Genomic DNA, 55,228 nt, shown 5'->3' with positions numbered 1-55,228 from the left:
CCGTTGCAGTACGCAAACGTTTCGTAGTCGCCGGATAGCCCGTTGCCGTTGCCGTTGCCATCGCCGCTGTCGCGCAGTGCGACCATGACTGTCGTCGTGAAGCCGTGAAAGTCGGGCGACAGATAGGCGATGCCGTTGTCGGTATAAGGCGTGATTTTGGACAGGTTATTCAACCCCGAGGCGATCGTCCCTGCGCCGAAGGCGTCGAGTTGCCCTTTGAACGGAATGTAGATCGGCGAGTACTGACGGCCCACACGCACTTCGCCCCACGGCGCGCCGATGCCGATCCACGCCTGGCGGTTGAAGATCGTGCCCGCGGTGGCCAACGTGCCGTCGGCCGAGCTGAAGCCGTTTTCCAGTTCGAACAGAAGGCGTGTGTCCGAGTCCAGTTGCTCCGAGCCGCGCAAGCCGATTCGCGAGCCGCGGTAAGCGCCCGAGTCGAGGCGCGGCGTCCATGATGAGCCGGGATTCGTGACTTCGATACTGGTGTCGATCGTGCCGTATAGCGTGACCGTGTTTTGCGCCAGAACATCCGGCGCTACGGAAAAGCATGAACTCGCGATGGAGAGAAAGAGCACCAGCCGCGCCGTGCGGTTGTTGCGTGAATGAAAGGGCTCGGTAAAGTGCATCGAATGTTTTTGATGGAATAGCGGATATACCGCGAAAATAAAGCGGAGGCTCTGCCGACGGAATCTTTGCATACGTCGCGTTTAACTGCATGCTGCCATCAGACCATCAATCGGATACTAATGACAATGCTGCCAACCGACGACGACTCTATTTCACTTTCATTGATATGGGCCATGATCCGAGATGACCCGGCAATAGATCAAAACCGCTGCATGGTGGAAATAACAGGCTGGATGATTCCACTAGACCCGACCGCAATCACCGTCGACTATTTCCTCCTCGCCGCGCAAGAACCTTGTTGCGGCGGCTGCGTGCCACGCGATCCTTTCACTTGCATTGAAGTCATTCCGCTCGAGCCGGTCCCGCTCGACGCAGACCCAGTCACCGTGCGTGGCCGTCTGATGCGACTCGTCGACGATCCTGCGGGCTGGCGTTATCGGCTCGAACTGGCCGAGCGCGTCGATGAAGCGGCGAGCGTCACCCAGCCGCCGGTTTCGCGGATGAGTCGCCGTGCGTTTCTCGCGTCAAGCACCGCGCTGGGGCTCGCAGCGTGCGCGCCTGGCCGCTTCGCCGGATACACCGATTCGCGCTCAGAACAGCAGCAATGGCAGGCATCCCCGGGCGCATTGACCATCGACATGCACAGTCATGCGGGCCATGTGATCGTCTCACGCGATCCGGCCATAGGCGACCATCGGCCATTGACGCCCGTCAGCGCCTCGATGCGCGCGGGCGGAATGAATGTGATCTGCCTCGCCATCGTCACCGACACGTTGGTCACCCACGTCTCGGCCGATCGCAAGCGCTTCGAGGCGTGGCGCGAGCCGCAGCCCGGCGAGCTATATCGACTCGGCCAAACGGAATTCGCCCGCGCGAAAGAACTGGTCGATCGCGAGCAACTCGTCATCGTGACGAATGCAAGCATGCTGGCGTCGACGGAAAAAGAAAGACCGCGCGTGATCATCGCCGCCGAGGGCGCGGACTTTCTCGAGGGGCAACTGGAGCGTGTCGACGAGGCGTACTCGCGCCATCATCTACGTCACCTTCAATTGACGCATTACCGTGTGAACGAACTCGGCGACATTCAAACGGAGGCGCCTGTTCACGGCGGCTTGAGCGATTTCGGCGCGGATGTCGTGCGCCGCTGCAATGCGCTGGGTATTGTGGTGGACGTTGCGCACGGCACGTTCGATCTCGTGAAGCGCGCGGCGTCGGTCACGACGAAGCCGTTGGTGCTCTCGCACACGGCGCTCGCAGGACATCCGGGCGCGCGCAGCCGCCTGATCACAGCCGACCATGCGCGCGCTGTCGCGGACACGGGCGGCGTGATCGGCGTGTGGCCGAGTTCCGGCACATTCCACGACATCGATGCGATGGCGCACGGCTTCAAGCGCATGGCGGATGTGGTGGGCGTCGAACACGTCGGCCTTGGCACCGACATGCTCGGCTTCATTGCGCCGCCGGTTTTCGCGCGCTATGAACAACTGCCGGCGTTGGGCGCAGCATTGCTCGCCACCGGCTTCTCCCAAACAGAAACCGGACACCTACTAGGCGGCAACTATCGGCGCGTGTTCGAGGCGTCGTTGAGTTGACTCTCACTCTCACTCAACAACGCCCCCAACCCTCAAAGCCCACTAACCGTCTTCACCGTCACCCACTGTCCGTTCTTCACCTGATAAAGCGTGGAAGAACCGGTCTTCAGCGAGCCGTTCGCGTTGAACTCGATCTGCCCTGTGATGCCTTCGAAGTTGATGTTCTGCAGCTTCGCGCGGTAGTCGTCGGGCTTCGTCGAATTGGCTGCCTGCATCGCCTTGATCGCGGTCCACGCGGCGTCGTAGCCGAACGGCGCATACGAGAGCACGTCCTGGCCGAACTTCTGCTTGAAGCGCTCGGCGAACTTTGCGCCGACTGGCGTGCTGTCGAGCGGGCGCCCGTACTCCCATGCCATTGCGCCTTCGGACACGTTGCCCGCGAGCTTGATAAAGTCGACGTCCTTCACGCCGCCGCCGCCCACGTACTGCGCCTTGAGGCCGAGCTGGTTCATCTGCTTCATGATGCCGGCCGCTTGCGGATTGAGCGCGCCCACGAAAATCAGATCGGGGTTCTTGCTCTTTAGGTTCGTGAGCTGCGTCTTGAAGTCCGTCGCCTGATTCGTCGTGTATTCGCGATCGATGATGTCGCCGCCGTGCGCCTTCACTGCCTTCACGAACTCATCGGCTTCGCCTTGACCGAAGGCCGTGCGGTCGTCGATCACCGCGATGCGCTTGGCCTTCGTCGTCGTCACTGCATAGGCGCCTGCGGTGCCGGCGTTTTGCGCGTCGCTCGAAATCACCATGAAGACGTTCTTGTAGCCGCGGCTGCTGATGACAGGGTTAGTGGCCGCCGGATCGATGACGGGCAAGCCCGCTTTCTCGTAGAGATCCGAAGCGGGAATGGTCGTGCCGGAATTGAAGTGCCCGACGACAACCGACACGCCTCCATCCACGAGCTTTTGCGCGACCTGCACGCCGACACGCGGGTCGGCCTGATCGTCTTCGGAGACGAGTTCGAACGAGACAGGCTGGCCGTTGATCTTGACGCCTTGCGCTTTGGCGTCGTCGAGCGCCATTTTGACGCCGTTCTGCAGGTCTTTGCCGTAACTGGCGTTGGGTCCCGTGAGCGGTGCCGCAAAGCCGATTTTGACGACCGTATCCGCGCGAGAGGCGAGCGGTGCGACGGCGAGCAGTGCCGCAACTGCAACTGCGATAGGGGTGAAAGTCTTAGCAAAACGCATGTCTTCTCCTTTTTGTCGGCAAGCATGAGGTCACTGCTATGGCGTCCGCGAACGGCCGCCAGGAAGACTGATAACGCTCCGTCTTTAACTTTCTCGACGGTCCCTGTCCGCATTACGGCACAGCAGGGCAACACGAAGCAATCGGGACAAATACTCCTGCCGCGTGCGAGCGCGAGCCGGCTGCTTCGACGCGATCTTTCATAAAGACGCGTCCACGCCCAATGCTTCGACAGCCTTGCGCTGATAACCGCCGGTCGCGAGCAACAGCGTGCGCGAGTACTCGCTCTCGACCTGCTGCGCACGAATCTTCTCGATCGGAAGCTCTTCAACGATCTCTCCATTGCGCATGATCGCCACGCGCGAGCACAGAAAGCCGACTACCGCCAGGTTGTGGCTGACGAGAATCATCGTGAGATTCCGCTCGCGATGCAGGCGCTTGAGGAGGTTGAGGATTTCGGCTTGCACGGAGACGTCGAGCGCGGAAGTCGGTTCATCGAGAAGCAACACGCGCGGCTCGACGATCAACGCACGCGCGATCGCAACGCGCTGTCGCTGTCCGCCCGACAATTGATGCGGATAGCGAAAACGATACGACGGATCGAGGCCGACTTCACGCAGCGCATTCACAATGCGCGCTTCCTCGCCGCCGATTCCGTTTATGTTGAGCGGTTCGCGCAGCGTCTGATCGACGGTGAAGCGCGGATGCAGCGAGCCATACGGGTCCTGAAAGACCATCTGCACATGGCGCCCGCGCATGTCGCGATCCGCTCCGGCGATGTGCACGGACCCTTCGGCAGCCGGCGCGAGTCCGCTCAGCGCGCGAAGAATAGTCGACTTGCCGGAGCCCGATTCACCGACGAGACCGAAGACTTCACCGGCCTCGACATGAAAGCTCGCACCGCGTACCGCATCGAAGAGTCCGGCAGCCGTCTTAAAGCGCACGGTCAGTGCATCGACGCGGATCATAGCGACGCTCCTTGCTGCTGGCCGATGTCGCTGACGTCGCCGATCTCGCTGAGCCACGCGGCGTCGCGCGAGAGCACGGGCAATTCGGCGGGTGGGTCGACAAGCGGCGGATTCGCCGCAAGCAGCCCGCGAGTATAAGGATGCTGCGCGTGGATCAGATCGCGTGCGGCGCACGTTTCGACGACACGTCCCGCGTACATCACGACCACGCGGTCGCAGAACGACATCACGAGCGGCAGGTCGTGACTGATGAAGATGAGGCCGGTCTGATGCTTTTCGATCAGCTCGTCGAGCACGGCCAGCACTTGCATCGAGACGAGCACATCGAGTGCGCTCGTCGGCTCGTCGGCGATCAGCAGACGCGGGCCTGTTGAAACCATCATCGCGATCATCACGCGTTGCCCCATGCCGCCCGACAGTTCATGCGGATAAGAACGGGCGACGCGTTCAGGATTGCGGATATGCACGGACTCGAGCGCCGCAATGACTTTTGCCCGCATTGCACGGCGGCCAAGCTTCGGCTCGTGCAGCGCGAACGCTTCGCGCATCTGCTGCTCGACGGTCATGACCGGGTTGAGCGAATACTTCGGGTCCTGCAGCACCATGCCCATCTGCGAGCCGCAGAAGCGGCGGCGTTTGTCCGTCGGCATGGTCAGCATGTCGTGTCCGTCGAAGCGTAGCCGTTTGGCCGTGCAATGCGCGGCGGGCGGCAACAAGCCGAGCAGCGCGCGGCCCGTGAGCGACTTTCCAGAACCGGATTCGCCGACGATGCCGAGTCGCTCGCCCTTCTTCAACGTCAACGACAAACCCCGCACCGCTTCATTCAGCGTGCCGTCGTGCGCGCGAAAGGCAATGCGCAGATCGTCGATTTCACACAGCGGTGCATCCGCTTTGTCGTTGCGCATGTCAGTCTCCGTGACGCGGATCGAACACGTCGCGCAATCCGTCGCCGAGCAGGTTGAACGCGAGGCTCACGAGCAGGATCGCGAAACCTGGGAGCGTCGCGACCCACCATGAATCGAGCAGCACGTTGCGGCCGGAAGCGACCATGAAGCCCCATTCGGGACTCGGCGGTTGCGCGCCGAGCCCGAGAAAGCCGAGACCCGCGACAGTGAGAATGATGCCCGCCATGTCGAGCGTGGCGCGCACGATCACGGACGACATGCACAGCGGCATCACATAGCGCAGCAAAATGCGCAGATTCGACGCGCCTTGCAGACGCGCGATCTGGATGAAGTCGGCCTGCACGAGCCTCAACGTTTCGGCGCGCGCGAGACGCGCATACGCGGGCCACGCGGTGATGGAGATCGCGATCACCGCATTGATCACGCCGGGCCCGAGCGCCGCAGCGAACGCGAGCGCGAGCACGATCTTCGGAAACGCGAGCGCAATATCGGTGATGCGCATCAGCACGTTATCGACCCAGCCGCCGAAGAAGCCCGCGGTTGTTCCGATCATCAGGCCGATTGGCACGACCAACACGACCACGAGGATCGCTATCGACAGAGTCAGTCGCGAGCCATAGATGATGCGCGAGAGAATATCGCGCCCAAGCTGATCGGTGCCGAGCCAATGCGATGCCGAGCCCGGTGGCAGCAAGCGGTCGGAGAGCACCTGGCGCAACGGATCATGTGGCGCGATCCACGGTCCGATGATCGCGACGATCACGAGCACCATCAGAATGGCAAAGCCGAACACGGATAAAGGATTACCCGCAAAACGCCGCCAGCGTCGATAGGCAAGGCCCAACGCGGCCTGCTTGCGCGACGCGGGTGTGTCGGTGAGCAGCCATTGCTTCCACGAAAGGCGCGGCGCATTCATCGGCCAGTCCTGCGTCGAATGTTCGAGAGGAGGACGCACGTAAGTAGTCTCCTTTGCATCAGCGGGCGCGCGGATCGAACACGCGATAGAGCGCGTCGGTGAGCAGATTCAACGCGATGAAAGTAGCGCCTATCACGAGCGTGCTGCCGAGTACGGCATTCATGTCGGCATTGAGCAGCGCACCCGTCAGATACGAGCCAATGCCGGGCCACGCAAATACGATCTCGGTGAGCACCGAACCTTCGAGCAGGAAGCTATACGAAAGCGCGATCACCGTGAGCAGCGGCACCGCGATATTGCCGAATGCATGCACCCACACGACGCGTCGTTCGGGCACGCCCTTCGCGCGCGCCGTCGTGATGTACTCCTGGTTTAACTGATCGAGCATGAACGAGCGCGTCATTCGACTCAGATACGCAACTGAGTAGTAACCGAGTATCGCGGCAGGCAACGCGACGTGTGAGATCGCATTGAAGAACACGTCCCATTCGCCGGCCATCAGCGAATCGACGAGCAGGCTGCCTGTGCGCGAGTCGACCATGCCGTCGAACACCGGGTCGAGTCTGCCAGGACCCGACACCCAATGCAGCTTCGCGTAGAACAGCAACAGTCCCATCAGGCCGAGCCAGAATACAGGCACGGAACTGCCGATCAGCCCCACGAAGCGCGCAACGTGATCGATCCAGCGGTTATGCCGCGTCGCCGCCACGACGCCGAGCGGCACGCCGACCAATACGCCGACGATGGTCGCGAGCGTCGCCAGTTCGAGCGTCGCGGGAAAGACGCGGCGGATGTCGTCGAGCACGGGCTTGGCCGTCAGCAGCGACATGCCGAGGTCGCCATGCAATACCGCATTCACGTAGATCAGGAATTGCTCGGCAAGCGGCTTGTCGAGACCCAACTGGATACGCGCGGCCGCATAGGCGGCCGCCGACGCGCGATCGCCGAGTATCGCGAGCACAGGGTCGATCGGCACCTTGCGGCCAATCACGAACGTCACGGCAAGCAGGCCCGTAAACGTGATGGCGAGCGTGAGCGCCCAGCGCAGCACGCGCAGTGTCCAACGCACGCTTGCGCGGCGCGCGGACACGGCGCGAATGCGGTCGATAGGAGTCAGGGTTGTCGACATGATCCAGCGCCGCCAGGCGATTACTGCTTCTTCACGTGCAGATACGAAACCAGGTCGTTGATCGGCCCCACTTCGAGCCCTGACACGCCTGGGCGCATCGCGACCTGCGATACCTGCTGGAACATGATGACGAACGGCGAATGCGCGAGCATGTCCTTTTGCATCGTCTGATAAAGCTGTGCGCGTTTTGTGGTGGACGACTCGGCAAGCGCGGCGTTGGTCTGTTTCGTCAGATCGGGAATGTCCCACGAATTACGCCATGCGAGCATCTTGTACGAGGACTTGTCGGAGTTGTCCGGATTCCATGCGTAGCCCTGCGCATTGCTGTGCGGGTCGATATAGTCGGCGGACCATTCGCCGATATAAATGTCATGCTGACGCGCGCGATACTTCGCGAGCGTCTGCTTGTTATCGCCAGGAATGATCTCGACTTTGATTCCGCCTTGAGCCAGATTGGCTTGCACTGCCTGTGCAATTTCGTTGTACGGATAGGCGCTGCGCACATCCATCGTGACGCTAAAGCCGTTCGGCAAGCCCGCTTTGGCGAGCAGTGCCTTCGCCTTTGCAACGTCCTGGTGATAGGGGTTGCTATTGAGTGCGCCGAGAAAGCCTTCCGGCAAGAACGTTTGATGCACTTTATAAGTCGTCTTCACGACGTTCGTCTGAATGCCGTTGTAATCGATCAGCCATTTCATTGCTTCCTGTACTTCCGGCTTCGCAAGATTCGGGTTCTTCACGTTCAGACCGAGATAGAGCAGTGTCGCTTGCGGCACGGCCATCACATGCGCCTTGTTGGATTTCGTCAATGCCGCGAGATCGTCGGGACTCAGATTGCGCGCGACGTCAGCATCGCCATTTTCCAGCAGCAGGCGCTGGCTCGACGCTTCGGGAACGTGACGAAGCACGATGCGCTTCATCGCGAGCGGCATGCGGTAATCGTCGTATTTCTGCAGAATGATGCTGTCGTTGGCGGTCCATTTGACGAGCTTGTATGCGCCCGATCCCGCCTCGTTCGTGCGCAGCCATTCGTTGCCGAAGTCATTGCCTTTCTGATGCGACATCAGCAGCTTTTTATCGAGCACCGATGCGGGCCACGCGCCGAGAACATTGAGTACGAAGGTGGGCGCGTATTTCTGATCGGTCGTGATGCTGACTGTCGAGTCGTCGATCTTTTGTACTTTCTGCAGCGCATTGTCTTTGGTGAGGCCGATGCCTTGCAGCACGGCGGCAGCGCCTTTATCCAGCAGCACGCAGCGCTGGATCGACCACGCGACATCATCGGCCGTGAGCGGATTGCCCGAATGGAACTTGAGGCCAGAGCGAATCTTGAAAGTGAACGTGAGTCCGTCGGGGCTCACGCTCCACGATTGCGCGACGTCGCCATTGAATTTCGACGGGTCTTTCAGATCGACTCGCACAAGACGGTCATAGGTATTCGCGACGTATTCCTCGGGCACCAGTTCATAGACTTCGCCGGGGTCGAGTGTCGAGAATTCGTCGAGCGTCGTGGCCATGACAAGCATGTCTTTCGGCGTCGCCGCGAGCGCGCTGCCTGTCATGGTGACGGAAAATGTCAGCGCGGATACCACCGCGACTGCTGCCAGCGCATTGCGCAAAACCAGATTCATACTCGCTCCGTATCTAAAGGAAGAGAACCTGCAAATGGACAGCCGGAAACCAATCACATCAACTTCAATGGGCCGCTTTCGCTGTTGTCGATGACCGGCAGCGCGCGCGAGCCAGGCAATTCGTAATGCCACCATTCGCTTGCGATGTGCGTAAAGCCGGCTGCGTGCATGATGCCGAGCAGCAGCAGGCGATTGCGCTGCACGTGTTGCGGCAGGCCGTGGTGAAAGTGTTCCGAGGCTTTCACCATTTCATCGAAACCGGTGCCCATGTCGAGCGGTTCGCCATTGCCGTCTATCAGCGTGAGATCGATAGCCGTGCCCCGGCTATGGTTGGAGCCGCGGCCGAGTTCCGCGATGTAAGTCGGATCGGGCAGAAAGTCCCACAGTACTTTTTGCGCTTGAGGCGGACGGTACGCGTCGAAGATGAGCAAGCTCATGCCTATGCTCTCCGCGAGTTCGACGGCTTTACGCAATGCGGCTTCGGCCAGTTCGAGCAGCAGGCAATGCGCTTCGCGGTAAATCGGCTTGCCGGTGAAGTTGCGCGGCGTCGCGTAAACGAGGTCGATGTCCACGCGATGCGTGTCGTGCGTAATGTGTATCAGGCGATGTTTGTCGGTCATGGTGGTCAGAATTCGAACTGATCGAGTTCGCGTTGCAGTTCGCGGTTACGCGCAACACGCTCGTCGATGGCAGGGCCGAGGTGCTCGACAATCGAGCTCAGCAAGAGATTGAACAGACACGTGAGCGGCGCAAGGGAATCCCAGAACTGGCCGACATCCGTCTTCACTTGCAACAGATCGCAATTGAAGTCGCGCGCCCACGGGCAATAGAGATCGGTGACGAGCGCAAACGCGATGTTGCGCTGCGCCGCGGCTTCGCAATAACGGCGTGCGATGCGCGAATAGGCGCGCGTGTCCGTCACAATCAGATAGGGCGAAGCGAACTCGGAGTTCAGTGAATCCACATAGGAACCCGACATGCCGTCGGAATAGAACACACGCGGGCGCAGATATTCGAGGTAGCTGAAGAACGCGTTCGATATGCCGCGAGTCGATTGAATGCCGACGATATAGACGGCGTCCGCTGTCGCAACATGTTGAGTGACGCGGCCAAATGCTTCGCTTTCTGCGAGCTGATAGACGTAGCGCACGGCATCGACTTCGAGATCGAGCGACCGTGCGAGTGCCGCATGCTGCCGGCTCATGCCCTCCGAGTGTTCGTCGTGGCGCTCGCTGCGATACTCGTCGAGCCGGTCGGTAATGAACCACGGACGCGTTTGTGCGCCGCGCAACTCGCGCTTCAGGTCATCCAGATTGCGATAGCCGACGCTGCGCAGAAAGCGTCCAACGGAAATGCCGCTCGTTCCCGTTTGCTGCGCGATCTGATCGGCCGTCTCAAGGCCGAGCCGGTCGAGATTCGCCAGCATATAGGTGGCAATGCGCTTGGCTGTCGGCGTGAGCGTGGTGAAGCTCTCCTGGACCGTATCGGTAAACGCAGTGCGCATCGCGGGCTGTTCGTTATTTACCTGTCATGAAAGCGTGCTGTGGTAGCTATCTGACAAGGACAATAAAGCCGGCGCTACATTAATTTTTTAATCGAAAGCCGCGGGGTGATAGTCGGTGATGCGCGATGCATACTGTCTCACGGTGCCCACACGCGCCGCATGAAATCGAGCGTCAACGCAGCGATGTCGTCGCTCGCCTCTTCCAGCGCGAAGTGGCCGGCATCGAGCACATGCACTTCGGCGTCCGGAACGTCGCGCTGGTACGCGTGTGCGCCATGCACAGTAAACGACGGATCATACTTGCCCCAGGTCACGAGCGTTGGCGGCCGATGCTCACGCAACCACGCTTGCCAGCGCGGATACGATTCAAGATTCGTGCGGTAATCGTAGAAGAGGTCGGTCTGAATGGCGGCCTGTCCAGGGCGCGCAAGAAACTGTTCTTCGTCGCGCCAGTTGTCCGGGTCGTAGCGCTGTGGGTTCGGGCTCGTGCCCACGTGCCGCAGCTTCAACGCATCCGGCGAGGCGAGATTGGCCCACAAGCTCGCTTCGTGTTGCGCGCGGTCTTTCCAGAACGCCTTGCGCGTTTCCCACAGCGGTCCGAGTCCTTCTTCATGCGCGACGGCATTCTGAATCACGATGCCCTTCACTTTGTCCGGCCGGGCCATCGCAAGCCGGAATCCCACCGGGCCGCCATAGTCGGCCATGAACAGCACGTAGCGATCGAGCTTCAACGCTTCGGTGAACAGTTCGATGGATCGCGCGATGTTGTCGAACGTGTACGCGTAGCTTTCGGGCGACGGCGCCTCGCTATTGCCGAAGCCCGGATAGTCCGGCGCGATAACGCGAAACTCCGGCGCGAGAAACGGCATGAGTGGTTCGTACATCCGCGAAGACGATGGAAAGCCATGCAGCAGTAGAAGGGTCGGCGCGTCCTTCGGCCCTGCCTCGCGATAGAAAATGTCGACGCCGTCGACGTTCACCGTCGAATAGGTGGAAGTAGAACGGGTTGCATCCATGATCGGTTTGTCCTCAAGTGGAAAGGTGCGATATCAAGGGCGTGGCTCGGCACCAGAAGGCGCCGTGCGCGACGTGCGCGCCGGCGCCGCCGTCTGCACGACATGCAGTACGTTTGCGGCGAGCGCAAATGCCGCGGCGGCCATGCACACACCCATCCAGTGGCCGAACGCCCATGCGGGCCCCGCGAGCAGCGCACCGATTGCGCTGCCGACGAAAAAGAGTCCGGTGAAAAGGCCGTTCACGCGGCCGCGTGCCTGCGGGTTGAGCAGGTTGACCGCGCGGCGCCCCATCGCCTGATCGCCGATCACGCCGAGATCGAGCAGCAGCGCCGCGAGCACGAGCAGCGTGAGGGAAGCGGCCGGCGGCAGGCCGCTGCTTCCGCCGAGCAGCGCGATGCAGCTCGCCAGCACGACGATCGAGTGGAAGGCGATGGTCGCTTGCCGGTCGAGGCCACGGTCGCCAAGGCGTCCCGCGACCGGCGCGATGATCGTGCTGCCCGCGCCGGCCAGCGCGAACAGACCCACCCCGACATGGCCGAGCCGCAGCGGCGCGCTCGCGAGCTTCAAAGCCACGCTCGTCCAGAACAGGTTGAACGACACCATCAACAGACCCTGGTACAGCGCGCGCCGCCGCAGCACCGGTTCGTCGCGGATCAGATGCAGCAGCGAGCCGATCAACGCGGCATACGAGCTTTGATGAACGGGACGCCGATCGGGCACATGCGTCCACAGCCATGCCGACATGGCGGCAAGCGCGGCGGCGTCGATCGCGTAGTAGCTGCGCCAGCCGAACGCGCCGGCGATCAGGCTCGCCGCCGGCCGCGACAACAGCACGCCGAGCATCAGGCCGCTCATCACGTCGCCGACGACGCGGCCGCGATCGGCCTCCGGCGCTTGCGATGCGACGACGGGCACGAGCATCTGTATCGCACTCGACGTGAGCCCGACGAAAAACGACGCCGCCAGGAAGGCCACCGGCTCGCGAGCGGCGGCGAGCACGGCGAGCGACAACACTTGTGCGCCGAGCGTCGCGATGATGAGCGGCCGGTTCGGCAACAGGTCGACGAGCGGCACGAGAAGCAGCAGGCCGGCGGCGTAGCCGGTGAGCGTCAGCATCGTCACCATGTTGGCCCACGCGCCGAGTCCGACAGACGTGGCGAGATCGTTGACGAGCGCTTGCGACGCGTACAAACCGAGTACCGCGATGCCGACGGCAATCGCATAAGGGCGCGTCGCGATGGATGCGGGCGTCGCAACGGCGGCAGGACTCTGATTGGTCGATGGCATACGCAGGTGGCTCCGCGAGAACGATGCTTCGTATGCTACTCGCGCTTATCTGATAGATAATCGGGGCGGAAAATGACTCTTTCTCCCGAAAAAATGGATAATGGATCGCTGCGCGACCTCGAAGTTTTTGTCGCAATTGCCGAGGAAGGCAATCTGACTGCAGCCGCGCGACGGCTCGACCGGTCGTTGCAAGCGGTCAGCCGCTCGCTGCAAGTGCTCGAGCGCGAGGCAGGGACGCTGCTCGTCGCGCGCACCACGCGGCAGTGCCGGCTCACCACGGCGGGCGAGCAGTTCTACACGCGCATCAAGCAGGTGCTTGCCGATCTCGCGATGGCGCGCGCCGAACTGGCCGAGCATGCAACTACGGTGTCGGGGCGTCTGCGTATCTGCGGTCCGACGCTCTTCGGTCCGCGCTATATCGCGCCGCTGGTGGCGGCGTTTCTCGCGCGTTATCCGCGGCTCACGGCGTCGCTCGATCTGTCCGAGGAGTACGACGATCCGGCGACAAGCGGCGCGGACGTCACCATCCGTATCGGCGAGACGCCTGACTCGAATCTGATTGCGCGGCGGCTCGGCACCATCCGCCGGGTGACGTTCGCGTCGCCCGCTTATCTCGAGGCGCGCGGGCGTCCGCTGCGGCCGGCTGATTTGAAGCAGCATGATTGCGTGGTCCGCTCGTCATTACCGGAAGCCTCGCTGTGGCGCTATCGCAGCAAACGCGGAGTGGAGGAGTCGGTGCAGGTGCGCGGGCGCTTCGAAAGCAACAGCACGGCGGCGATCAACGATGCCGTTGCGAGCGGTCTCGGCATTGGCCGCGCCGCGTACTGGCAGATTGGCGAACTGGTGCAGCAGCGTCGCGTGGAACTGATCCTGACCGACTATGAACTGTCGCCGCTGCCGTTGCAGGCGCTATGGTTGCCTACGCGGCGCCTGCCTGCGCGCACGCGGCTATTCGTGGAGTTTCTGGCGTCGCGGCTCGAGAGCGTCGCGCTTTAGGGCGGCGGGTTGATTAGAACAAGCGCGGTTGCGCAACGTGAGTCGGCATCGCGTCACATAGGATTCTGCCGACGGCACGCGTGCAATATTTCGTTGACTGCAAACGCGCCTCGCACGCTCTGCACATTCTGCAAGACACACACGTGATAGGCCCTTTCACGCGGCAAAAGCAGTGCCCCGTTTTTGTAGAGCGCGATGCACGAATTGGTAATGGCGCGCGCCGCGTAATTGCTCTGGCTATTCGCGAGCGAATTCAGAATGCATTGGTCGTACTCGGGATTCCCGCCTCCGAATGCGAAAGCCGACAGCGGCGCGGCGAGCGCTGCTGAAACAAGCACATAAACGAGTCTGAGCATGAGTGCGGAAAGCTCGCTGAGATGACGGCAGATAATCGTGCATGTGCGTTATAGGCGGACACGCGCCGCCTTATCGGCCGTCGAATTTCGCGGCCAGCTTCTGCTTTCGAAATGCATCGACGACGAAATCGATAAACACGCGCGTCCTCGCCGGCAACAGTTTTTTGTTCGGATAGTAGATCGATATCGGTCCCTGGTCCGCGTACCACGCCGGCAAGAGACGCATCAACGCGCCGCTTGCGAGCCAGGGCGCTGCGTGCGGCATCGGCAGGAAGGCGACGCCCTGGCCGTGCATCGCCGCATGCGCGATCGCTTCGGGGTCGTCGAAGATCATGCGCGTGCGGCACTCCGCCTGGTACTGCTCGCCCACATGGTTCTGCAGCGTCCACGCGCGCAACCGGCCGGTTGTCGACGAGCGGCGAACGATTCCGTCGAACCCGCTCAGTTCGGACGGGTGCCTCGGCATCGTGCGCGTCGCCATATAAGCCGGCGATGCCGCCACGATCACATGCGTGCGCGCCAACTCGCGCGCCACGATTCCCGGCGTCAGTTCAATGCCGCCGCCGATGGCGACATCGAAGCCGTCGGCGATCAGATCGACGGGCCGGTTATCGAAGTGCCAATCCGGCACGATCGCCGGATAGTGCTCGAGGAATTCGCCCAGCAAGGGCACCAGATATTCGCGGCCGAATGCCAGTCCCAGACTCACCTTGAGCGTGCCCGCCGGCCTGCCGTCCTGGACGGCAGCACCGGCAAACGCGTCTTGCAGCGCGGTGAACGGCGCGGCGACTTCGCGCAACAGCTTCTCGCCTTCGGTCGTCAGCGTGAGCTTGCGCGTGCTGCGCTGAAAGAGCCGCAGACCCAGCGAGGTCTCGAGCCGCGCCACGTTCTTGCTCACGGCGGCCGGTGTCAGGCCGAGCCGGCGCGCCGCCGCCGAGAAGCTCAGGTGCTCTGCGCTGAGCACAAACGATTCGATCAGGTTGAGAGGCTCCACGGCGATTTCGGACAAATAGTTGAAAGAGATAGTCTAGATCACACGCTAGTCGAAGGGGAATGTCAGGACGATACTGCTCTCCACTCACTCACCCATTGGAGCAAGACATGACTGCAAATCTGACTGGCAAAGTTGCATTCGTCACCGGCGGCAGCCGGGGCATCGGCGCGGCAATCGTGCAACGTTTGTCGAAGGAAGGCGCGACGGTAGCGTTCACGTACAAGGGTTCGTCGGCGGCCGCGCAGGCACTCGCCGGCAGCATCGAGCAGCAGGGCGGCCGCGCGCTCGCACTGCAAGCGGACGCGGGCGATGCCGCGGCGGTGAGCCGCGCGATCGACGAGGTCGCCGCCAAATTCGGCAAGATCGATATTCTTGTGAACAACGCGGGGGTGCTCGCGCTAGGCCCGGTCGAGACGTTCTCGCTCGAAGACTTCGACCGGACGCTGCAAGTCAACGTGCGCGCTGTTTTCGTCGCGGTGAAGGCGGTGTTGCCGCATATGGGCGAGGGCGGCCGTATCGTGAACATCAGCAGCGTCAACGCCGAACGCATGCCGTTTCCCGGCGGCGCCGCGTATGCAATGAGCAAGTCCGCGTTGCGCGGACTCGTGCAGGGCCTCGCGCGCGATCTCGGTCCGCGCGGCATCACGGTCAACAACGTGCAGCCCGGTCCGACCGATACGGACATGAACCCTGAGTCCGGCGATTTCGCGTCGATGCTGCACGGCTTCATGGCGCTTCCGCGTCATGGACGGCCGGATGAAATCGCAGGGATGGTCGCTTATGTTGTCAGCCCGGAAGCGGCATTTGTCACGGGCGCGAGCTTGACGATCGACGGCGGTTTCAACGCCTGATCGAGTCGCGCGCGTAGGAAGCGACGCATAAGCAAGCCTGCCGGTTTTTTCGGCAGGCTTGTTCTCTTATGCGTGATTCGTCACGCTTTAACGCAGCGGAACCCCGCATAAACGTACTGATAATGCGGCTGAAACCAGTTGCGAAACGTCGGCCGCAACATGCACTGCGCGGTGCGCGCCGATCCGCCCTTCAGCACGAAATGCTTGCCGTCGAAGAAATTGGCCGAGTAGCCCAGATAGAACGGAAACGGCTCGAACCCCGGCAAGCCGTCGAACAATGTCGACGTCCATTCCCAGCCGTTGCCGAACTGGCCTTCCACGCCGAATGCGCTCACGTTGTCGGGATAAGCGTCGACGGGCCGAGGGTCCCAGCTACGGAAGTCGAAGTTGCCCGAGCCCGCGTGCGGCGCGCCCTGCGCGGCGCGTTGCCATTGCGCTTCGGTGGGCAGCGCCTTGCCGGCCCAGCGCGCATAGGCGCTCGCCTCGGCGTGGCTGACGTACGCGGGCCAGTCGAGCGGCAAGGGCACGTCGTCGAACATGGTGCGCAACGTCCATTCGTCGCGACGGCCGCTGCCTTCGCCGCTGTCTTCACCGTTACGTTCGCTGTTGACGCTGCGCCGCGACCAGCATGCCGGATGCTCGATGCCCTCGGCTTCCTTCCACGCCCAATCCTGCTCCGACCACCACTTCGGCTCGCGATAACCGCCCGCGTCGATGAACTCGCGAAACGCGCCGTTCGTCACCATATAGCGGTCGATCTCAAAGGCCGGCACGTCCACTTGCAATTCGCCGAACTCGTTGTCCCAGCCGAAGCGGCCGCCGTCGCGCCGCATCCCGAGCGTGGCCGAGCCCGCAGGCACGCGGACCATCGGCGACGCGCCGTTCGCGCGCCCCGGACCGGTCACGACAGGCTCGCGCAGCTCGGTCACTTTCTGTGCGAGCGGCAATTGATGAAGCATGTACGCAAGCGTCTCCGCATGCATCAGCCGATGCTCGATCGCGACATTCAGCAATTGCTCCGACGCATCGACGCGCGCGGAATCGGTCAGCGCGCGCAGTTCGCGGTCGATCTGCTCGCGAGCGCGCAGGCCGTACTCGCGCACGGTCTGGAGCGAAGGCCAGTCGCCCGGTTGATCGGTGGGAAAGCCGCCGTCTACCGGATCGATGCCGAAGGCGAAAAGCTGATCGAGTTGGGAATCGAAAGCGGGCAGTTCGAACAGACGCTGATCGAACAGATTACGGTCGAAAGCTTCGAGGTGACCGATATAGAACACGATGCGATGCCGCTCGCGGATCGGTCTTTCGTACAGAAACTCGGGCTTGACGATGGAGAAGAGAGCGTCGGTAACTTGACGCGCGTCGATCAGACGCTGAACGAGCGGGTGATGCGGGCGGGGATCGCGGTTCATTTCGCCGGGTCTCCTTGCGGGGGACGGACTAAACAAAGACTGTACCCGCTCGCAGTTGCCATGCCAAGGCAAAAGACCCGCCGGAAAAACGTGCAAAGGGCCGCGGCCGGCCCTGTGCGCGGGGTTTAGACCTGCCGCAAGCCGTCCAGATCGACGATGCGAATGTGCTTGCCTTGCGTGTCGATCAGGCCGCGCTTTTGAAATCTTGACAGCGTGCGGCTCACGGTTTCGAGCGTCATGCCGAGGTAGCTGCCCATGTCCTCGCGCGTCATTCGCAGATTGAACTCCGCCGACGAATAGCCGCGCTGCGCATTGCGCTCGGACACGTCGAGCAGAAAGGCCGCGACCCGTTCGTCCGCCGACAGCGAGCCGAGCACCATCATCTGGGCCGCCTCGCGCACGATCTGCTCGCCGAGCAGCTTGTGCAGGCGCTCCTGCATCGAGCCGATTTCGCGGCACAGCGACTTGAGCGCGGTGTAGGGGACGATGCACACGGTGCTGTCCTCGAGCGCGAGCGCGCTGCATGCGTGCCGGTCTTCGCTGATGCCGTCGAGGCCGAGCGCTTCGCCGGCAAGCCGCAGGCCCGTGACCTGTTCGCGCCCGTCGCGGTGCGCCATGACGGTTTTCATCGAGCCGGAGCGCACTGCGTAAATGTTGTCGAAACGGTCGCCGCTGCGGTACAGCGCTTCCCCGCGATGCACGGAGCGCGCCGAGCAGATCAGCGTTTCGAGTTTCGAGAGTTCGTCGTTCGACAAGCCTTGCGGCATGCACAACTGCCGCATCGAGCAGCTCGAGCAGCGCGCGGCGCTGCGGGTGGGCGTGCGCGTGGCGGCACGCGGCGTCGCCCGGCGGCTGGCTCGCGGTGCGGGCGAGGTGACGGCGGAGCCGCCCGGAACTGCGGAAGCCGGGGCCGAACTCGGGGCGGAAGTCGGGGCCGAAGGCGGGGCGGGAATCACAACGGTAGGGGTCAACATGTCTGAGCCGATGTCAGGAGGTGATGATTGATTGTCCCACCGGCTCTGTCCCCCGTTTCGCGGCAAAATGACGCGCTCCCGCGCTCAAGGCTCTTGAGCGACGTCAGAACGCCGCGCCTTGCGTCCTCCAAACGCGGAAGCGTCCGAATGCGCTTTCCCGCCCGCGCGAGCTCTTACTCAACGTTTTGCGTCAACCAGCGACTTTCCCGCGCACTCGCAAACGTTTGACGAATTTTTTTCTTTCTCGCGCACACGACTCTCAAGGTTTAGGAATTTTTGTCGTCATATTGTCTGAAGAATGCGACGGCAACGAGAAAGGGGCGGACTACAACGTGCCCATGTCGGCGTCATCGAGTGAACCGCCTTGAGACGAGGCGGATGTGTTCACGCCGAAGCGCGGGGCGGCGCCGCAATGCGGTGAACTGCGCGCGCTTCGCGACAACTTTTATCGAGCGGTTGGGGAAGGAATTAGACACATGAAGATTTCGAATTTGAAAATCGGGGTTCGTCTTGGCTCGGCCTTTGCGCTGATGGTCGCGCTGCTGGTCGGCACGGCTGTCGTCGGTATCGAGCATCTCGAGTCGACCAACACGAAGATGGATGAGATCGTCAGCAATCGGTATACGCTGATCGCGCTCAGCAATCAGATCAAGAGCAACGGATACAAGGCAAACGGCATTCTGAGCAATCTGCTGCTGACCACGTCGCCCGATAAAGCCAAGCAGTACATGGACGACTACGCGGCGATCCGCAAAGCGAATGCGCAAGCCTACGCCGAGCTCGAAAAGCACCTGACGAGCGATGAAACCCGGGCGCTCTTCAAGCAGCAGTTCGACGCGCGCTCGGCTTACGGCGTGAGCGTGAAGAGCTTCTTCGATCTGGTCAGCAAGAACCAGCAGCAGGACGCGCGCGACGTCTATCAGGGCGACATGGCGCGGCTGCAGGACGCGTATTACGTTCTCGTCGACAAGATGGTCGACGTGCAGGCGGACCGGATGGCGCGCGATGTCGCCGAAGCCGTCGCCGAAGCGCACAACGCGAAGCTGCAAATGATTCTGCTCGCGCTGTTCGCCACGGTGATCGCGATCGCCACCGGCATCTTCATCACGCGCACCATCACGCGGCCGATCAACCGTGCGGTCGTTCTCGCCGAAGCGGTCGCGGCCGGCGATCTCACGCATCATCTGCACATCGATTCGACCGATGAAGTGGGCCGCCTTCTCACCGCGCTCGAACGCATGACCGGCAATCTGCACGGCATCGTCGCGCAAGTGCGCCAGGGCACGGACACGATCAGTCAGGCGACGCGCGAAGTGGCGAGCGGCAACATGGACCTGTCGAGCCGCACCGAACATCAGGCGAGCTCGCTCGAAGAGACGGCGGCCGCGATGGAGCAACTCACGTCGACGGTCAAGCAGAACGCCGATAACGCACGCGAGGCCAATCAGCTTGCGTCGAGCGCGTCGGATGTCGCGGTGCGCGGCGGCGAAGCCGTGAACCAGGTCGTGAGCACGATGACCGCCATCAACGAGTCGTCGCGCAGGATCGTCGAGATCATCGGCGTGATCGACGGCATCGCGTTCCAGACCAACATTCTCGCGCTCAACGCAGCCGTGGAAGCGGCGCGCGCGGGCGAACACGGGCGCGGCTTCGCGGTGGTCGCGAGCGAAGTGCGCGGCCTCGCGCAGCGCAGCGCCGTTGCCGCGAAGGAAATCAAGGAGCTAATCGCCGACTCGGTGAGTCAGGTCGGCACCGGCGGCAAGATGGTCGAGGAAGCCGGACAGATCATCGGCGAAGTCGTGAAGAGCATTCGTCATGTGACGGAAATCGTGGCCGAGATCAGTTCGTCGAGCAAGGAGCAAAGCGAAGGCATCGAGCAGATCAACCACGCCGTCACGCAGATGGACAAGGTGACGCAGGAAAACGCCGCGCTCGTCGAGCAAAGCGCCGCCGCGGCGCAGGCTCTGCAAGACCAGGCGCAGCAACTCACGCAGACCGTCAGCACCTTCAAGCTCGACGACGCCACGTCGAAACAACGTCGCGCCACGCGCGACTCGCATGCGCATCGCTCGAACGATGTGAGCGATGCGGGTGCGTGGCTCGTGTCGGCCCAGTAGAAGTCGAGGCAGGCAACGGACGGAGACACGAGCCGGTCGCGCGGACCGGCTCGATAACACATAGAAGACCGAGCGCTGCTGCAAGCCCGCATCCGCATCGCGCTCTTTCCCGTTTCGCTGTCTGCCGAAGATCACGGCCAACCGTCGCGTTGCCGTCGCGGGCGTACGCCCCGAGCATTCGCATGCGGACAGCGGAATCCGATTAACGGTTTCTTCCGCACGCTATCCAACATGTCCCACGTCTCTTCCGAATCGATTGTTCTTTCACGCTCGCCAGCCGGCGCGGTTATCGAACCGGCAGGCGACCTGTCGCCGGTAGCGCGGACGCTGCAGGTCCGGCGCTTCATCGACGCGTTCCGTCAGCACGGTCATCGTCAGGCGTCGCTCGATCCGCTGCGTCTTGCGCCCGTGCCCGAGGTGCCCGAACTCGACCCTGTGTTTCATGGGCTCGATCCGGCGCAGCCGATCGGCGCCGAGAATCCGCTGCTGCCGCCTTCGGCTGCGGTGCATGAACTCGAGCGGCAATTGCGGCGCGTCTATTGCGGCGCGATCGGCCTCGATCTGACCGGCATCCGCGATCAGCAGCGCCGCGCCCAGTTGTCCGCATGGCTCAAGACGGAGCAGCTTGCGCCGTTGCCGGCGCGCGAGCCGCGCCGCCGTCTGCTGCGCCGCCTCGTGGCCGCTGAAACGTGGGAGCGTCATGTGGCGGCCCGATTCGAACATGCAAAGCGCTTCTCGCTCGAAGGTTGCGAGAGCCTCGTGCCGCTCATTGAAGCAATCGTCGATCAGGCTGCCGCTCATGGCGTTCGGCAGGTGTTCGCGGGCATGCCGCATCGCGGGCGCCTGAATGTGCTTGCCAACGTGATGGACTTCGATCCGGCGAAGCTGGTCGATTGTCTCGATCCCGATTCGGAGGCCGCGGCCGTGCAGCGCGATCTGCCGTATCACCTCGGCGCCAGTACGGTGAGAAAGACGCAAGACGGCGATGTCGCGATCTTCCTTGCGCCCAATCCGTCGCACTTGCAAAGCGTCTATCCGGTGGTGAGCGGCATGGCGCGCGCGTACCAGGACGAGCATCGCGGCTTTGGCTGCCTGCCGCTCGTCATGCACGGCGACGCCGCCTTCGCGGGCCAGGGCATCGTGATGGAAACGCTCAACATGACACGCAAGGACGGCTATGCATTGGGCGGCACGATCCATGTGATCGTGAACAATCAGATCGGCTTCACGACGCCGAACCGGATGGACGCCGAAGCGTATTCGTATTGCACGGACATTGCACGGATGATCGACGCGCCCGTGATCCGCGTGAACGCCGATCGTCCCGACGAAGTGATGCGCGCCGCGAAGCTCGCATTGCAATACCGGATGGAGCACGAGGCCGATGTGATCATCGACTTGATCGGCTATCGGCGTCTGGGTCACTCGGAGCATGACATCCCCGCGCTCACGCAGCCGTTGCAGCAAGCGGCGATCGCGACGCATCAGACCGTCACCGAGTTGTATCACGCGGCCATCGGCGAAGAGACGCCGCTCGACGTGCTGCGCGCGGAAGCGTTGAAGGAGCTTCAGACGACGCCGCCGTCCGCGCGAACTTCGTCACGGTCTCACGGCAACCGGATAAAGCGCACGCGGCCGTTGTCGCTCGCGCGCATGCAGTCGTTGACCGCGGCGTTGACTCGCACGCCGCCCGCGTTCCGGCTGCACGAGTTGCTGCGCAACATCACCACGCAGTGGCAAAAGAGCGTCGCCGATGAAGCCGCCGCCGTCGACTGGTGCTTCGCGGAAAACCTGGCTTATGCGACGTTGCTTGACGACGGCCATAGTGTGCGCATCTCCGGCATGGACGTTGGTCGCGGCACATTCATGCATCGGCATGCGGTGTGGCATTCGCAAGGCAATGCGGCGGGCAATGCGGCAAGCGACACCGCAAACGCGACCGAGCCTTATGTGCCTCTGCAAAACCTCGGTGTGCATCAAGGCGAGTTCGACATCGTCAACTCGCCGCTGACCGAAGAGGCGGTGCTGGGTTTCGAATACGGCTACAGCGTGCAGACCGGCTCGCACCTCGCGATCTGGGAAGCGCAGTTCGGCGACTTCGTGAACGGCGCGCAAGTCATCATCGATCAATACATTGCCGCGGGCGAGTACAAGTGGGACCAGCGCTCCGGTTTGACGATGCTGCTGCCGCATGGCCACGAAGGCGTCGGCCCCGAGCATTCGACCGGGTATGTCAGCCGCTTTCTGCAACTATGCGCGGGCGGCAACATGAAGGTCGTGATGCCGTCGACGTCATCGCAATGGTTCCATATGCTGCGTGAGCAGGCGTTGAGCGCGGAGCCGAAGCCGCTCGTCGTGATGTCGCCGAAAGGACAGCTCTATGGCAATGCGCGCTCGCATTCGCCGCTCGGCGAGTTGATCGGCGGCGCGTTTCTTCCGGTGCTGCACGATAGCGGCGTCGCTTCGCCGCAAGACGTGACGCGCGTCGTGCTGTCGAGCGGCAAGTTCTTCTATGACTTGCAGGCAGCGCGCGATGCTGGCGGCGACACGCGAACCGCGCTCATCCGCGTCGAGCAGTTGTATCCGTTTCCGACGAGCGAGCTTGCCGTTGCGCTCGCCGCCTTCCCGCAACTCGATGAAGTGGTGTGGGCGCAGGAAGAGGAAAAGAAGCACGGCGCATGGCATTTCGTGCGCGACGAAATCCAGCAGGCAGTGCCGGCGAACTGCCGCATTGTCGACGTGTGCCGGCGCGAAAGTCCGTCGGGCGCGCACTCGTCGATACGCGCGCATCGCGACGAACAGCAGCGCCTCGTCGCGGCTGCTCTCGCGCGCGGCTGACGTTGCAACGTCAAGCGGTTTGCCTGCCGAGGTGCGATTGAGTTGCTATTGTTAACAACAACAGGCAGCAACACGCGAGGTTGTCGCGAGCGGCAATTAACCATGCCGCATGGCGGCAGCCTCGCGCTTTCCGGCTTCGTTTCACAGCCTGATTTCGCGGCTTGCCTACGGGCACGCCGGCTCGCGCAAGCGGGCAGCGCGCGTTGGCATGCGGGTTGCGAAGCAGGTCGTCGAAGCGATAGGACAATTGCACATGGCAACCGTACTGCTGGTCGATGACGACGCCGAGGCGCTCGATGCATGGAGCGCCGTCTGCGCCGCCGGAGGTTACGAAGTAAAGACGGCGCTCGACGGCAAGTCGGCGCTCGCGCAGTTCATGGCCGCGCCGGTCGACGTGGTCGTTGCCGACTGGCGCATGCCGGTCATGTCGGGCAGCGAGCTATGTCACCGGTTGCGCACGCTGCCGGGTCTCGCCGACGTCGCGTTCATCCTTGTCTCGGGAGAACCGAGCCCGCCCGCCTTCGTGAGCTTCGACGGATTCCTGCGCAAGCCCGTGGACGGCGCGATTCTGCTCGCGACGATGCGGCGCTTGCTGGACGATCACGTGACTCATCGCGCATTGCAACGCGGCGGGCAGCCTTGATGCTGCCGCACGCCGTTGCGGCGACTTCAGATATCCGCGGGCGGATCGTCGGCCTGCTTCGTTGCCGCCGATGGAATCAGCAGCACCGGCAAGCGCGCCTGGCGCACGCAGCGCTCGGCGACGCTGCCGAGAATCAGCCGTTGAAATCCGCGCCGGCCGTGCGTGCCCATGACGAGCAGATCGGCGTTGAAGTCGGCAGCGGCTTTCAGCACGGCGGTTGATACATCATCGAGCGACGCCGCCTCGCTAACGACAATCTCGCCCTTCACACCTTGCGCGTCCATTTCGCGCGCCAACTCCACGCCGAGTTCCTTGCCCTGTTCGATCAGCCGGTTGCGAAGCACCGAAGGATCGTAGCCGGGCGCCTCGAAATACATCGGCGTATTTTCGACGACATAGAGCGGCTGCAAAACAGCGCCCGTCGATCTGGCGAGCGCGAGCGCCGCCTCGAAGGCGTGGCGCGAAGTCTGGCTGCCGTCGACCGCTACAAGAATGCGTGTGTACATATCCACTCCACGTCAGGTTGCGAAACTTCGATCATGATCCACCGACTTGCGTTCGGACAGGATGTAAATCAACCGGTTCACAAATTTTGACGTGGAGCCGCGCGGGCCGGCCCGCGTTTGCGATCAGGCGCGGCGGCCTTTGACTCGATTGCAAGAGCGCGAAACGCGGCGAATGCCGCCAGGGTTTGCCTTACAATTGGAGCCTACTCTGACAAGCTGCATCCGCCCGGCCGATGAACGAGCGCAAAACGACGGGCTTGCCCGACAAGATCTACGGCGACATCCTGAATCGCATTCTCGAAGGCGAGTACAAGGAAGGTCAGCGGCTGCCCACCGAGCACGCGCTGGCCGAGCGTTTTTCGACCTCGCGGCCCACGGTGCGCGAGGCGCTGGCGCGGCTGCGGGCGGACGGCATCATCGTGACGCGCCACGGTTCGGGCACGACGGTCGCGCGACGGCCCGATCCCGACGTGCGGCGTTTTGCGCCGCTCGAAACACTGTCCGACATCCGCCGTTGCTATGAATTTCGCATCGTCACGGAGACGGGCGCGGCGGAGCACGCGGCACTCAAAGCCGACGCCGACGACATCGCCGCGATCGAAGAAGCGTGGCAGCAACTGGAACGCATCATCGAGACGCGCGGCATCGGCGCACACGACGACTTCCTGTTCCACCTCGCGGTGGCGCGCGCGTCGCGCAACCCGTTTTTCATCACGGTGATGTCGTTCATCGAGGAACAGATTGTTTTCAGCATGAACCTGTCGCGCAATCTCTCGCTCGTGAAAACCGTGGAGCGGCAGCGCCTTGTGCAGGCTGAGCACAGAGCGGTGCTCGACGCGATCCGCCGTAAAGACCCGCAGGCGGCAGGGCAGGCGATGCGAGCGCACCTGGAAAATGCGCTCGAACGGATGTTTGGTTCGTAGGGAGCTTCGCGTGATCCGCCGCGCGCGGATCGAGCAGGGTTAGCAGCGCGTGGACAGTTGCGATGGCCGGCGGCCGGCAGCCAGGCGGCGGAGCAGCGAAGCGGTGGAGGAGCTAAGCGGCCGCGGCCATCGGCCCGAACAGAGCCGTGCGCGTTTTCGGACTCACGGCAATATCCAACGCTACCGCGCGTTCCACGCCGATCTGCAGCGGTGAACCGAGCCGGCTGATTTCAATGCCGGTCTTGCGCAACAGCCGTTCAATTGGCGTCGTGGTCACCGTCACATAGCGCGTGATGCCCATGCGGTCCGCGAACGTGACCAACTCGTGGATCGCCTGCATCGTCACATCGGCGAAACCGAACGACTTCTCCTCGCCGCTCGTGTCGATCGCGAAGCGGCTCAGTTCCCAGATGTGCCGCCCAACCGGCGCCGCCGCGCCGTGCAGCAGTTGCGGGAAGGTGTCTTTCAGCATGTTCGGCCCCTCGGTCGGCATGAGGCGCCAGCAGCCGCGCACGCGCCGGTCGTCGCCCTGAATCAGCATGTAATGCGGTCCCAGCGCATCGTAGCCGTCGATCTCCATGCCCGCTATGGTCGGAATATCCCACCCCAGCCGGCCGTGAAACACCCGCGCCCGCAGGCGGTACATCTCGTTGATGTCCTCGTTGTCGAACTCTTGACGCATTCCAATCCGGATTGCTGTTTGCATGACGTTCTCCTGAACGTGTTGGGGAAAACCAATACGCAGGAAAACTTATGCATTCTGAATCGTTCCGCCACCTATCTACCTGGATAGGTGTGCATGCTTATCGGATAACGCAGAATTTGAGATAGCAACAGCACTCAACCGACGGGACACGAAAATGGAACTTCTCGACAATCACTGGCAACCGCAAACCGGCCTCCAAACGCGTTCGGCGGAGCCTTCCACGGCGGTGGACCGGGTCTTGATCATTGCTTACCGCAAAAAGAAAAAAGAGAGCCAGCGCCGTTTCTGGGCGCGTTTCGGCGTCACCCAGTCGCGCGGCAGCCGCTTTGAATCCGGCGCGGAAATCCCGGCACCGGTCTCGATCCTGCTGGGCCTGTATTTCACCAAGACCGTCTCGGATGCGGACCTCGGCCGCGCCGAGCGCGTGCTGCACAGCCGCGACGCCGCGGCCTTGCTTAACCCGGGTCAATAAGCCCGAGTTGTGTCGCAATCACGGCTGCCGCGCGCCGCGAATTCACGCCGAGTTTCGTCCTGATGTTTTTCATGTGGAAGTTCACCACGGCTTCCGAGCAGTTCAGGATATGCGAAATTTCCCACGTGGATTTGCCGCGCGCGGTCCATTGAAGACACTCGCGTTCGCGCGGCGTCAGCTTCGGCAACAGCGTCTGCGTGTGCGTATGCAGATGGCGCTGGCTGGTGTCGATCACCAGGTCGCGCAGTAGCACAAGGTTGGGCAGCACGACGTCGATATGACGCCAGAAGGTGTCGGTCGGATTTGCGTCGTTCACGAAGCACATCATGCCGGCTTCCTGATTCGGGCCGTGAATCGGCAATGTCACGCCGGCGCGCAAACCGTGCGCGCGAGCTTCCTCGTACATGGACTGCTGCGGCGCCGTGATGAAGATTTCCGGCGACCAGACAAGCGGCGTGGAGCGCGTCGCACAATGCGCGACGGTCGGGTCGATGTGCACGAGACCCTGCTCGTCGTAAGTGCGGCGCCACGCGGGCGCATAGGTGCTGCGCACATACGCGTCTTCCAGCCGAATGGTCGGGCGCGGCAGCATGGCAATCAGAAGCCGGTCGAATCCCCACGTCTCGGCGAGATCCGCGACGGCGCCGAACCACGCCGCCTCGTCGGCGGCGTCCAGTAGCGGCGCCATCTGCTCGATAAAATGTAGCGACAATTTCGACTCTCTCAGACTCGCAAATATCCGGTAGGTCATTTGCGCAGGTTTTTATTTACGGCTGCTTTAATCGCAATCTATCACTAAAAGCCTGTTGCACAGAAAGAGCCCCGCACGAGACTGCCGGCATTAATCCGGGCTTTACCTCTGCATAATTGCTGCCCGCAGTAAATCCGCTCGTCGCGGATTGCAGGTTATGCGTCCTCTAGCCCCTATGCCGCCGCGAGCCGCACGCAGCAACGGTTTAGCGCTGAGCCGCCGGTTCGCGGCCTCATCCCCGCGCTGCGACGACTGCCAATCAAACGGGCAAAACGACCTCATTTGCCAAATCGCGGCTATTACTGCAATCACCGATTTGCGATGCAGTTTCGCTTCCTCACGCTATTCACGGTCCTCGCATGCATTGTCATATAAAAGGCGATGCGTTGCGTTTGGGCATTTCGCCGCGAACGCGAACCCTTCGCGCCCGCGCTGCTGCTCGCAAAGTTGTTTGACAACTTCTCGCAGCCGATGCTACCTTGGGAGCCTGTTTCCATTCCACTCCACTCCACTCGACTCCCGTCCCGTCTCATGAACGAATCCCCATTCGAAGACAGCGAACTCGCTGCGTCGGTCATGGCTGTGCCGCCTTTGGCGCGCCGCGCGGACCATGCACTCGACGCCGCTCAGAACGCCGCGCTGATCCGCCACATCGAGGCGGGCGGCGTGCGCACGCTGCTCTATGGCGGCAACGCCAATCTGTATCACGTCGCCGTGAGCGAATATCGCGACTTGCTGGATATGCTGTCCGAGAGCACGAGCGACGACACGCGCGTCATTCCGGCAATCGGCCCGGACTACGGAAAAATGCTTGATCAGGCGCGGATTCTCGCGCAGACCCGCTACCGCACGGCGATGGTGCTGCCGCTCGCGGGCTTCACGACGTCGGAGGGCGTCGAAGCGGGGCTGACGCGCATCGTCGATGCAGCCGGCATTCCGCTCACGCTGTACATCAAGAGCGAAGACTATGTGGAAGTCGAGACGCTCGCGCGGCTTGTCGAGCGTGACACATTGCTGGCGGTCAAGTATGCGATCGTCCGCAAGAATCCCGCTGACGATCCGTACCTGCGCCGGCTGCTCCAACATGTGCCGGCGAGCAAGATCGTATCGGGCATGGGCGAGCGCCCGGCGCTCGTGCATCTGCGCGAGTTCGGCCTCGCCGCATGGACGACGGGCTCCGGCTGCATTGCGCCGCGCATGGTGACCGCGTTGTTGCACGCGGCGAAGCGCGGCGACCATGACACCGCGCAGCGCCTGTACGACGCGTTCCTTCCGCTCGAAACCTTGCGCGACGACATCTCGCTGATCCGCGTGCTGCATGACGCGGTCACGTTCGCGCAGATCGCCGACATGGGGCCGCTGCTGCCGCTGCTCAGTTCGACACCACCCGAACATCATGCGAAGATCGCCGATGCCGCGCGCACGCTGCTCGCGCTCGAAAGAGAATACGAGCGCGCGCCGTGACCGCTCAATCCACGCTCAATCCATCCACGTAGAGACAGCATGACCGACAACAGCCGACGCTATCCCGATCCTTCCGTGCGCGTGTTCGATCCGCGCTTCAAGTCGCTGATCCTGGCGTCGGCGTCGGTCGAGTGCCTGTATCAGAGCGCGCGCTGGTCCGAGGGACCGGTCTGGTTCGGCGATGGCCGCTATCTGCTGTGGAGCGACATCCCCAACGACCGCATCTTGCGCTGGGACGAAACGAGCGGCGCGGTCAGCACGTTCCGCCAGTCGTCGAATAATGCGAACGGCCATACGCGCGACCGCCAAGGCCGGCTCGTGAGCTGCGAGCATCTGACGCGCCGCGTCACGCGCACCGAATACGACGGCTCGATCACCGTGCTGGCGGATCGTTATCGCGGCAAGCGTTTCAATTCGCCGAACGACGTGGTCGTCAAATCGGACGGCTCGATCTGGTTTAGCGATCCGACCTTCGGCATAGACGGCTTCTACGAAGGCGAGAAGCAGGAGTCGGAACTGCCGGCTTGCGTGTACCGCATCGACGGCCAGTCGGGCGAAGTGAGCGTGGTCGCCGACGACATACTCGGACCCAACGGCCTCGCGTTTTCGCCGGACGAGTCGTTGCTCTACATCGTCGAATCGCGCGGCGAGCCGCGCAAGATCCGTGCGTTCGACGTCGATGCCGATGCCGGCGGCAAGGGCGCGGCGCTCTCGAACAATCGCGTGCTGATCGATGCAGGCCCAGGCACGCCGGATGGTTTTCGCGTCGACATCCACGGGAACCTGTGGTGCGGTTGGGGCATGGGCACCGACGAACTCGACGGCGTGCGCATCTTCACGCCGCAAGGCGAGCCGATCGGCCACATTGCATTGCCGGAGCGTTGCGCGAACGTGTGCTTCGGCGGGCGTCATCGCAACCGGCTTTTCATGGCGGCGAGCCACGGGCTTTACTCGCTGTATGTGAACACGCAAGGCGCGCGCGGCGGCTGATGACAATCACAACGCCGCGCGCACGGTTTGCTCAGGAGGGCTAGTTGCCTGACAAACGCCCGCTGCCTCCATCCACAAACCAGCGGCTCGGGGTTTGCCCTCCTATACAACTTCGCCAAATCATTGACGGCAAAGGCCTTCGGGCCTTAGACAGCGAAATCCCGTGCTACGCGCCAGCAAGCACATTTGCTTGACATCGGCTGTTCCGCTTCGCTATGTTGCAAGGGTTGAAAGAGACGCTCGGGGCACTCGACCGGCGGACCTCATACCAAGAAGCGAGGAGACGCAATGACTGTTTCACACAGGTTGGCGCTCAGGCTGGTGTCGGTATGTTTCGCGGCGAGCGCCGCATTCGGGTCCGCCGCGTTTGCGGCCGATCCTGTCACGCTTAATATCGTCGACGTCGCCGGCGATCTTCAACTCACGCAAAAGGGCTTCGAGGCATTCAAGGCGAAGTACCCGAACCTCGTCGCCAATATCACCTACACGAACGCGCCCGCGCCGCAGTTGCCGGGCAAGATCAAGGCGATGCAGGGGGCCGGCCGCTCGGACATCGACCTCGTGCTGACCGGCACCGACGCGCTCGCGGCCGGCATCGAACAGAACCTGTGGACGAAGCTGCTGCCCGATAACGCCGCGCAGTTCCCCGGCGTGCTCGACAAGTACGCGCCCGGCCCGCGCAAGATGCAGGAGCTCGCGCAAGGCTTCGGCCTCGAAGTCGCGTATATGCCGGCCGGACCGCTACTCGAATACAACCCGGCCAAAGTCAGCGATCCGCCGAAAACGCCCGAGCAACTGCTGCAATGGTGCAAGGCTCACCCGGACAAACTTATCTACGCACGGCCCGCGAACTCGGGACCCGGCCGCACGTTTCTGATGGGCTTGCCCTATGTGCTCGGCGATAAAAATCCGCAGGACCCGATCAACGGCTGGGACAAGACCTGGGCTTTCCTCAAACAATTGAACGAGTGCATTCCGTACTATCCAGGCGGCACGTCGGCGGTCATGAAAGAACTCGGCGAGGGCACGCGCGACATGACGGTGACGGTGACGGGCTGGGACATCAACCCGCGCGCGCTCGGCATCGTGCCGGCCGAATTTCGCGTGCAGGCGTTCGACAACATGACGTGGGTGAACGACGCGCACTTCATGGTGATTCCAAAGGGCGTGCCGAAGGAAAAGCTCGAAGTTCTCTACAAGCTGATGAACTTCATGCTCGAGCCCGCGCAGCAGGCGTTGACTTACGACGACGGTTACTTCTATCCGGGACCGGCAATCAAGGGCGTTACCGAAGCACAAGCGCCCGCGCATAGCCAGGAAGTCCTGAAGAAGTACGGTCGGCCCGAGTACGCCAAGCTGCTCGCGGAACGTCCGCACGCGTTGCCGCTCAATGCAGCGGCGATGGTCGCGGCCTTCAAGAAGTGGGACACGGAAGTGGGTGCGCAAAAAACCAAATAGCCACGGCGGACAGCCCGCGCTTCCACTCATGCCAGTGCGATTCGCGCGCGACCCGTGACAGGTCGCGCGCATCAGGGAACCGCCATGAAGCATTACTTTGAACAGTTGCGGCTCGATTCGGTGAGCCGCAGTTTCACGAATGCGGAAGGCCAGTCGATCGCGGCGCTGCAAGGGCTCGATCTGGACATCCGGCGCGGCGAGTTCATCGCGTTGCTGGGACCGTCGGGCTGCGGCAAGTCGACGGCGCTCAACTGCATCGCCGGCTTGCAGCCGTTGAGCGGCGGTGGCATCTGGCTCGACGACAAACGTATCGACGTATTGCCGCCGGAAAAACGCGGCTTCGGCATGGTGTTTCAGAACTACGCGCTGTTTCCGCACATGAGCGTGCTCGACAACGTCGGCTTCGGTCTGAAGATGCGCGGCGTCGGCAAAAGCGAAATCATGCGGCGCGCGCGTGAGGCGCTGCAACTCGTGCAGCTCGTCGGCCACGAACGCAAGTTGCCGGGACAGCTTTCCGGCGGTCAGCAACAGCGCGTGGCGATTGCACGCGCCATCGTGATCGAGCCGCCGCTGATTCTGATGGACGAACCGCTTTCGAATCTCGACACGAAGCTGCGCATCGAAATGCGCGCGGAGATCCGGCGCATTCACAGTCAGCTCGAACGCGCGACGCTGTACGTCACGCACGATCAGGACGAAGCGCTTTCAATGGCTGATCGCATCGTCGTGATGAGAGAGGGCGTCGTGCAGCAGGTCGCGACGCCGAAAGAGGTGTACACGCGTCCGCGGAATCTGCATGTCGCGCGTTTCATGGGCTATCGCAATGTCGCCGAATTCACGCTCGAAGGCACGCAAGGCGAAGGCGTTCTGGTGAGCGCAGACGGCGTGCGTCTGATCGGCACGCCGATGGCCGGGTTCAACAGCAAGCGAGTGAGCGTCGCGCTGCGTCCGGAAGACATGGAGCGCGCGGCGCCTGGCGCAGACAACGCGTTCGACGCGTTGGTGACTGTCGTTGAATACGGCGGCAACAGTTCGCTGCTGCGCGTGAAGACCGCGTTCGGCGAATTATGGGCGCGCGTGGCCGGCGAATTCGAAGAGGGCGAGCGCATCAGCCTGCGCGTGCCGCCGTCGCGCACGCTCGTCTACGACGCCGAGGCGGCACAACCATGAATACGCCGACGTATCCCGCGCCCGTTCCGCCGACCGCGCCCACCGCTCGCGCAAGACAGCGCGACGGCAAGGCATGGCTTGTTACGCCTGCGCTGCTCGTCATCGTCGCGTTGTTCATCTATCCGTTCGCGTACGGCCTTGCGTTGTCGTTCCGGCCGATGAACGGCGGCAGTGCATGGGCCAACTATCTGACGTTCTTCACCGACACGTCGATGTGGCCGACCATCATCGTCACGCTGAAACTCGCGGTGCCGGCGACGCTGATCAACGTCGGCGTGTCGGTGCCGGTCGCGTTCGCATTGCGTCGGCATTCGCGTTATCAGAAGTTCGTGACGACGTTGCTGGTGATTCCGGTCACGCTCGGCACCGTGCTGATCGCCGACGGCATGCTCACCTACTTCGGACCCAACGGCTGGTTTCCGCAGGCGCTGCAGGGCCTGCATCTCTATACGCGCGAAGTGCGGCTCACGCATAACTTCTGGGGCGTGCTGATTTCGCTGATCGTGTCCGGCTTTCCGTTCGCGTTTCTGTTGACGCTCTCGTATGTGACCGGCATCGATCCGACGCTCGCGAGCGCCGCGGCCACGCTCGGCGCGAGTCCGTGGGAGCAGTTCCGCCGCATCTATTTGCCGCTCCTGATACCGGGCTTGACGATGGCCGCGTGTCTTTCGTTCGTGCAGGCGTTTTCGGTGTTTCCGTCGGCGGTGCTGCTGGGTGCGCCAGCGGGGCCGACGCGCGTGATGTCGATTGCCGCCGCCGAAGCCGCGTTCGAAAGCTACGACTATTCGCTTGCGTCGGCGATTGCGATGGTGATGGGCTTCGTGCAACTGCTCGTGGTCGTCGCGATGCTCGGCGCGCGCCGCCTGTCGTATAGCGGCCCGGCAACAGGAGGCAAAGGCTGATGACGAGCGAACATCGCGGCGCGCCGGGCTCGTGGTCGACGTCCACGTCCGCATCCACGCAGCAGGGCGACGACGCCCGCGAACCCCACAAGCGCGCGAAGCAGCGCGCGAGCGTGCCGGGCCGCGTGTGGCGTGTGATCGTGTGGGGCGCGATGGTGTTCTTCCTCGTCAACGTCGTGCTGCTGATCGCGACGGTGGCGGTCAACTCGATCGCGACGCGCTGGTTCGGCACCTTGCTGCCGCAAGGCTTCACGCTGCATTGGTATGCGCAGGCGTGGAGCGATTTTCAACTGGCGAGCGTGCTGTGGGTGACGGTCGAAGTAGTCGGCGCGGTCGTGCTGTTGTCAGTGCTGCTCGGCGTGCCCGCGGCCTATGCGCTTGCGCGCGTGCAGTTTCCCGGCAAGCGCCTCGCGATGCTGATATTCCTGTTGCCGCTGATGGTGCCGCCCGTCACCTATGGCATTCCGATGGCGACCGTGATGTACAAGGTCGGCCTCGCCGGCACGCTGAGCGGCGTGATACTCGCGAACCTCGTGCCCGCGCTGCCGTTCGTGATCCTCGTGATGACGCCATTCATCGAACAGATCGATCCGAATCTGGAAGCGGCGGCGCGCATCTTCGGCGCCAACACATTCCGCTATTTCCGCTACGTGCTGCTGCCGCTGCTCGTGCCCGGCATGCTCGCCGCCGCGCTGCTCGTGCTGGTGCGGACCATCGGCATGTTCGAGCTGACGTTTTTCACTGCCGGACCCGCGACGCAAACGCTCGTGGTCGCGTTGTACTACGCGGTGTTTTCAACGGGCGTGCGCGCGCCGCAATCCATCGACGCGATGGCGATGATCTACATGGCGATCACGCTGATCTGGGTGTTGATCGCGCTGCAGTTCGTGAGCCCGACGCAGATCGTCTCGCGCGTGAAGGAGCAGAAGCATTGAGCGGAGCCGCGCATCGCGCGCGGCTCGCATGCAGACTCAAACGTTCTAAAGCGGTCTCAAGCGCGAGGCTTACTCACCGACGCGATAAACGCGCCCTGTCTGCGCGCCTTCCACGCTGCGCAGATACCCTTGCGCGGCGCGTTGCGCGGTGACCGGCTCGAAGCCGCGGAAGTACGGCGCATAGCTTTCCATCGATTCGCTCAGCACTGTCGGGCTCACAACGTTGATGCGGATGCCGCGCGGCAGTTCGATCGCCGCGCCTCGCACGAAACCTTCCAGCGCGAGATTGACGGTCGTCGCATTCGCGCCTTCGCGGATCGGCTCGTCGGCGAGAATGCCGCTCGTCAGCGTGAACGAGCCGCCGTCGTTCACATAGTTCTGCCCTGCGAGCACGACGTTGATCTGTCCCATCAGCTTGTCGCGCAGGCCGACCCAGAACTGCTCGCTCGTCATTTGCGGCAGCGGTCCGAAATGCACTTTGCCGATGGCCGTGACCACGCCATCCACCTTGCCGATCTCGCGAAAGAGCCGCTCGACGCTCGCAGGGTCCGTGCTGTCCACCTGATACTGGCCGCGCGTCGCGCCCACTTCGATGACTTCATGCCGAGCCTTCAGCTCCGCGCTCACTGCCTGGCCGAGTGTGCCGGTGGCGCCGATCACGAGGATCTTTTTCATTTACCGCTCCGTCGAGTTGATGTGCGCCGATTGTGCACCGGGCCGCATGGCAGAAAAACGCCCGGCGGCGAGCAGGTCTCGCAACCACCGGTTCGTAATCGAAGACATCCGATAAAAAACGCGCATTGCTATTTAAACGGCGTGCGCGCTGTTATCTCCGGACCGCTCGGCTTCATCGCCGTGATTCAAACACGCGCCCAAACCACATGATTATCTAACTCGATGTATTTCGATCACGCGCGTAGGCCGCAAATGATTAAGGGCATAATGGATGCGGCCGCGTTCACCGCGATTCTCGCCCGCACGCGAATAGTCGAAGAGATCCTCTGCGGAATGGATTCCCTGCGGCTCGACCATGCCTTTGTCGACGACGGTATAGCCAGGCTCGAGCGCAAGCAGCAGATGATTGCCGCCGACCCGGCTGTCGAATCCCGCCATGCCGTCGAGCGCTTCCGCCACGCTGTTGACGAGCGTCGCGTTGCTGGTCGTGATTTCGTCGACGGCAATGGGGCTTTGACCCGCAATGCGCGCGGCTTCGTGGTTCTTGCCGTCGGTGTCCACGGTGCTGTCGTGCGTGCGGTCGTTATACAGTTCCGCGCTGCATGAGTGGCTTTTGACGGTTGCTTTGGGCGCGTCTGCGGAATTGTCGATAGTGCTGTTCATATGCATTCTCCTTTCAGGAAGTGTGGTCCCCGAGAGCAAGGTCCGTTCCTTTTGCAGGGCGATTGCGTTCGCGCGTCTTTCGTTTTTTTTAATGAACGCGCATTTTCTACAGAGTATGATCATACTCCGGCGTGGAATTGCTGCCGCTGTTTGCAAACGCGGCGCGATGAACGCGGGCTTACTTAAAACATTCTACGGGGCCGTCAGGGCGGGTGACATATGCACTTTGATGCTGCATTCACACATCGCGGCTATTTGTTAAATTGCGCACCGGCGCGCGCCGGCGATGGCAAGTGGCAGCCTTACGTGGTCATCTCGCGCTCGAGCGACGGCGAGCTCGTCGCCAACCGTTTTTTTCCAACCGACCTTTGCTTCCCCGACGAAGCGACGGCCATCGCCCATGCGCGCGATTGGGCCGTGCGCTGGATCGACGCGAGCAGCGTGACCATCTGAGCGGGCAGTTGCGCCTGGACTTGCATTCGCGCTTCGCGCAATGCTGCGCGAGCCCGCGCAAAACGCGGTAATCTCTCGGGACAATCACTCCATACCGTGCTCGCCGCACGGCGCTGTCCGTTTATGCCTAATGTGCCTTCCCAGAACTGGGGCCTCGAACAGATCGTCGCGGACTTGCGCGCGTCGCGTGAAGAACTGCATCGCACGCGGCATCCGCTCGGCATTCGCGAGTTGCCGTCACGCGAAGCGGTGGTCGGCATCGTCGCCGGCTTGCGTGCCGCGCTGTTTCCCACGCACTATGGCGCGCCCGATCTGACTGACGAAACCGTCGACTACTACGTCGGCCATACGTTAGAAAGCACCTTGCGTTTGCTCGCCGAACAGATTCGCCGTGCGCTGCGATTTCTGCCGGAACACGCGCAAACGCCGGAGGCCGAGTTGCGCGAGCGCGCCTTCGAAGTGGCTCGCCAGTTCGGCACGCAGTTGCCGGGCATTCGCGCGCTGCTTGTCAGCGACATTCAGGCCGCGTTCACCGGCGACCCGGCCGCGCAGCACATCACCGAAATTCTGCTTTGCTATCCGGGCGTATGGGCGATGACGCATCATCGTCTCGCGCATGCGCTGCATCGTCTCGGCGTGCCGTTGCTCGCGCGCTTCATCAACGAGATCGCGCACTCCGCGACCGGCATCGACATTCACCCAGGCGCGACGATCGGCCCGAGTTTTTTCATCGACCACGGCACGGGCGTCGTGATCGGCGAAACGGCGATCATCGGCGAGCACGTGCGCGTGTACCAGGCGGTGACGCTCGGTGCGAAGAGCTTTGCCGCCGATGTCGACGGCACGCTCATCAAAGGCAATGCGCGGCATCCTATCGTCGAGGACCACGTCGTGATCTACGCCGGCGCGACCATTCTCGGACGCGTGACGATCGGGCGCGGCTCGGTGATCGGCGGCAATGTGTGGCTCACGCATAGCGTGCCGCCCGGCAGCAGCGTCTCGCAAGGCAAGGTGCGCGAAGGCGAGCGCGGCGACGAAGGGCGGCGCTGATGCCCGCGCGCGACGGGACGCGTGGCCGCGTCCACATGCCCCGTTGCGCGATTGCCGGCGTCGAGGCGACCGTCGCCGAAACCGCGCGCGCGTTTCCGCGACATTCGCATGACCGGTTCGGCGTGGGCGTGATCGTCAGCGGTGGACATAAGTCGGCGAGCGGCCGCGGTCCCGTCGAAGCGCGCATGAACGACGCGATCATGGTCAACCCCGGCGAAGTGCACGACGGCAGTCCGCTCGACGAGCGCGGCCGCGCGTGGCACATGCTGTATTTCGAGCCGTCGATGCTCGTCAGCGCCGCAGCCGAACTGAACGCGACCGAAGCCCGCGAGGTCGAGCTCACGCAGCCGGTCGCGCACGATCCGCTACTCAAGCATTTGTTCGAACGATTGTTTGCGATGGCCGTGCAGCCTTCCGCGCGTGACGATCTCGCGTGTGAACAGGCGCTGGTCGAGTTGGTCGCGCATTTGCTGTCCGCGCATGCAACGTGTCGGGCAACCGGTCATGCGCGTATGTTGGGCACGAGTTCGGTTGCGACTATCGCGCACGCGAAAGCACGCATCGACGACGACCCCGCCGCGCCGCTCACACTCGCCGATCTCGCCGATGAAGCGGGCATTAGCCGCTTTCAGTTACTGCGAGCTTTCGCGCACGAAACGGGCTTGCCGCCGCACGCGTACCGGATGCAACGGCGCGTGGTGCTGGCGCGGCAATTGATAGCGCGCGGCGTATCGCTTGCCGACGCGGCGGCTGCGGCCGGCTTCGCCGATCAGAGTCACATGACGCGGGCTTTCGTGCGCCTGCTCGGTGTTACGCCGGCCAACTATGCTGCAGCGATGCGTTAAACAGCGTGGGGGGACGCGTGAGCCGAGCGGCGCTTCGATGCGCGTTCGGCATGAAGCCCGCCGCTAGAACCGCAAATGCTTCAGCACGTCGAGTTCGCGCATGCCGGGCAGCCCCACATGCCGACCGATAAACCAGGCCGCGGCCCATGAAGCGGCGACCACGATCAGATCGCAATGTCCGCTATTCCATAGGTTCAACGAATGCCGTCCGGCGATCCACGGTACGCCGAGCGGGTTCGGCCAGTCGGCGAGCAGATGCATCAGTCCGCCGCATGCGAAGCCGAAGGCTGCGGCCGCATAGATGGAGTGCCCGAGCTGGAAGTATGAAACCGCGAGCGATGCGATCCAGCCGATGCCCCAGTGCGTCAACGTACGGTGCGTGATCCACAGCTTGCGTTTGCGCGACCACCAGGCGACTTCGAGCCAGTCGGGCGCCGTGCTTCCCGCGACGCCCGCGATAAAGCTCATCAGTACGCCGAGATAAAACAGGCCGTCGTGGCCGCCGCCCGTGTGCATGACGAGCGCCGCGGCAATGGCGCCGGCCGCGAAACCGGTTGCATGATGTGCGTTGCTGGATGCCATCGGAATGAGTGGCGCGCCGCGCCGCGTGAAGAAGAAGGGGCGGCTATGTTCGCAGATGCCCGCCCAAAAAAATAGCCGGGACGCCGAACTAAAAGTTCATCTCCCGGCATGGCGCGTGAAGCGCGAGTCATGCGCGCATCACATGAGAACGAGCATGCCTCGCACAAACCTCACGTCGCGCATCGCGCAATGTTAAAGCGCATTTCCGGTTCCGGCGGATCGTCGGGCGCATTGGCCGGATGCATCACCTTGATGACGGAGCCGGCGTTCGACGGCGTCAGCGTGACGAAGTACGAATTGTTCGAGTCGGAGCCGACTGCGATTTCGGTCGCGGTGCCGACGCGCGACAGACGCACTCGCGACAAACGGCTTTCCAGGCAACTCGCGACGTACGCGGGCGCGCGCTGCGAGGACACATAGATCATGGGCTGCGACGGGTCGCGCGCGGAAGGTCCGCTGGACGAGCCGCAAGCCGCGAGTGTCGCAATGACAGCGGTGGTGGAAGCGAGCAGAAAGATTCGTTTCATGTCGATGTCGTCGGCGTCCGTGGTCGGGCGCGGGAACTTGGGGGCGGGCGAAGCATGACGTGCGCCGTGCACCAATCAATGCGCTTGCTAATGCAGCGGCCAACGCAATGCACGCTTCGCGACAAAGCCGCTCTTCGTCGGTTTGACAATCGTGCTGCAAGCACGATTTCAATCGCGAGCAAGAAGCGGACGCCCGAGTATACCCAGCACGCATTCGCGCCGTCACTTCCGTTACAAGCTGATACGTCGCTGCGTTTTTGAGCGGCTTTTATAGAGGCTTTGCAAGCGGCCGCGCACATCGCCAGATGCCCGCTTCGACTTGTCCGTTCGTCATAGTGCGGCGTTCCGCGCGCTCAAGGCAGGTAGAATTGCAGGCTCGACATGTGTACTAGTCCAGCGAAAGTGAGTGAACCTGCAATGACCGACCCCAACCTTCCATCGTCCGATCCTGCTCTTTCCACGACGGAAGGCTCGTCCGCACCGGACGCCGCGCAACTCGAAGGCGAGCTGGACGTGGTCCACGAAGACCGTCTTTGGCGCGACGACGGCTGGACCGCGCGCGTCATCAAGAACGAAGACGACGAAGGCTGGGCCGTCGCAATGATCAAGGACGGCGAAGCGGAACCCGCGCTCGTCGGCCCGTGGACGATGGGCCGCAACAAGAAAGACCCAAAGCCGCTCGACACCGGCGCATTCAACACGCTCGTCAAAACCGCGTCGGAAGTATTGCGCCGTCATGAGCAGCAGTTGCGCGCGCAGCTTCACAAGGCCGTACGTGTGCCGAGCGCGGACGGCAACGACGAGCTCGACATCACGCTCGACATCGTGCCCGACGAAGACGAGCCGTACGCGCTGCTGACCGCGCTCGACACCTTCGGCGAGCAGCTCGCGCAAGTGCAGGTCGCGCCGAATTTCAAGCTGAGCAAGGCGAGCGCTTCGGCGTGGGTCGAAAACGAATTCCGCCGTCCTGGCTGAAAATCCCGCTCGCAAAGGAATGAGCAGCGCAGGGCAAGGAATGAGCAGCGCAGGGTAGGCGCCGCAAGTATTACCAACGGCTGTCAATATACTTTCACATTCGCTTCATAGAATCCTCGCGTCATAGCGGCGCGAGCGTGAACCATGGTTTCGATCCGGGTCGTGCCGGCTGTGAGTCAACCCACGCCACCACAACCAGGATTACGACAACATGGCAGAGCCGTTCGATCTCTCCCGCCGCAAGGCCCTGAAACTGTTTGCCGGTGTACCGATGCTGCCGTTAGGCGGCCTCGCCACCGCGTCCATGTTGAGCGCCTGCGGAGGCAGCAGCAACGATCTCGCGACGACAGTCAAACCGGTTGCCAGCTTCGTGTCGGCGGCTTTCGGTTCGATGGCCGCGCCGACGCTGGCCGACCCCGCGGCGATGGCAAAGACCACGGTCGCCTCCACGCTGACGGTGCAGTTGAGCGACGGCAGCAGCCGCGCGTTCAAGCTGTCGTATCAGCCGTTTTTCATCACCGGCGACATGGTGCCGAACATTCAGGGCGGGACGATTCTCGCGGGCGGCTACGTCGACATCAACAATCAGCCGATCGTCGATCAATCCGTGGCCGGCAAGGAGCGCCAGTTCTATTCCGATTGCCCGGACGGCAGCTCGCTGATTCGCCTCGACAATCCCACGGTCAAGGGCATCAAGGGCAAGGCGGTGTTCGCTGTCGTCCAATTCGAATACGCCACGCGCGATCAGAGTCTCGTGTCGATGTACGGCCAGTTGCCGTCGCCGATTGCCGTGCTCACGCTCGACCAGGACCAGGCGACCGGCAAGCTCACGCTGGTCGGCTATCACAACGTGGATACGTCGAAGGTGCATGGCTTGTGGATCACGTGCGGCGCAAGCCTGTCGCCGTGGAATACGCATTTGTCGAGCGAAGAGTACGAGCCGGACGCGGCGACGATCTCTTCCAATAGCCAGTTCAAGGGCTTTAGCCGCAACCTGTACGGCAGCGACACCGCGGCGAATCCGTATCACTACGGCCATCTGCCTGAAGTGACCGTGAATCCCGACGGCACCGGCAGCATCAAGAAACATTACTGCCTCGGCCGCATCTCGCACGAACTGGTTCAGGTGATGCCGGACAAGCGCACCGTGCTGATGGGCGACGACGCCACCAACGGCGGCCTCTTCATGTTCATCGCGGACCGCGAAGCGGACCTGTCGGCGGGCACGCTGTACGTCGCCAAATGGACGCAGGTGTCGTCGAGCGGGGCGGGCGCGGCGACGCTGTCGTGGATCAACCTCGGCCACGCGACGAGCGCCGAAATTGAGGCACTCGCGAACACGCTGACCGCGGCCGACATCATGGACGTCAAGACCGCCGATCCCGCCGACGCGTCGTACACGAAGATCAATTTCAACGGCACGTTCAACTGGATTCGCGTGAAGCCGGGCATGAACAAGGCCGCGACTTTCCTGGAGACGCATCGCTACGCGGCGCTTGCCGGCGCGAGCATGGGCTTCACGAAGCTCGAAGGGACGACCGTCAATATCAAGGACAAGGTGCTGTATTCGGCGATGTCGCGTATCGAGAAGTCGATGGTGCGCGGCAATGCGGCATCGACGGATGTCGCGGTCGACAAAACCATCAGCGCCGGCGCGGTCTACGCGCTGAACATGAAGGGCGGCCAGCTCGATCGCAGCGGCGGCGCGATCAATAGCGAATGGGTGCCGGTCGACATGGCGGCGCCCGCCGCACTCGTCGGCGAGGATCTCTCCACGGCGGACGCGCTCGGCAACACCGCGAATCCCGAGCGCATCGCAAACCCGGACAACCTCAAATTTTCGGAGAAGCTGCGCACGCTGTTCATCGGCGAGGACAGCGGCATGCACGTGAACAACTTCCTGTGGGCGTACAACGTCGACACGAAGACGCTCTCGCGCGTGCTGTCATGTCCGGCCGGCGCGGAATCGACAGGCCTGCACGCGGTCGATGAAATCAACGGCTGGACCTACGTGATGAGCAACTTCCAGCACGTCGGCGATTGGGAAAGTCCGCTGCACGACAAGGTCAAAGCGACGCTCGATCCGCTCGTGCGCGCCAACTATAAGGACCGCTTCGGCGCGACGGTCGGCTATCTGACGGCCGATCCGACGTCGATCAAGCTGTAACTCTCGCACCCGAGGCGGCGCGTGCCTGCATCGAATCGCCCATGCGCGGGGCGCCCATGCGCGGGGCGCCCATGCGCCGCCTCAGCTCCGCTTGCAGAAGATCGCCGTGATGAGCGGCGCCACGCGGTGCACGATCGCCGTCCCGCCGGCCGACGTCACCGCGTTCTTCACCTTCGATTCGCTCCCGAACACGACCACGCCATAGGCCGAGCGCGCGACCGGCTCGCCGTCTCCCACGCGGAACATCGGGTCGTCCTTTTCGTAGCCGACCACCGCGAAAACGTGAAATCCGAATGCGCTGAGGTCTGCGCCTTGCGCGGGAGAGAATGCGTTGATCGAATTGCTTTCGACCCGCGTCGGTTTCGGATCGATCAGTTGCTGCCCGGCCAGATCGGCGATGAACTGATGGCCGGTTTCATTGCAGGCGAGCGGCGCGTCGAGCGCGGCGGCATACACGGCGAGCGGCAGCGCGCCGGCCGCGATAGCGAGGACGGCACGGCATAAGGCACGCGATACGGAAGAAGAAAAAAAGCGTTTCATGGCACGGACGGCGGCATAGTCGATCTGGCGCGATGTAGTGTCGATATAGTGTCGATGTAGCGTGTCTACAACGCGCGGCGCGGCGATAAACTCAGAGCAGGCAGCTCGCGAAGACGTTGCGCATTGGTGCGATCGCGCGAGGCCGGCCCAGCAGGACTCGCACTTTATCGCGGTTCGGCAAATCCTGCTTCATTCGCTGTAGGTGACAAATCATCGCAAGTCGTCGGCAAAGCATTAGCAAATTACCGGCAAACGGTTAGCAAACGATTAGCGAGCCCGATAAACCGCAAAGAAACTGACGCGAAGAAAGCAATCTTTCGCGATCCCGTATATATTTCCGGGTTATGAATTCAACACCGCACACTCCAATTAATGTGCCGCCGCCCAAGACCTGGGACGCGCGGCTGGCCCGCCGGCTCGTGACTCCGCTCGTGAACACGCGTGTTTCGCCCAATCATCTGACTACGCTGCGTCTGTTGATCGGCGTCGCAGGCGCGCTGTGCCTCGCGCGCGGCGGCTTCGCATGGGCCAATGCGGGCGCGGTGCTGATCGTGCTCTCAAACTTTGTCGATCACACCGACGGCGAGCTTGCGCGCATCAGCGGCAAGACGAGCCGGATCGGTCATTTTTACGACCTGGCTTCGGACGCGCTCGTCACCGTCATGCTGTTCATGGGCATGGGTATCGGCGCAGGCGCGTCGAATCTCGGCGGCTTCACCGTGGATGCCGGCTGGCTTGGCGCCGTCGCGGGCGTCGCGGTCGCGCTGATTTTCTTTCTGCGCATGCGTATCGAGGAAATGGCGGGCAAGGCGGGCACGAAGCAGGCGGCCGTCGGCGGCTTCGAGACCGAAGACGTACTGTATCTGCTGCCCATCGTCACGTTGACGAGTGTGACGATGCCGTTCGTCGTCGCCGCGTCGATCGGCGCGCCGCTCTTCGCGGTGTGGGTCATGATCGACTACTGGCGCGTGGTGCGCCGCACGGCGCAGCCGTCCGCGGCGGCTGCGGCTGCCACCGAAACGACTCAGGCGTGGGCAGGCAAATGAGTACACACGCCGAAGACGACGTGAGCGCATCGATTCCCGAACAACACGCCGCGGCTGCGCTGGACATAGCCCCGGCAGTTCCCGCAGCCCCGGCAGCGCCGGACGCCGACCGTGCCGTCGCGAGCCGCACGCGCGCATTCGACACTCCGCGGCTGCGCAAGGACTTCGCCGATCAGGGCGCGTTCCTCTACATGGAGGACTTCCTCGCGCCCGAAGTCACCGCGCAGCTCGTACACAGCGCGCGTGCGCTGCTCGACGAAGTCAACCGCAACTATCTGCCGGGCCACAAGCAGGGCGGCAGCGTGAGCCGTCATACGATCGACCGCCTCGCGCCGTTCATCGCCGAGCTGTATCGCTCGAAAGAGCTGATCGGCTGGCTCGAACAACTGAGCGGCGACAAGCTGCAAGTGTCGCCGGCCGACGATCCGCACGCCTACGCGCTGTATTACTACACGCGGCCTGGCGATCACATCGGCTGGCACTACGACACTTCGTACTACGACGGCCGCCGCTACACGTTGCTGCTCGGCGTGATCGACGAATCGTCGTGCCGGCTCGACTATGAATTGCATACGCGCAATCCCGATGTGCCGGACCAACCCGGCTCAGTGCAAATTCCGCCGGGCGGCCTGGTGTTTTTCGACGGCGACAAGCTGCGCCATCGCATCACGCCGGCCGGCCCGAACGAAATGCGCGTATCGCTCACGTTTGAATACGTCACGGACCCGAACATGCGTCCGTGGCGCCGTTTGATTTCCAACATGAAAGACGCGATTGCTTATTTCGGCTTCCGCCAGGTGTTTCGTCAAATGACTCAGGCGAATACCCGCGGTACTCGCAAGGACCGCGCATGACTCGCGCGGCCCTGATTCTGCTGTCGATCGGGACGGCGCTGTTTGTCGGCCTGCTCGCATGGCAGGGTTTCGGCTCGGTCGCCTCGACGCTGCTCGCGGCCGGCTGGGGGCTCGCGCTCGTCGCGGCGTTTCACGTCGTGCCGCTCGCACTCGACGCGGTCGCGATCTCCGTCCTGTTGCCGCGCGGCCGCGAGCGGGCGCCTCACCCGCAGCAGCATCTTGCAGTGCGCGACGCGCTGTTCGCCCGCTGGATCGGCGAATCCGTGAACAGCCTGCTGCCGGCCGGCCAGATCGGCGGGCCTGTGGTGATGGTGCGGCAACTGTCGCAGCGCGGCATGCGCATGCGCGACGCGGCCGCGGCCATCACGGTTAGCACGACGGCCCAGGCGCTCGCGCAAATCATCTTCGCGCTGTTCGGGCTGCTGACGTTCGGCGCCTATGCCGCGCACGGCGCGCTGCACGACCTGCAAACCGCGACGTGGATCGCAACGGCGGTGCTCGGCGGCATGATCGTCGGTTTTTACTATGCGCAGCGGCGCGGGCTGTTCGGCCGGCTGCTCGGCGTATTGTCGAAAGTGTTCGGCAAGCGCGACTGGTCCGGGCTGATGAACCGCGCCGAAGCCGTCGACGCCGCCGTGCAGGCCATGTACCGCGAGCGCGGCCGGGTCGCGGCGAGCTTCGCGCTCAGCCTCGCCGGCTGGATCGTCGGCACGGTGGAAGTGTGGCTCGCGCTGCGCTTTCTCGGCCATCCCGTCGACTGGGTCGACGCGCTGCTGCTCGAAAGCCTGGGCCAGGCGATTCGCGGCGCGGCTTTCATGATTCCGGGCTCGCTCGGCGTGCAGGAAGGCGGTTATCTGCTGCTCGCGCCGCTGGTCGGCTTGCCGCCCGACGCGGCGCTCGCGCTCTCGCTGACCAAGCGCGCGCGCGAAATCCTGCTAGGCTTGCCGGGTCTGCTGGTTTTGCACTTCAGCGAAAGAAGCTGGCAAAGGCGGCGTGCCCTTGGGCGCGTTCCCGCTGTCGATTAAACTCCGTATCTTTTCAAAGGACCGCGCATGCGTGCCATCATTCTCGCTGCGGGCCTCGGCCTGCGTCTCCAGCAACCGCCGGAAGCCCAGTTCCCGAAATGCCTGTTGCAGTTCGACGGCTTGAGCCTGCTCGAGCGGCATCTGCAGATGCTCGAAACCGCCGGCGTGACCGAAGTCGTGCTGGCGCTCGGCTTTCAGCCCGAGTCGGTGCAGGCGGAACTGGCGCGCATCAACTGGCCGCACGCGGTCGAAACCGTGCTGAACACGCGCTATGACCTCGGCAGCGTGCTGACGGTGCACACGGTGGCCGAGGCGCTCACGCGCGGCGGCGACGTCCTGCTGATGGACGCCGACGTGCTCTACGACGAGCGCATCCTGGCCGCGCTGGTCGCGGGCGAAACGGTCAACCGTCTGTTGATCGACCGCGACTTTGAAGCCGGCGACGAGCCCGTCAAACTGTGTCTGAAAGACGGCGTGCCGGTCGAGTTGCGCAAGCAGCTTGCCGTGAATCTTGAGTACGACACGATTGGCGAGTCGGTGGGCTTCTTCCGTTTCCGCGAAGAAACCGCGCGGCGCTTTGCGGAAATCGTCGCGGGTTATGTCGACAGCGGCCGGGCCAACCTGCCGCACGAGGAAGCCGTGCGCGACCTGCTGCTCGAGCGCAGCCAGGTGTTCGATACGGCCGACGTGACCGGCGCGCCGTGGATCGAGATCGACTTCCCGAACGACGTGGCGCGCGCCACGACTGAGATCCTGCCGCAGTTGCAGCCGCTCGTCAGCGCTTCACGCTGAGTCCTCACTGACTCCTCGCTAAGCGCGTTTGACGCACACGACAAAGAGCCGGCTCGATGCCGGCTCTTTGTCGTTCAAGGTCTATACGAGCACCATCGGCAACAACATACGTCGCCGATGCAATGCCATAATCGACGCTTTACGCCGACGGCCTTGTCACCCGTCGCCCTGCCAATGCCCTTCGCTTTAGGCGCTTTCATCGTCCCGCTGATCGTCGCGTGCGCGATGTTCATGGAAAACGTGGACGGCACGGTTATCGTGACGTCGCTGCCCGTGCTGGCCCGCGATCTCGGTCAGGACCCCATCACGCTAAAGCTCGCCGTCACCGCGTATGTGATCGGCCTCGGCGTCTTCATTCCGATTTGCGGCTGGGTCGCGGACCGCTTCGGCTCGCGCACCGTGTTTCGCACGGCAATCGGCATTTTCATGGCCGGCTCGCTGATGTGCGCGGCGTCCACGTCGCTCGGCATGTTCGTGGTCGCGCGCTTCGTGCAAGGCATTGGCGGCGCGATGATGGTCCCGGTCGGCCGCATCATCATTTTCCGTTCGGTGCCGAAGTCGGACTTCATACGCGCGGTCAATTATCTGACGGTGCCCGCGTTGCTCGGGCCGGTGGTCGGTCCGCCGCTCGGCGGATTTATCACGACGTATCTGCATTGGCGCCTGATCTTCTTCGTCAATATTCCGATCGGCCTGTTCGGCATCTGGCTGGCGAACAAGCACATCGCCAATGTGCGCGAGGCGCATCCGGGCCCGCTCGACTGGACCGGCTTTCTGCTGTCCGCGAGCGGCGCGTCGCTCTTCATGCTCGGGCTTTCGCTGGTGGGCGGCGAACTCGTGTCGAATCCGGTGTCGTTCGGCATGTGCGGCGTCGGCGTCGTGCTGCTCGTGATTTATGTGTTGTACGCGAATCGCGTGGAAGCGCCGGTGCTCGATCTGCGCCTGTTGCGCATTCCCAGTTTTCACGCGAGCGTGGCGGGCGGATCGCTGTTTCGCATTGGCCTCGGCGCGGTGCCGTTTCTGTTGCCGCTCGCGTTGCAGGAAGGTCTCGGCATGACCGCATTCGTGTCGGGTTCGATCACCTGCGCTTCCGCGTTCGGCTCGATCTTCATGAAGGCGGCGGCCTCACGCATACTCGGACGCTTCGGCTTTCGCACGGTACTGATGTTCAACGCGGGCTGTGCGGGCGTGGCGATTGCAGTCTACGGCCTGTTCTTTCCCGGCACACCGCACTGGTTGATCTGGTGTGTCGTGCTGTTCGGCGGTTTCTTTCCGTCGCTTCAGTTCACTTCGCTGAACACGTTGGCGTATGCCGACATTCCGAGCCGCGACGTCGGCCGCGCGACGAGTGTCGCCAGCGTGATCCAGCAGATTTCGCTCGGGCTCGGCGTGACCATCGCGGGCATCGTGCTGCAGATTTCGCACAACGTGCAGGGCCATTCGAGCATCGTGTTCTCGGACTTCTGGCCGGCGTTCGTGGTGGTTGGCCTGTTCTCGTTCCTGTCGATTCCGGTCACCGCACGCCTGCCGCACGACGCCGGCGATGAAATCGCACGCGGCCGCCGCGGCACCGCGTGACCGCATGAAGCGGCGCGATAAGCGCCGCGCTGACGCTACACCGCTTCCTTCACCGCGCGCAGGAACTGCTGCGTGCGCTCATGCTGCGGGGCGCTGAAGAACTGCTGCGGCGGACCTTGCTCGATGATCTTGCCTTGCGAGAAAAAGCACACACGGTCCGCGAATTCGCGCGCGAAGCCCATCTGATGCGTGACCATCAGCATGGTCAGATTGTGCTCGCTGCCGAGACGGCGAATCACGTTCAGCACCTCGCCGCACAACTCGGGATCGAGCGCCGACGTCACTTCGTCGAACAGCATCACCTTGGGCCGCATCGCCAGCGCCCGCGCAATCGCGACGCGCTGTTGCTGACCGCCCGACAACTGCGACGGATAGTGATTGCACTTGTCCTCGAGGCCGACGAGCGACAGCAGATCGCGTGCGCGCTCGGTCGCTTCCTTGCGCGACAGGCCGAGTACCTGCATCGGCGCTTCGATCGTATTGGCGAGCGCCGTCATGTGAGGAAACAGGTTGAAGCTCTGAAACACCATGCCGATCTTGCTGCGCACGCGCCGCAAATGTTTCAGCGATGCGGGCACCAGCTCGCCGTTCTTGCGCATATGCGTGAGCGGCTCGCCGTCTACTTCGATCATGCCGCCCGTGAGCGGGTCGAGTGTCATCAGCACGCGCAGCAACGTCGACTTGCCCGAACCGCTCGGACCGATGATCGCGACTTTCTCGTTGCGGCCAATATCCAGGTCGAGTTCGTCGAGCACCGTCAGCGCGCCATAGCGCTTCGTGACGCCGGCGAAGCGCACCATGGGCGCCTCGCCCGGTGCGCCGGCCTGCGGGTCGAGTACGGAAGCGGGATCGTCTCGTTTCATCGGGTTCTCCACGGATAAGGCCGAATGCGGCGGGGTCGGGGTGTCGACGTCGGTTCTCACGGTCATGGCAACCTCAGACCGTACTCGAGCCGCCGCACGAGTTGCGCGAACGTGATGCTGATTAACAGAAAGAAGATGCCGGCCAGCGTAATCGGCTCGAGATAGCGAAACGTTTCTGAGCCAATGTTCTTCGCCTGCTGCATCAATTCGACGACGGTAATCGCCGACAGCACCGGCGTGTCCTTGAACATCGCCACCAGGTAATTGCCGAGCGCGGGAATCACCGGGCGAATCGCCTGCGGCAGAATCACGCCGCTATACGTGCGCCACGGCGACAACGACAACGCGCAAGCCGCTTCCCACTGGCCGCGCGCCACGCCGTTCAGTCCCGCGCGATACACCTCCGACGTGTAGCACGCGTAATGCAGCGCGATACCCACAGTGCCCGCCGTCAATGCGGACATCGTGATGCCATACACGGGCAGCACATAAAACAGTACGTAGACCTGAATCAGCAGCGGCGTGCTGCGAATGAATTCGACGATAAAGCCGACTGTGCGCGACACGGCCTTGACCGGACTGCGCCGCAGCACGGCCAGCACGAGGCCAAGCACGAGCGCGATCGCAAAGCCGATCAACGTGATGAAGATCGTGTACATCGACGCGCGCAACAGCGCCGGCAGAATCTGCTCCGCGTAATGCAGGTCGAAGAAGCTGTTCATCGGGCGGCCCTCTGGAGAATGCCGTGGCTCACGCGGCGCTCGAAATGCCGCATCAACGCAACCAGAATCTGCGCGAGCACGAAGTAGATGACGAGCGTGAGCATGAAAATCTCCGCGGTCTTGAAGGTCGCTTCGTCGAGTTGCCGTGCGCGAAACGTCAGATCGGAGAGCGTAATCAGCGACACGAGCGAGGTGCCCTTGAGCAACTCGATCATCAGATTGGTCGCGGGCGGCAGCGCATTGATCATCGCTTGCGGCAATATGATGCGGCGCATTCTGGTGAGTGGCGACATGTTGAGCGCGAGCGCGGCCTCGAATTGTCCGCCGGGCACCGAACGCAACGCGCCACGCAAAATCTCGGAACCGTACGCGCCGTAATGCAAACCGAGTCCGACGATAGCCACCGTAAACGGCGTCATTTCGATGCGAAACGGCGGCAGCGGCAGCACGAAGAAAAACCAGAACAGTTGCACGAGCAACGAGGTGCCGCGGAATATCTCGACGTACGCATTGCCGAGCCAGCGCAGCGGCGTCCACGGCGCGAGCTTGGCTGCGGTCGCGATAAACGCCATCGCGATCGCGAGCACCGTGGCCAGCGCGGCGATCTCGACCGTCACGAGTGTGCCTTGAAGCAGCAGGGGAAACAGTTCACGCATGGCGGGTCCTCGCTTGCATGACGGCATGTGCGCGTGCACACGCTTTTGAATTCAGGGCCGGCGTTGGCCGGCACGCCCGAGACTCGCTCACTTGCCGCAGATGTCGGCGGCGGTGCGCGTCGTCAGATTGGTTTTGTCGAAACCGAATGCGCCGACAGTTTGCAGATGATCGGGCGTGCCGAGCCAATCGTGCAATTGCTTGTTGACCGCATCGCGCAGGTCCGTGTCTTCGGGGCGGAATGCGAGCGCGCCGTAGCCGGTGTGCTTCGGGTCGCCCTTGAAATTGGCAACCGCTTCCACCTGGTCGGAGGCTTTCGCGGCGAGGCCCTTCATGGTCAACGCGGTGCCGGCCGCGGCGTCGGCGCGGCGCGCGCGCACGGCCTGCAATTGCGCGGTCGTGTCCGGCACCTGCATGAGCTGGGCGTCTTTCACGCCGGCATCGCGCGAATTGGCGAGTTCCACCGCGCCCGCCATCACCGCGAGCTTGATGTCGGGCTGCTTGCCGATATCCGCGTAGCTATGAAGATTCTTCGGATTGCCTTTGGGCACGAGCAGCGTGTCCTGGATCTGATACTGCGGATTCGCGAACGCGACCTGCTTGCAGCGCTCCGGCGTGATGTACATGCCGGCCGCGATCACGTCGAAGCGGCCCGCGCGCAGGCCAGGAATCAGCGAGCCCCATTCGGTCAGCACGCCGTCCACTTTCTTCACGCCCATCCGCGCAAAAATCTTGCGGGCGATTTCCGGAGACTCGCCGGTCACCTTGCCGTCCGGCGTCGTGTACGCGAACGGCGCTTCGTTCGCGTAGCCGATACGCACTTCGCCGGTGCGCTGGATGCGCTGCAACGTCGTTTCAGCCGACGCATGTTGCGCCGCCATGCTCAGGGTCGCCGCGGCGACGCAGAGGGCTCCCAGCAATCCTGAAGTGCGCTTCGCTTTCATATCGATTCCGTTGATAGCAGTGGTGAATGATGTGGTGAATGAGGTGATGAATTAGGCGTCTTGCCCGGCCTTCCGCCGCAACCTTGAATGCAGCATACAAAGCCAATTTTTTAATCCGATTGCTCTAGGACAATAATTTTCTGGGCCTGTTTCGCGGCAGTATGGGAAGCGGGAATAGGCGGCGCGGCGGGCTTATACGCGGCTGTCGGGCAAGGGTATACGACGACAGGACAGGCGCAGTAACGCGTCGCACGAGCCGCGACATCGAATGACGGAGGATGCAAGTGATTGGGCAGTGGCGTGATGCGGTGCGTGCGGTGCACGGCGTGGAGTCGAAGTACAAACGGCTGGTGAAGGCGATTGCGGGCGATATCGAAAGCGCGTCGCTGCCTGCGGGCGCGCGGCTGCCGCCGCAACGCGATGTCGCCGCGGAACTCGCGATCAGCGTGCAGACGGTGACCAACGCCTATAAGGAGCTCGAGCGGCAAGGGCTGATTCGCTGCGAGGTCGGGCGCGGCAGTTTCGTTGCGGCGCGCGTCACGGAAACCATGTCGAACTACATGCTCGACACGGCCGAGCGCTCGGTGGTCGACTTTTCGATTGCGCGCATCATTCATACGCCCGAGCACGATGCGATGTGGCGCAAGGTCTGCGCGACGCTGTCCACGCTCGACGACCAGCCGTGGATTCGCGCATTCCGGCCGATTGCCGGCTTCGAGCATCATCGGCAGGCGGGCGTGGCGTGGCTCGCGTCGTTGGGCATGCCGGCTTCGGCGGATACGTTGCTCGTGACGAACGGCGCGGCGCACGGCATCTTTCTCGCGCTCGCCTCGCTCGTCGGTCCCGGCGATACCGTGCTGTGCGAAAGCCTCACGGATCACGGCGTGATCGGCTCGGCCAACGTGCTCGGCTTCACGCTGAAGGGACTCGAAATCGACGAATACGGCATCCATCCCGAGCATTTCGAAGAGATGTGCGACAGCGAGCGGATCAGTGCGCTCGTCTGCACGCCCACGCTGAACAATCCCACTGTCGCGATGATGCCCGACTCGCGCCGCCGGGCGATCGCACGGATTGCGGAGCGCTACGGCGTGTACGTGATCGAGGACGACGTCTACGGACCGTTGCCCGCCAAGGCCGCGACGCCGATTGCGAGCCTCATCCCCGAGTTGTCGTTCTACTGCACGAGCATGACGAAGTCGGTGCTGACGGGCTTGCGCATCGGCTATCTGACCACGCCGCGGCGACTCGCGCTACGCGCGGAAAGCGTGTTGCGCGTGAGTAGCTGGATGGCCACGTCGCCGATGGCCGAGGTCGCGACGCGCTGGATCGTCGACGGCACAGCGGAGCGCCTCGTGCAGGTTCAGCGCGAACGGCTCGGACGACGCCAGGCGCTGCTTCAGCAAACGCTCGGCGGCTATGTGCTTGGCGCGCATCCGCAAGCGCTGTCCGCGTGGCTGCGCGTGCCCGAGCACTGGCAGGCCGAGCGGCTCGTGCGGGAACTGCGCAATCGCGACATCGCGGTGACTTCCGCCGATCCGTTTCTCGTGCGCGGCGCGGACCGGCCGAACGCAGTGCGCGTGTGTGTCGGCGCGGAAGTGAGCGACGATACCTACAAGGCGGCGCTCGACACGATGCGCGAGGTGTTCGAGCAGTATCCTCAGGTGCACGATTTCACATAAACGCTGCATGGCTCGCGCAGTGTGCGCGAAATGAACTAGGACAATAGAAATCGTTTTTTAGAACATTAGACTGGGCTGCATTCAAACGATGCGGCCGCAGCCGGCATGACGCGTTAGTCGTCGTGAAGCAGCGCAGGCATCGAATTAACCCTTTCGTGCAGGGCCGAGTTCATGTCCGCTGTTCTGTCGCTGGCCGATGTCTATCGCGCGCGTCGCCGTATCGAGGGGCGCGTGTTGCGCACGCCGCTTATGGAATCGCCGAGCCTGTCGGCCATTGCCGGTGCGCCGGTGTTCCTCAAGCTCGAAACGGTGCAGCCCACCGGCAGCTTCAAGCTGCGCGGCGCGACCAACGCGCTCGCTCAACTTGTCGAGCAGGGCTGTCGCAAGGTCGTCACTGCATCGACGGGAAATCATGGGCGTGCGGTGGCACATGCGGCGCGTGCGCTCGGTATCGAGGCGACGGTCTGCATGTCGGCGCTCGTGCCCGGCAACAAAGTAGAGGCCGTGCGCGCGCTCGGCGCGCAAGTGCGCATTGTCGGCAAGAGCCAGGACGATGCGGAACATGAAGCGCTGCGGCTCGTGCGCGAAGAAGGCTTTGCTTATGTGCCCCCGTTCGACGATCTCAACGTGATCGCGGGGCAGGCGACCATCGGGCTCGAGATCGTCGAAGCGTTGCCGGACGTCGCGCATATCGTCGTGCCGTTGTCCGGCGGCGGTCTGTTTGCGGGCGTTGCGTTCGCGGCCCGAAGCGCGAATCGCGCGATTCGCATGACGGGCGTGACGATGGCGCGCGGCGCAGCCATGCATGCGAGTCTCGCAGCGGGACGCCCCGTGCTTGTCGAAGAGCTGGATACGCTGGCCGATTCGCTCGGCGGCGGCATCGGCCTCGAAAACCGCTATACGTACCGGCTCACGCGCGATCTCATCGACAACACGTTGTTGCTCGATGAGGACTCGATTGCGCGCGGCATCGTGCATGCCTATCAGCATGAACGTCTCGTCGTGGAAGGCGCGGCCGCAGTGGGCTTCGCCGCGCTGCTCGACGGCTCGCTGCACGACACGCGTGCTGAACGCGGCCCGCTGGTCATCATCGTGACCGGCGCGAATATCGACATCGATCTGCATCGCCGCATCGTCAGTGCGATGCCCGCGCAATCCCATTCTCATCAAAGCTCATGACGTCCATCACATTGCTCGGCGAAGCGCAGCTTCGCGAACTCGTGCCGCTCGATCTCGCGGCAATCGATCAGGTCGAAGCCGCCTTCCTCGCGCTGGCCACGGAAGATGTCGCGATGCCGCCGATCTTGCGTCTCGATCTGCCCGCGCAAAACGGCGAGGTCGATGTCAAGACCGCTTATCTGCCGCGCTTCGACAGCTTCGCGATCAAGGTGAGTCCGGGCTTCTTTAATAACCCGACGCTCGGTTTGCCGAGCCTGAACGGTTTGATGCTGGTGCTGTCCGCAAAGACCGGCCTGACCGAAGCGGTGCTGCTCGATAACGGCTATCTGACGGCGGTGCGTACCGCAGCCGCCGGCGCGGTCGCGGCGCGCTGGCTCGCGAAGCAGCACACGCCGCAAGTTGCGGTGCTCGGCGCGGGCGAACAGGCGCGTCTGCAATTGCAGGCGCTGATGCTGGTGCGCCGCGTCGAACACGTTCGCGTGTGGGCTCGCAATCGGTCCAACGCAGAGCGGTTTGCCGAAGAGATGAACGCAACGCTCGGCGTGCGCTGCGAAGCCGCACGCGATGTCGCTCATGCGCTGGCCGAAGCGGACGTCGCGATCACGACGACGCCGAGCCGCACACCGCTGATCGAAGCCGCGCATCTGCACGCCGGTTTGCATATCACAGCAATGGGCTCGGACGCCGAGCACAAGAATGAGATCGCGCCGGCGGCATTGGCGGCGGCGCGCTACATCTGCGATCGCGTGCAGCAAACCTGCGTACTGGGCGAATTGCATCATGCGCTGAATGCGCGCGCGATCAAGGCCGACGCCTCGATTGCCGAGCTGGGCGAAGTGATCGCGGGCAAGGCCGTGGGCCGGACGAGCGATACGGACGTGACGATCTGCGATCTGACTGGCACCGGCGCACAGGACACGGCGATTGCCGCGCTCGCATTGCAGCGCGCGCGAGCCGCGAACGCAGGAACCGTTTTTCGTAACGATGTAGAGCGCTAAGAGGGGACGATGTCCGAGACAACTCAACTGGAACGCAATGTGAGCGATCAGGCGTTGGCTGTACGCCTGCCGTTCGAACGAGCGGAATACGACGCACGTATCGGCAAGACCCGCAAGGCGATGCAGGCCGCCGGGATCGAACTGCTGATCGTGTCGGACCCGACCAATATGGCGTGGCTGACCGGCTACGACGGCTGGTCGTTCT

55 protein-coding genes (2 of these 55 only partly in view) are annotated in these 55,228 nt (G+C 63.0%); 28 read left to right on the top strand and 27 right to left on the bottom strand.

The features are described 5' to 3' along the window. On the bottom strand, nt 1-629 hold the 5' portion of the coding sequence (locus CUJ91_RS28605; RefSeq protein ID WP_244231040.1) for a porin. It extends 439 nt beyond the left edge of the window; 629 of the gene's 1,068 nt are visible here — the first part of the coding sequence; its start codon is at nt 627-629; its stop codon lies beyond the left edge, outside the window. 174 nt (nt 630-803) lie between these two features. Here CUJ91_RS28605 and CUJ91_RS28600 point away from each other — a divergent pair, with 174 nt between their 5' ends. Further along, the gene (locus CUJ91_RS28600) at nt 804-2,222 is read left to right on the top strand and encodes a dipeptidase (protein ID WP_244231039.1); all 1,419 of its coding nucleotides are present in this window, start codon (nt 804-806) and stop codon (nt 2,220-2,222) included. 32 nt (nt 2,223-2,254) lie between these two features. Here the strand turns inward: CUJ91_RS28600 and CUJ91_RS28595 are convergent, their stop codons facing one another. From CUJ91_RS28595 to CUJ91_RS28550, 10 genes are all read right to left on the bottom strand, one after another. Beyond that, nucleotides 2,255-3,403, bottom strand: coding sequence for a branched-chain amino acid ABC transporter substrate-binding protein (locus CUJ91_RS28595; RefSeq protein ID WP_114157718.1), 1,149 nt, complete (start codon nt 3,401-3,403; stop codon nt 2,255-2,257). Between the two features lie 198 nt (nt 3,404-3,601). Continuing rightward, a complete protein-coding gene (locus CUJ91_RS28590; RefSeq protein WP_006049671.1) occupies nt 3,602-4,369 on the bottom strand; it encodes an ABC transporter ATP-binding protein in 768 nt (255 codons plus the stop codon). Then, the gene (locus CUJ91_RS28585) at nt 4,366-5,274 is read right to left on the bottom strand and encodes an ABC transporter ATP-binding protein (protein ID WP_114157717.1); all 909 of its coding nucleotides are present in this window, start codon (nt 5,272-5,274) and stop codon (nt 4,366-4,368) included. The genes CUJ91_RS28590 and CUJ91_RS28585 overlap by 4 nt, the downstream gene beginning before the upstream one ends. A 1-nt stretch (nt 5,275) precedes the next feature. Beyond that, nucleotides 5,276-6,190, bottom strand: a complete 915-nt coding sequence (nikC, locus tag CUJ91_RS28580; protein ID WP_029966881.1) for a nickel transporter permease — start codon at nt 6,188-6,190, stop codon at nt 5,276-5,278. 58 nt (nt 6,191-6,248) lie between these two features. Next, nucleotides 6,249-7,319, bottom strand: coding sequence for an ABC transporter permease (locus CUJ91_RS28575; RefSeq protein WP_053859948.1), 1,071 nt, complete (start codon nt 7,317-7,319; stop codon nt 6,249-6,251). 20 nt (nt 7,320-7,339) lie between these two features. Next, nucleotides 7,340-8,947, bottom strand: coding sequence for an ABC transporter substrate-binding protein (locus tag CUJ91_RS28570; RefSeq protein WP_006049667.1), 1,608 nt, complete (start codon nt 8,945-8,947; stop codon nt 7,340-7,342). A 53-nt stretch (nt 8,948-9,000) separates the two neighbouring features. Further along, complete coding sequence (gene ddpX / locus CUJ91_RS28565; protein WP_114157716.1) at nt 9,001-9,567, bottom strand: D-alanyl-D-alanine dipeptidase; 567 nt, start codon at nt 9,565-9,567, stop codon at nt 9,001-9,003. A gap of 5 nt (nt 9,568-9,572) precedes the next feature. Next, complete coding sequence (sapR, locus tag CUJ91_RS28560; protein WP_053859951.1) at nt 9,573-10,451, bottom strand: sap1 transcriptional regulator SapR; 879 nt, start codon at nt 10,449-10,451, stop codon at nt 9,573-9,575. 137 nt (nt 10,452-10,588) lie between these two features. Further along, a complete protein-coding gene (locus CUJ91_RS28555; RefSeq protein ID WP_114157715.1) occupies nt 10,589-11,467 on the bottom strand; it encodes an alpha/beta fold hydrolase in 879 nt (292 codons plus the stop codon). A gap of 33 nt (nt 11,468-11,500) precedes the next feature. Further along, nucleotides 11,501-12,754: an MFS transporter gene (locus CUJ91_RS28550; RefSeq protein WP_114157714.1), complete on the bottom strand. Its 1,254-nt coding sequence runs from the start codon at nt 12,752-12,754 to the stop codon at nt 11,501-11,503. Nucleotides 12,755-12,826: 72 nt separating this feature from the next. Between CUJ91_RS28550 and CUJ91_RS28545 the strand changes: the two genes are divergently transcribed. Beyond that, nucleotides 12,827-13,750, top strand: coding sequence for a LysR family transcriptional regulator (locus tag CUJ91_RS28545; protein WP_244231038.1), 924 nt, complete (start codon nt 12,827-12,829; stop codon nt 13,748-13,750). 53 nt (nt 13,751-13,803) lie between these two features. On the opposite strand, the gene CUJ91_RS35160 is transcribed toward CUJ91_RS28545, so the two are convergent. Both CUJ91_RS35160 and CUJ91_RS28535 read right to left on the bottom strand, forming a co-directional pair. Next, nucleotides 13,804-14,106, bottom strand: a complete 303-nt coding sequence (locus CUJ91_RS35160) for a VF_A0006 family four-cysteine protein (protein WP_053859955.1) — start codon at nt 14,104-14,106, stop codon at nt 13,804-13,806. Between the two features lie 70 nt (nt 14,107-14,176). After that, nucleotides 14,177-15,100: a LysR family transcriptional regulator gene (locus tag CUJ91_RS28535; protein WP_107706932.1), complete on the bottom strand. Its 924-nt coding sequence runs from the start codon at nt 15,098-15,100 to the stop codon at nt 14,177-14,179. 107 nt (nt 15,101-15,207) lie between these two features. On the opposite strand from CUJ91_RS28535, the gene CUJ91_RS28530 reads away from it, so the two are divergent. Continuing rightward, entirely contained in the window at nt 15,208-15,951 is a 744-nt protein-coding gene (locus CUJ91_RS28530; RefSeq protein ID WP_114157713.1) for an SDR family oxidoreductase, read from the top strand. A gap of 80 nt (nt 15,952-16,031) precedes the next feature. Here CUJ91_RS28530 and CUJ91_RS28525 read toward each other — a convergent pair whose 3' ends face one another. Both CUJ91_RS28525 and fnr read right to left on the bottom strand, forming a co-directional pair. Next, nucleotides 16,032-17,360: an SUMF1/EgtB/PvdO family nonheme iron enzyme gene (locus tag CUJ91_RS28525; protein ID WP_114157712.1), complete on the bottom strand. Its 1,329-nt coding sequence runs from the start codon at nt 17,358-17,360 to the stop codon at nt 16,032-16,034. 125 nt (nt 17,361-17,485) lie between these two features. Beyond that, nucleotides 17,486-18,334, bottom strand: a complete 849-nt coding sequence (gene fnr / locus CUJ91_RS28520; RefSeq protein WP_107706929.1) for a fumarate/nitrate reduction transcriptional regulator Fnr — start codon at nt 18,332-18,334, stop codon at nt 17,486-17,488. Between the two features lie 476 nt (nt 18,335-18,810). On the opposite strand from fnr, the gene CUJ91_RS28515 reads away from it, so the two are divergent. The 3 genes from CUJ91_RS28515 to CUJ91_RS28505 all read left to right on the top strand — a co-directional run bounded on the left by CUJ91_RS28515 (nt 18,811) and on the right by CUJ91_RS28505 (nt 23,932). Next, nucleotides 18,811-20,451 carry a methyl-accepting chemotaxis protein gene (locus tag CUJ91_RS28515; RefSeq protein WP_114157711.1) on the top strand — a complete coding sequence of 547 codons (1,641 nt, stop codon included), beginning with the start codon at nt 18,811-18,813 and terminating at the stop codon, nt 20,449-20,451. Nucleotides 20,452-20,682: 231 nt separating this feature from the next. Beyond that, nucleotides 20,683-23,289, top strand: a complete 2,607-nt coding sequence (locus tag CUJ91_RS28510; protein WP_114157710.1) for a 2-oxoglutarate dehydrogenase E1 component — start codon at nt 20,683-20,685, stop codon at nt 23,287-23,289. Between the two features lie 253 nt (nt 23,290-23,542). Further along, complete coding sequence (locus CUJ91_RS28505) at nt 23,543-23,932, top strand: response regulator (RefSeq protein ID WP_006049654.1); 390 nt, start codon at nt 23,543-23,545, stop codon at nt 23,930-23,932. Nucleotides 23,933-23,958: 26 nt separating this feature from the next. On the opposite strand, the gene CUJ91_RS28500 is transcribed toward CUJ91_RS28505, so the two are convergent. After that, on the bottom strand, nt 23,959-24,438 hold the full coding sequence (locus CUJ91_RS28500) for a universal stress protein (RefSeq protein ID WP_114157709.1): 480 nt from the start codon (nt 24,436-24,438) through the stop codon (nt 23,959-23,961). A 233-nt stretch (nt 24,439-24,671) separates the two neighbouring features. Between CUJ91_RS28500 and CUJ91_RS28495 the strand changes: the two genes are divergently transcribed. Beyond that, complete coding sequence (locus CUJ91_RS28495; protein WP_006049652.1) at nt 24,672-25,361, top strand: FadR/GntR family transcriptional regulator; 690 nt, start codon at nt 24,672-24,674, stop codon at nt 25,359-25,361. Between the two features lie 112 nt (nt 25,362-25,473). Here CUJ91_RS28495 and CUJ91_RS28490 read toward each other — a convergent pair whose 3' ends face one another. Then, nucleotides 25,474-26,067: an acyl-homoserine-lactone synthase gene (locus tag CUJ91_RS28490; protein WP_029966860.1), complete on the bottom strand. Its 594-nt coding sequence runs from the start codon at nt 26,065-26,067 to the stop codon at nt 25,474-25,476. A gap of 154 nt (nt 26,068-26,221) precedes the next feature. On the opposite strand from CUJ91_RS28490, the gene CUJ91_RS28485 reads away from it, so the two are divergent. After that, a complete protein-coding gene (locus CUJ91_RS28485; protein ID WP_006049650.1) occupies nt 26,222-26,539 on the top strand; it encodes a helix-turn-helix domain-containing protein in 318 nt (105 codons plus the stop codon). Here CUJ91_RS28485 and CUJ91_RS28480 read toward each other — a convergent pair. Further along, nucleotides 26,523-27,227 carry a helix-turn-helix transcriptional regulator gene (locus CUJ91_RS28480; protein ID WP_029966858.1) on the bottom strand — a complete coding sequence of 235 codons (705 nt, stop codon included), beginning with the start codon at nt 27,225-27,227 and terminating at the stop codon, nt 26,523-26,525. The two genes, CUJ91_RS28485 and CUJ91_RS28480, sit on opposite strands and share 17 nt — an antisense overlap. Before the next feature lie 594 nt (nt 27,228-27,821). On the opposite strand from CUJ91_RS28480, the gene CUJ91_RS28475 reads away from it, so the two are divergent. The 6 genes from CUJ91_RS28475 to CUJ91_RS28450 all read left to right on the top strand — a co-directional run bounded on the left by CUJ91_RS28475 (nt 27,822) and on the right by CUJ91_RS28450 (nt 34,209). Further along, nucleotides 27,822-28,754, top strand: a complete 933-nt coding sequence (locus CUJ91_RS28475) for a dihydrodipicolinate synthase family protein (protein ID WP_114157708.1) — start codon at nt 27,822-27,824, stop codon at nt 28,752-28,754. Nucleotides 28,755-28,793: 39 nt separating this feature from the next. Beyond that, entirely contained in the window at nt 28,794-29,744 is a 951-nt protein-coding gene (locus CUJ91_RS28470) for an SMP-30/gluconolactonase/LRE family protein (RefSeq protein ID WP_114157707.1), read from the top strand. Between the two features lie 288 nt (nt 29,745-30,032). Continuing rightward, complete coding sequence (locus CUJ91_RS28465; RefSeq protein WP_107706924.1) at nt 30,033-31,202, top strand: extracellular solute-binding protein; 1,170 nt, start codon at nt 30,033-30,035, stop codon at nt 31,200-31,202. Nucleotides 31,203-31,286: 84 nt separating this feature from the next. Beyond that, on the top strand, nt 31,287-32,372 hold the full coding sequence (locus tag CUJ91_RS28460; protein WP_114157706.1) for an ABC transporter ATP-binding protein: 1,086 nt from the start codon (nt 31,287-31,289) through the stop codon (nt 32,370-32,372). Continuing rightward, nucleotides 32,369-33,274 carry an ABC transporter permease gene (locus tag CUJ91_RS28455; RefSeq protein WP_006049643.1) on the top strand — a complete coding sequence of 302 codons (906 nt, stop codon included), beginning with the start codon at nt 32,369-32,371 and terminating at the stop codon, nt 33,272-33,274. The genes CUJ91_RS28460 and CUJ91_RS28455 overlap by 4 nt, the downstream gene beginning before the upstream one ends. After that, complete coding sequence (locus CUJ91_RS28450; RefSeq protein ID WP_053859962.1) at nt 33,274-34,209, top strand: ABC transporter permease; 936 nt, start codon at nt 33,274-33,276, stop codon at nt 34,207-34,209. Before CUJ91_RS28455 ends, CUJ91_RS28450 begins: the two co-directional genes overlap by 1 nt. A gap of 69 nt (nt 34,210-34,278) precedes the next feature. On the opposite strand, the gene CUJ91_RS28445 is transcribed toward CUJ91_RS28450, so the two are convergent. Together CUJ91_RS28445 and CUJ91_RS28440 are read right to left on the bottom strand one after the other, a co-directional pair. After that, entirely contained in the window at nt 34,279-34,884 is a 606-nt protein-coding gene (locus CUJ91_RS28445) for a short chain dehydrogenase (protein WP_114157705.1), read from the bottom strand. 210 nt (nt 34,885-35,094) lie between these two features. Further along, nucleotides 35,095-35,547, bottom strand: coding sequence for a DUF3005 domain-containing protein (locus CUJ91_RS28440; RefSeq protein ID WP_107706920.1), 453 nt, complete (start codon nt 35,545-35,547; stop codon nt 35,095-35,097). A gap of 219 nt (nt 35,548-35,766) precedes the next feature. Here CUJ91_RS28440 and CUJ91_RS28435 point away from each other — a divergent pair, with 219 nt between their 5' ends. The 3 genes from CUJ91_RS28435 (at nt 35,767) to CUJ91_RS28425 (ending at nt 37,895) form a co-directional block, all read left to right on the top strand. Continuing rightward, complete coding sequence (locus tag CUJ91_RS28435; protein ID WP_006049639.1) at nt 35,767-36,000, top strand: hypothetical protein; 234 nt, start codon at nt 35,767-35,769, stop codon at nt 35,998-36,000. Nucleotides 36,001-36,123: 123 nt separating this feature from the next. Then, nucleotides 36,124-37,050 (top strand): serine O-acetyltransferase EpsC, encoded by a 927-nt coding sequence (epsC, locus tag CUJ91_RS28430; protein ID WP_006049638.1) that lies wholly within the window; start codon nt 36,124-36,126, stop codon nt 37,048-37,050. Then, a complete protein-coding gene (locus tag CUJ91_RS28425) occupies nt 37,050-37,895 on the top strand; it encodes an AraC family transcriptional regulator (protein WP_107706919.1) in 846 nt (281 codons plus the stop codon). Before epsC ends, CUJ91_RS28425 begins: the two co-directional genes overlap by 1 nt. Nucleotides 37,896-37,958: 63 nt before the next feature. Here the strand turns inward: CUJ91_RS28425 and CUJ91_RS28420 are convergent, their stop codons facing one another. Together CUJ91_RS28420 and CUJ91_RS28415 are read right to left on the bottom strand one after the other, a co-directional pair. After that, complete coding sequence (locus CUJ91_RS28420) at nt 37,959-38,477, bottom strand: metal-dependent hydrolase (RefSeq protein WP_107706918.1); 519 nt, start codon at nt 38,475-38,477, stop codon at nt 37,959-37,961. A 170-nt stretch (nt 38,478-38,647) separates the two neighbouring features. Continuing rightward, nucleotides 38,648-39,079: a sugar ABC transporter ATPase gene (locus tag CUJ91_RS28415; protein ID WP_374710168.1), complete on the bottom strand. Its 432-nt coding sequence runs from the start codon at nt 39,077-39,079 to the stop codon at nt 38,648-38,650. 342 nt (nt 39,080-39,421) lie between these two features. Here CUJ91_RS28415 and CUJ91_RS28410 point away from each other — a divergent pair, with 342 nt between their 5' ends. Together CUJ91_RS28410 and CUJ91_RS28405 are read left to right on the top strand one after the other, a co-directional pair. Next, nucleotides 39,422-39,979, top strand: a complete 558-nt coding sequence (locus CUJ91_RS28410) for an SH3 domain-containing protein (RefSeq protein ID WP_029966850.1) — start codon at nt 39,422-39,424, stop codon at nt 39,977-39,979. A 211-nt stretch (nt 39,980-40,190) separates the two neighbouring features. Then, nucleotides 40,191-42,146: a PhoX family protein gene (locus CUJ91_RS28405; protein ID WP_114157704.1), complete on the top strand. Its 1,956-nt coding sequence runs from the start codon at nt 40,191-40,193 to the stop codon at nt 42,144-42,146. Between the two features lie 81 nt (nt 42,147-42,227). Here CUJ91_RS28405 and CUJ91_RS28400 read toward each other — a convergent pair whose 3' ends face one another. Next, complete coding sequence (locus tag CUJ91_RS28400; protein WP_107706916.1) at nt 42,228-42,686, bottom strand: hypothetical protein; 459 nt, start codon at nt 42,684-42,686, stop codon at nt 42,228-42,230. Nucleotides 42,687-43,030: 344 nt separating this feature from the next. Between CUJ91_RS28400 and CUJ91_RS28395 the strand changes: the two genes are divergently transcribed. From CUJ91_RS28395 to CUJ91_RS28375, 5 genes are all read left to right on the top strand, one after another. Then, a complete protein-coding gene (locus CUJ91_RS28395; RefSeq protein ID WP_029966842.1) occupies nt 43,031-43,732 on the top strand; it encodes a CDP-alcohol phosphatidyltransferase family protein in 702 nt (233 codons plus the stop codon). Beyond that, the gene (locus CUJ91_RS28390) at nt 43,729-44,586 is read left to right on the top strand and encodes a HalD/BesD family halogenase (RefSeq protein ID WP_029966840.1); all 858 of its coding nucleotides are present in this window, start codon (nt 43,729-43,731) and stop codon (nt 44,584-44,586) included. The genes CUJ91_RS28395 and CUJ91_RS28390 overlap by 4 nt, the downstream gene beginning before the upstream one ends. Then, the gene (locus CUJ91_RS28385) at nt 44,583-45,611 is read left to right on the top strand and encodes a lysylphosphatidylglycerol synthase domain-containing protein (protein WP_006049629.1); all 1,029 of its coding nucleotides are present in this window, start codon (nt 44,583-44,585) and stop codon (nt 45,609-45,611) included. The genes CUJ91_RS28390 and CUJ91_RS28385 overlap by 4 nt, the downstream gene beginning before the upstream one ends. Nucleotides 45,612-45,638: 27 nt before the next feature. After that, a complete protein-coding gene (locus CUJ91_RS28380) occupies nt 45,639-46,403 on the top strand; it encodes a phosphocholine cytidylyltransferase family protein (protein WP_029966836.1) in 765 nt (254 codons plus the stop codon). Between the two features lie 174 nt (nt 46,404-46,577). Then, on the top strand, nt 46,578-47,981 hold the full coding sequence (locus CUJ91_RS28375) for an MFS transporter (RefSeq protein ID WP_029966834.1): 1,404 nt from the start codon (nt 46,578-46,580) through the stop codon (nt 47,979-47,981). Between the two features lie 35 nt (nt 47,982-48,016). Here the strand turns inward: CUJ91_RS28375 and ehuA are convergent, their stop codons facing one another. From ehuA to ehuB, 4 genes are all read right to left on the bottom strand, one after another. Beyond that, nucleotides 48,017-48,844 carry an ectoine/hydroxyectoine ABC transporter ATP-binding protein EhuA gene (gene ehuA / locus CUJ91_RS28370; RefSeq protein ID WP_053859969.1) on the bottom strand — a complete coding sequence of 276 codons (828 nt, stop codon included), beginning with the start codon at nt 48,842-48,844 and terminating at the stop codon, nt 48,017-48,019. 62 nt (nt 48,845-48,906) lie between these two features. Then, nucleotides 48,907-49,566 carry an ectoine/hydroxyectoine ABC transporter permease subunit EhuD gene (gene ehuD, locus CUJ91_RS28365; RefSeq protein WP_006049624.1) on the bottom strand — a complete coding sequence of 220 codons (660 nt, stop codon included), beginning with the start codon at nt 49,564-49,566 and terminating at the stop codon, nt 48,907-48,909. Further along, entirely contained in the window at nt 49,563-50,222 is a 660-nt protein-coding gene (gene ehuC / locus CUJ91_RS28360) for an ectoine/hydroxyectoine ABC transporter permease subunit EhuC (RefSeq protein WP_029966830.1), read from the bottom strand. Before ehuC ends, ehuD begins: the two co-directional genes overlap by 4 nt. Before the next feature lie 87 nt (nt 50,223-50,309). Continuing rightward, nucleotides 50,310-51,164, bottom strand: a complete 855-nt coding sequence (ehuB, locus tag CUJ91_RS28355) for an ectoine/hydroxyectoine ABC transporter substrate-binding protein EhuB (RefSeq protein WP_006049622.1) — start codon at nt 51,162-51,164, stop codon at nt 50,310-50,312. Nucleotides 51,165-51,442: 278 nt separating this feature from the next. On the opposite strand from ehuB, the gene ehuR reads away from it, so the two are divergent. The 4 genes from ehuR to doeA all read left to right on the top strand — a co-directional run. Continuing rightward, nucleotides 51,443-52,846, top strand: a complete 1,404-nt coding sequence (gene ehuR, locus CUJ91_RS28350; RefSeq protein ID WP_029966828.1) for a MocR-like ectoine utilization transcription factor EhuR — start codon at nt 51,443-51,445, stop codon at nt 52,844-52,846. A 171-nt stretch (nt 52,847-53,017) separates the two neighbouring features. Beyond that, a complete protein-coding gene (eutB, locus tag CUJ91_RS28345) occupies nt 53,018-54,025 on the top strand; it encodes a hydroxyectoine utilization dehydratase EutB (RefSeq protein ID WP_029966826.1) in 1,008 nt (335 codons plus the stop codon). Continuing rightward, nucleotides 54,022-55,023, top strand: coding sequence for a cyclodeaminase (locus CUJ91_RS28340; RefSeq protein WP_107706914.1), 1,002 nt, complete (start codon nt 54,022-54,024; stop codon nt 55,021-55,023). Before eutB ends, CUJ91_RS28340 begins: the two co-directional genes overlap by 4 nt. Before the next feature lie 9 nt (nt 55,024-55,032). Beyond that, nucleotides 55,033-55,228: the start of an ectoine hydrolase DoeA gene (doeA, locus tag CUJ91_RS28335; protein ID WP_029966822.1), read on the top strand. 1,031 nt of this gene lie beyond the right edge of the window; only the first 196 of its 1,227 coding nucleotides appear in the window; its start codon is at nt 55,033-55,035; its stop codon lies beyond the right edge, outside the window.

The organism is Paraburkholderia graminis (assembly GCF_003330785.1).
Classification (GTDB): Bacteria; Pseudomonadota; Gammaproteobacteria; order Burkholderiales; family Burkholderiaceae; genus Paraburkholderia; species Paraburkholderia graminis.
This window is presented reverse-complemented; position numbering and strand designations above follow the sequence as displayed.

Bases quoted from the DNA above. Each gene is read 5' to 3' on its own strand.
- CUJ91_RS28405 (WP_114157704.1), top strand. From the start codon at position 40,191: ATGGCAGAGCCGTTCGATCTCTCCCGCCGCAAGGCCCTGAAACTGTTT.
- CUJ91_RS28530 (WP_114157713.1), top strand. From the start codon at position 15,208: ATGACTGCAAATCTGACTGGCAAAGTTGCATTCGTCACCGGCGGCAGC.
- CUJ91_RS28485 (WP_006049650.1), top strand. From the start codon at position 26,222: ATGGAACTTCTCGACAATCACTGGCAACCGCAAACCGGCCTCCAAACG.
- CUJ91_RS28395 (WP_029966842.1), top strand. From the start codon at position 43,031: ATGAATTCAACACCGCACACTCCAATTAATGTGCCGCCGCCCAAGACC.
- CUJ91_RS28570 (WP_006049667.1), bottom strand. From the start codon at position 8,947: ATGAATCTGGTTTTGCGCAATGCGCTGGCAGCAGTCGCGGTGGTATCC.
- CUJ91_RS28340 (WP_107706914.1), top strand. From the start codon at position 54,022: ATGACGTCCATCACATTGCTCGGCGAAGCGCAGCTTCGCGAACTCGTG.
- CUJ91_RS28585 (WP_114157717.1), bottom strand. From the start codon at position 5,274: ATGCGCAACGACAAAGCGGATGCACCGCTGTGTGAAATCGACGATCTG.
- CUJ91_RS28575 (WP_053859948.1), bottom strand. From the start codon at position 7,319: ATGTCGACAACCCTGACTCCTATCGACCGCATTCGCGCCGTGTCCGCG.
- CUJ91_RS28455 (WP_006049643.1), top strand. From the start codon at position 32,369: ATGAATACGCCGACGTATCCCGCGCCCGTTCCGCCGACCGCGCCCACC.
- CUJ91_RS35160 (WP_053859955.1), bottom strand. From the start codon at position 14,106: ATGCTCAGACTCGTTTATGTGCTTGTTTCAGCAGCGCTCGCCGCGCCG.
- CUJ91_RS28380 (WP_029966836.1), top strand. From the start codon at position 45,639: ATGCGTGCCATCATTCTCGCTGCGGGCCTCGGCCTGCGTCTCCAGCAA.
- CUJ91_RS28550 (WP_114157714.1), bottom strand. From the start codon at position 12,754: ATGCCATCGACCAATCAGAGTCCTGCCGCCGTTGCGACGCCCGCATCC.
- CUJ91_RS28590 (WP_006049671.1), bottom strand. From the start codon at position 4,369: ATGATCCGCGTCGATGCACTGACCGTGCGCTTTAAGACGGCTGCCGGA.
- CUJ91_RS28500 (WP_114157709.1), bottom strand. From the start codon at position 24,438: ATGTACACACGCATTCTTGTAGCGGTCGACGGCAGCCAGACTTCGCGC.
- ehuC (WP_029966830.1), bottom strand. From the start codon at position 50,222: ATGCGTGAACTGTTTCCCCTGCTGCTTCAAGGCACACTCGTGACGGTC.
- CUJ91_RS28555 (WP_114157715.1), bottom strand. From the start codon at position 11,467: ATGGATGCAACCCGTTCTACTTCCACCTATTCGACGGTGAACGTCGAC.
- CUJ91_RS28450 (WP_053859962.1), top strand. From the start codon at position 33,274: ATGACGAGCGAACATCGCGGCGCGCCGGGCTCGTGGTCGACGTCCACG.
- sapR (WP_053859951.1), bottom strand. From the start codon at position 10,451: ATGCGCACTGCGTTTACCGATACGGTCCAGGAGAGCTTCACCACGCTC.
- CUJ91_RS28495 (WP_006049652.1), top strand. From the start codon at position 24,672: ATGAACGAGCGCAAAACGACGGGCTTGCCCGACAAGATCTACGGCGAC.
- epsC (WP_006049638.1), top strand. From the start codon at position 36,124: ATGCCTAATGTGCCTTCCCAGAACTGGGGCCTCGAACAGATCGTCGCG.
- CUJ91_RS28400 (WP_107706916.1), bottom strand. From the start codon at position 42,686: ATGAAACGCTTTTTTTCTTCTTCCGTATCGCGTGCCTTATGCCGTGCC.
- CUJ91_RS28595 (WP_114157718.1), bottom strand. From the start codon at position 3,403: ATGCGTTTTGCTAAGACTTTCACCCCTATCGCAGTTGCAGTTGCGGCA.
- CUJ91_RS28465 (WP_107706924.1), top strand. From the start codon at position 30,033: ATGACTGTTTCACACAGGTTGGCGCTCAGGCTGGTGTCGGTATGTTTC.
- ehuA (WP_053859969.1), bottom strand. From the start codon at position 48,844: ATGAAACGAGACGATCCCGCTTCCGTACTCGACCCGCAGGCCGGCGCA.
- CUJ91_RS28445 (WP_114157705.1), bottom strand. From the start codon at position 34,884: ATGAAAAAGATCCTCGTGATCGGCGCCACCGGCACACTCGGCCAGGCA.
- ddpX (WP_114157716.1), bottom strand. From the start codon at position 9,567: ATGACCGACAAACATCGCCTGATACACATTACGCACGACACGCATCGC.
- CUJ91_RS28480 (WP_029966858.1), bottom strand. From the start codon at position 27,227: ATGGCGCCGCTACTGGACGCCGCCGACGAGGCGGCGTGGTTCGGCGCC.
- nikC (WP_029966881.1), bottom strand. From the start codon at position 6,190: ATGAATGCGCCGCGCCTTTCGTGGAAGCAATGGCTGCTCACCGACACA.
- CUJ91_RS28425 (WP_107706919.1), top strand. From the start codon at position 37,050: ATGCCCGCGCGCGACGGGACGCGTGGCCGCGTCCACATGCCCCGTTGC.
- CUJ91_RS28515 (WP_114157711.1), top strand. From the start codon at position 18,811: ATGAAGATTTCGAATTTGAAAATCGGGGTTCGTCTTGGCTCGGCCTTT.
- CUJ91_RS28525 (WP_114157712.1), bottom strand. From the start codon at position 17,360: ATGAACCGCGATCCCCGCCCGCATCACCCGCTCGTTCAGCGTCTGATC.
- ehuR (WP_029966828.1), top strand. From the start codon at position 51,443: ATGCAAGTGATTGGGCAGTGGCGTGATGCGGTGCGTGCGGTGCACGGC.
- CUJ91_RS28375 (WP_029966834.1), top strand. From the start codon at position 46,578: ATGCCCTTCGCTTTAGGCGCTTTCATCGTCCCGCTGATCGTCGCGTGC.
- CUJ91_RS28410 (WP_029966850.1), top strand. From the start codon at position 39,422: ATGACCGACCCCAACCTTCCATCGTCCGATCCTGCTCTTTCCACGACG.
- CUJ91_RS28490 (WP_029966860.1), bottom strand. From the start codon at position 26,067: ATGCAAACAGCAATCCGGATTGGAATGCGTCAAGAGTTCGACAACGAG.
- CUJ91_RS28440 (WP_107706920.1), bottom strand. From the start codon at position 35,547: ATGAACAGCACTATCGACAATTCCGCAGACGCGCCCAAAGCAACCGTC.
- CUJ91_RS28475 (WP_114157708.1), top strand. From the start codon at position 27,822: ATGAACGAATCCCCATTCGAAGACAGCGAACTCGCTGCGTCGGTCATG.
- ehuB (WP_006049622.1), bottom strand. From the start codon at position 51,164: ATGAAAGCGAAGCGCACTTCAGGATTGCTGGGAGCCCTCTGCGTCGCC.
- CUJ91_RS28600 (WP_244231039.1), top strand. From the start codon at position 804: ATGATCCGAGATGACCCGGCAATAGATCAAAACCGCTGCATGGTGGAA.
- CUJ91_RS28545 (WP_244231038.1), top strand. From the start codon at position 12,827: ATGACTCTTTCTCCCGAAAAAATGGATAATGGATCGCTGCGCGACCTC.
- fnr (WP_107706929.1), bottom strand. From the start codon at position 18,334: ATGTTGACCCCTACCGTTGTGATTCCCGCCCCGCCTTCGGCCCCGACT.
- CUJ91_RS28510 (WP_114157710.1), top strand. From the start codon at position 20,683: ATGTCCCACGTCTCTTCCGAATCGATTGTTCTTTCACGCTCGCCAGCC.
- CUJ91_RS28435 (WP_006049639.1), top strand. From the start codon at position 35,767: ATGCACTTTGATGCTGCATTCACACATCGCGGCTATTTGTTAAATTGC.
- CUJ91_RS28460 (WP_114157706.1), top strand. From the start codon at position 31,287: ATGAAGCATTACTTTGAACAGTTGCGGCTCGATTCGGTGAGCCGCAGT.
- eutB (WP_029966826.1), top strand. From the start codon at position 53,018: ATGTCCGCTGTTCTGTCGCTGGCCGATGTCTATCGCGCGCGTCGCCGT.
- CUJ91_RS28505 (WP_006049654.1), top strand. From the start codon at position 23,543: ATGGCAACCGTACTGCTGGTCGATGACGACGCCGAGGCGCTCGATGCA.
- CUJ91_RS28470 (WP_114157707.1), top strand. From the start codon at position 28,794: ATGACCGACAACAGCCGACGCTATCCCGATCCTTCCGTGCGCGTGTTC.
- ehuD (WP_006049624.1), bottom strand. From the start codon at position 49,566: ATGAACAGCTTCTTCGACCTGCATTACGCGGAGCAGATTCTGCCGGCG.
- CUJ91_RS28390 (WP_029966840.1), top strand. From the start codon at position 43,729: ATGAGTACACACGCCGAAGACGACGTGAGCGCATCGATTCCCGAACAA.
- CUJ91_RS28420 (WP_107706918.1), bottom strand. From the start codon at position 38,477: ATGGCATCCAGCAACGCACATCATGCAACCGGTTTCGCGGCCGGCGCC.
- CUJ91_RS28385 (WP_006049629.1), top strand. From the start codon at position 44,583: ATGACTCGCGCGGCCCTGATTCTGCTGTCGATCGGGACGGCGCTGTTT.